Annotated in this window: 42 protein-coding genes, 5 pseudogenes and 2 riboswitches (1 of these 49 running past the window's edge); of the genes and pseudogenes, 31 read left to right on the top strand and 16 right to left on the bottom strand. The window is 71.9% G+C overall.

The window, feature by feature from the left end; all coding sequences use genetic code 11:
* On the bottom strand, window positions 1-425 hold the 5' portion of the coding sequence (aceA, locus tag ACQKM2_RS06855) for an isocitrate lyase (RefSeq protein WP_427707232.1). Its footprint begins 862 nt before the window's first position; the window shows 425 of its 1,287 coding nt (coding positions 1-425); its start codon is at window positions 423-425; its stop codon lies off the left edge, out of view.
* Window positions 426-798: 373 nt separating this feature from the next.
* Between aceA and ACQKM2_RS06850 the strand changes: the two genes are divergently transcribed.
* A complete protein-coding gene (locus tag ACQKM2_RS06850) occupies window positions 799-2,202 on the top strand; it encodes a short-chain fatty acyl-CoA regulator family protein (protein WP_427707387.1) in 1,404 nt (467 codons plus the stop codon).
* A 9-nt stretch (window positions 2,203-2,211) separates the two neighbouring features.
* Here ACQKM2_RS06850 and ACQKM2_RS06845 read toward each other — a convergent pair whose 3' ends face one another.
* Window positions 2,212-3,126 (bottom strand): cobalamin-binding protein, encoded by a 915-nt coding sequence (locus ACQKM2_RS06845; RefSeq protein WP_427707231.1) that lies wholly within the window; start codon window positions 3,124-3,126, stop codon window positions 2,212-2,214.
* A gap of 62 nt (window positions 3,127-3,188) precedes the next feature.
* Window positions 3,189-3,359, top strand: a riboswitch (cobalamin riboswitch).
* 192 nt (window positions 3,360-3,551) lie between these two features.
* Here ACQKM2_RS06845 and ACQKM2_RS06840 point away from each other — a divergent pair.
* From ACQKM2_RS06840 to ACQKM2_RS06815, 6 genes and pseudogenes are all read left to right on the top strand, one after another.
* Window positions 3,552-5,051: a CoA-acylating methylmalonate-semialdehyde dehydrogenase gene (locus tag ACQKM2_RS06840; protein WP_427707230.1), complete on the top strand. Its 1,500-nt coding sequence runs from the start codon at window positions 3,552-3,554 to the stop codon at window positions 5,049-5,051.
* Window positions 5,052-5,056: 5 nt separating this feature from the next.
* On the top strand, window positions 5,057-6,202 hold the full coding sequence (locus ACQKM2_RS06835) for an acyl-CoA dehydrogenase family protein (protein WP_427707229.1): 1,146 nt from the start codon (window positions 5,057-5,059) through the stop codon (window positions 6,200-6,202).
* The gene (locus ACQKM2_RS06830; protein WP_427707228.1) at window positions 6,199-7,284 is read left to right on the top strand and encodes an enoyl-CoA hydratase/isomerase family protein; all 1,086 of its coding nucleotides are present in this window, start codon (window positions 6,199-6,201) and stop codon (window positions 7,282-7,284) included. Before ACQKM2_RS06835 ends, ACQKM2_RS06830 begins: the two co-directional genes overlap by 4 nt.
* Window positions 7,281-8,183: a 3-hydroxyisobutyrate dehydrogenase gene (gene mmsB, locus ACQKM2_RS06825; RefSeq protein WP_427707227.1), complete on the top strand. Its 903-nt coding sequence runs from the start codon at window positions 7,281-7,283 to the stop codon at window positions 8,181-8,183. Before ACQKM2_RS06830 ends, mmsB begins: the two co-directional genes overlap by 4 nt.
* On the top strand, window positions 8,180-8,956 hold the full coding sequence (locus tag ACQKM2_RS06820) for an enoyl-CoA hydratase (protein WP_427707225.1): 777 nt from the start codon (window positions 8,180-8,182) through the stop codon (window positions 8,954-8,956). The genes mmsB and ACQKM2_RS06820 overlap by 4 nt, the downstream gene beginning before the upstream one ends.
* A gap of 43 nt (window positions 8,957-8,999) precedes the next feature.
* Window positions 9,000-9,242: pseudogene (locus ACQKM2_RS06815) on the top strand (CbtA family protein); the annotation flags it as partial.
* A gap of 6 nt (window positions 9,243-9,248) precedes the next feature.
* On the opposite strand, the gene ACQKM2_RS06810 reads toward ACQKM2_RS06815, so the two are convergent.
* Window positions 9,249-10,688 carry a short-chain fatty acyl-CoA regulator family protein gene (locus ACQKM2_RS06810; RefSeq protein ID WP_427707224.1) on the bottom strand — a complete coding sequence of 480 codons (1,440 nt, stop codon included), beginning with the start codon at window positions 10,686-10,688 and terminating at the stop codon, window positions 9,249-9,251.
* 211 nt (window positions 10,689-10,899) lie between these two features.
* Between ACQKM2_RS06810 and ACQKM2_RS06805 the strand changes: the two genes are divergently transcribed.
* From ACQKM2_RS06805 to ACQKM2_RS06775, 7 genes are all read left to right on the top strand, one after another.
* The gene (locus ACQKM2_RS06805; protein ID WP_427707223.1) at window positions 10,900-12,411 is read left to right on the top strand and encodes an MmgE/PrpD family protein; all 1,512 of its coding nucleotides are present in this window, start codon (window positions 10,900-10,902) and stop codon (window positions 12,409-12,411) included.
* Window positions 12,411-13,316, top strand: a complete 906-nt coding sequence (gene prpB / locus ACQKM2_RS06800; RefSeq protein ID WP_427707222.1) for a methylisocitrate lyase — start codon at window positions 12,411-12,413, stop codon at window positions 13,314-13,316. The genes ACQKM2_RS06805 and prpB overlap by 1 nt, the downstream gene beginning before the upstream one ends.
* Before the next feature lie 89 nt (window positions 13,317-13,405).
* On the top strand, window positions 13,406-14,545 hold the full coding sequence (locus tag ACQKM2_RS06795; RefSeq protein WP_427707221.1) for a bifunctional 2-methylcitrate synthase/citrate synthase: 1,140 nt from the start codon (window positions 13,406-13,408) through the stop codon (window positions 14,543-14,545).
* Between the two features lie 147 nt (window positions 14,546-14,692).
* A riboswitch (cobalamin riboswitch) is annotated at window positions 14,693-14,919 on the top strand.
* 168 nt (window positions 14,920-15,087) lie between these two features.
* Window positions 15,088-17,412 (top strand): 5-methyltetrahydropteroyltriglutamate--homocysteine S-methyltransferase, encoded by a 2,325-nt coding sequence (metE, locus tag ACQKM2_RS06790; protein ID WP_427707220.1) that lies wholly within the window; start codon window positions 15,088-15,090, stop codon window positions 17,410-17,412.
* An 87-nt stretch (window positions 17,413-17,499) separates the two neighbouring features.
* Window positions 17,500-19,101 (top strand): malate synthase A, encoded by a 1,602-nt coding sequence (gene aceB / locus ACQKM2_RS06785; protein ID WP_427707219.1) that lies wholly within the window; start codon window positions 17,500-17,502, stop codon window positions 19,099-19,101.
* Between the two features lie 107 nt (window positions 19,102-19,208).
* On the top strand, window positions 19,209-20,006 hold the full coding sequence (gene folP, locus ACQKM2_RS06780) for a dihydropteroate synthase (protein WP_427707386.1): 798 nt from the start codon (window positions 19,209-19,211) through the stop codon (window positions 20,004-20,006).
* 57 nt (window positions 20,007-20,063) lie between these two features.
* Window positions 20,064-20,780 (top strand): hypothetical protein, encoded by a 717-nt coding sequence (locus ACQKM2_RS06775; protein ID WP_427707218.1) that lies wholly within the window; start codon window positions 20,064-20,066, stop codon window positions 20,778-20,780.
* A 167-nt stretch (window positions 20,781-20,947) separates the two neighbouring features.
* On the opposite strand, the gene ACQKM2_RS06770 is transcribed toward ACQKM2_RS06775, so the two are convergent.
* Window positions 20,948-21,319, bottom strand: a complete 372-nt coding sequence (locus ACQKM2_RS06770) for a hypothetical protein (RefSeq protein ID WP_427707217.1) — start codon at window positions 21,317-21,319, stop codon at window positions 20,948-20,950.
* Window positions 21,320-21,712: 393 nt separating this feature from the next.
* On the opposite strand from ACQKM2_RS06770, the gene ACQKM2_RS06765 reads away from it, so the two are divergent.
* Together ACQKM2_RS06765 and ACQKM2_RS06760 are read left to right on the top strand one after the other, a co-directional pair.
* Entirely contained in the window at window positions 21,713-21,916 is a 204-nt protein-coding gene (locus ACQKM2_RS06765; RefSeq protein ID WP_427707216.1) for a hypothetical protein, read from the top strand.
* A gap of 9 nt (window positions 21,917-21,925) precedes the next feature.
* The gene (locus ACQKM2_RS06760) at window positions 21,926-22,366 is read left to right on the top strand and encodes a helix-turn-helix domain-containing protein (RefSeq protein WP_427707215.1); all 441 of its coding nucleotides are present in this window, start codon (window positions 21,926-21,928) and stop codon (window positions 22,364-22,366) included.
* Window positions 22,367-22,430: 64 nt separating this feature from the next.
* On the opposite strand, the gene ACQKM2_RS06755 is transcribed toward ACQKM2_RS06760, so the two are convergent.
* Together ACQKM2_RS06755 and ACQKM2_RS06750 are read right to left on the bottom strand one after the other, a co-directional pair.
* Window positions 22,431-23,033, bottom strand: coding sequence for a ClpP family protease (locus ACQKM2_RS06755; protein WP_427707214.1), 603 nt, complete (start codon window positions 23,031-23,033; stop codon window positions 22,431-22,433).
* A gap of 1 nt (window position 23,034) precedes the next feature.
* A complete protein-coding gene (locus ACQKM2_RS06750) occupies window positions 23,035-23,673 on the bottom strand; it encodes a ClpP family protease (RefSeq protein WP_427707213.1) in 639 nt (212 codons plus the stop codon).
* A 374-nt stretch (window positions 23,674-24,047) separates the two neighbouring features.
* Here ACQKM2_RS06750 and ACQKM2_RS06745 point away from each other — a divergent pair, with 374 nt between their 5' ends.
* Both ACQKM2_RS06745 and ACQKM2_RS06740 read left to right on the top strand, forming a co-directional pair.
* Entirely contained in the window at window positions 24,048-24,524 is a 477-nt protein-coding gene (locus ACQKM2_RS06745) for a cupin domain-containing protein (protein WP_427707212.1), read from the top strand.
* A gap of 608 nt (window positions 24,525-25,132) precedes the next feature.
* On the top strand, window positions 25,133-27,004 hold the full coding sequence (locus ACQKM2_RS06740) for an N-6 DNA methylase (protein ID WP_427707211.1): 1,872 nt from the start codon (window positions 25,133-25,135) through the stop codon (window positions 27,002-27,004).
* Here ACQKM2_RS06740 and ACQKM2_RS06735 read toward each other — a convergent pair.
* The gene (locus ACQKM2_RS06735; protein ID WP_427707210.1) at window positions 26,995-28,416 is read right to left on the bottom strand and encodes a serine/threonine protein kinase; all 1,422 of its coding nucleotides are present in this window, start codon (window positions 28,414-28,416) and stop codon (window positions 26,995-26,997) included. The two genes, ACQKM2_RS06740 and ACQKM2_RS06735, sit on opposite strands and share 10 nt — an antisense overlap.
* 202 nt (window positions 28,417-28,618) lie before the next feature.
* On the opposite strand from ACQKM2_RS06735, the gene ACQKM2_RS06730 reads away from it, so the two are divergent.
* From ACQKM2_RS06730 to ACQKM2_RS06710, 5 genes are all read left to right on the top strand, one after another.
* A complete protein-coding gene (locus ACQKM2_RS06730) occupies window positions 28,619-30,286 on the top strand; it encodes a PD-(D/E)XK nuclease family protein (RefSeq protein WP_427707209.1) in 1,668 nt (555 codons plus the stop codon).
* On the top strand, window positions 30,283-31,440 hold the full coding sequence (locus ACQKM2_RS06725; RefSeq protein WP_427707208.1) for a hypothetical protein: 1,158 nt from the start codon (window positions 30,283-30,285) through the stop codon (window positions 31,438-31,440). The genes ACQKM2_RS06730 and ACQKM2_RS06725 overlap by 4 nt, the downstream gene beginning before the upstream one ends.
* Window positions 31,427-35,089 carry a hypothetical protein gene (locus ACQKM2_RS06720; RefSeq protein ID WP_427707207.1) on the top strand — a complete coding sequence of 1,221 codons (3,663 nt, stop codon included), beginning with the start codon at window positions 31,427-31,429 and terminating at the stop codon, window positions 35,087-35,089. Before ACQKM2_RS06725 ends, ACQKM2_RS06720 begins: the two co-directional genes overlap by 14 nt.
* Window positions 35,090-35,104: 15 nt before the next feature.
* Window positions 35,105-38,110: a pPIWI_RE module domain-containing protein gene (locus ACQKM2_RS06715; protein WP_427707206.1), complete on the top strand. Its 3,006-nt coding sequence runs from the start codon at window positions 35,105-35,107 to the stop codon at window positions 38,108-38,110.
* Window positions 38,111-38,691: 581 nt separating this feature from the next.
* Window positions 38,692-40,515 (top strand): alpha/beta fold hydrolase, encoded by a 1,824-nt coding sequence (locus ACQKM2_RS06710; protein WP_427707205.1) that lies wholly within the window; start codon window positions 38,692-38,694, stop codon window positions 40,513-40,515.
* 159 nt (window positions 40,516-40,674) lie between these two features.
* Here the strand turns inward: ACQKM2_RS06710 and ACQKM2_RS06705 are convergent.
* From ACQKM2_RS06705 to ACQKM2_RS06690, 4 genes and pseudogenes are all read right to left on the bottom strand, one after another.
* Window positions 40,675-41,163, bottom strand: a pseudogene (locus ACQKM2_RS06705) (hypothetical protein); the annotation flags it as partial.
* Window positions 41,164-41,277: 114 nt separating this feature from the next.
* Window positions 41,278-41,781 (bottom strand): NUDIX domain-containing protein, encoded by a 504-nt coding sequence (locus ACQKM2_RS06700; protein ID WP_427707204.1) that lies wholly within the window; start codon window positions 41,779-41,781, stop codon window positions 41,278-41,280.
* Window positions 41,778-43,382, bottom strand: a complete 1,605-nt coding sequence (locus ACQKM2_RS06695) for an NUDIX domain-containing protein (protein ID WP_427707203.1) — start codon at window positions 43,380-43,382, stop codon at window positions 41,778-41,780. Before ACQKM2_RS06695 ends, ACQKM2_RS06700 begins: the two co-directional genes overlap by 4 nt.
* Before the next feature lie 55 nt (window positions 43,383-43,437).
* A complete protein-coding gene (locus tag ACQKM2_RS06690; RefSeq protein ID WP_427707201.1) occupies window positions 43,438-45,675 on the bottom strand; it encodes an ATP-binding cassette domain-containing protein in 2,238 nt (745 codons plus the stop codon).
* Window positions 45,676-46,280: 605 nt separating this feature from the next.
* On the opposite strand from ACQKM2_RS06690, the pseudogene ACQKM2_RS06685 reads away from it, so the two are divergent.
* Window positions 46,281-46,778: pseudogene (locus ACQKM2_RS06685) on the top strand (SDR family NAD(P)-dependent oxidoreductase); the annotation flags it as partial.
* A gap of 17 nt (window positions 46,779-46,795) precedes the next feature.
* Window positions 46,796-47,293: a TetR/AcrR family transcriptional regulator gene (locus tag ACQKM2_RS06680; protein WP_427707200.1), complete on the top strand. Its 498-nt coding sequence runs from the start codon at window positions 46,796-46,798 to the stop codon at window positions 47,291-47,293.
* Between the two features lie 133 nt (window positions 47,294-47,426).
* On the opposite strand, the gene ACQKM2_RS06675 is transcribed toward ACQKM2_RS06680, so the two are convergent.
* Window positions 47,427-48,722 carry a hypothetical protein gene (locus ACQKM2_RS06675; RefSeq protein WP_427707199.1) on the bottom strand — a complete coding sequence of 432 codons (1,296 nt, stop codon included), beginning with the start codon at window positions 48,720-48,722 and terminating at the stop codon, window positions 47,427-47,429.
* 380 nt (window positions 48,723-49,102) lie between these two features.
* Here ACQKM2_RS06675 and ACQKM2_RS06670 point away from each other — a divergent pair.
* Window positions 49,103-49,363 (top strand): annotated as a pseudogene (locus tag ACQKM2_RS06670) (hypothetical protein); the annotation flags it as partial.
* Window positions 49,364-49,455: 92 nt separating this feature from the next.
* On the opposite strand, the gene ACQKM2_RS06665 reads toward ACQKM2_RS06670, so the two are convergent.
* Window positions 49,456-51,543 carry a WD40 repeat domain-containing serine/threonine protein kinase gene (locus tag ACQKM2_RS06665; protein WP_427707385.1) on the bottom strand — a complete coding sequence of 696 codons (2,088 nt, stop codon included), beginning with the start codon at window positions 51,541-51,543 and terminating at the stop codon, window positions 49,456-49,458.
* A gap of 301 nt (window positions 51,544-51,844) precedes the next feature.
* On the opposite strand from ACQKM2_RS06665, the gene ACQKM2_RS06660 reads away from it, so the two are divergent.
* Window positions 51,845-53,677, top strand: coding sequence for a copper resistance CopC/CopD family protein (locus tag ACQKM2_RS06660; protein ID WP_427707198.1), 1,833 nt, complete (start codon window positions 51,845-51,847; stop codon window positions 53,675-53,677).
* Window positions 53,678-53,734: 57 nt separating this feature from the next.
* Here ACQKM2_RS06660 and ACQKM2_RS06655 read toward each other — a convergent pair whose 3' ends face one another.
* The 3 genes from ACQKM2_RS06655 to ACQKM2_RS06645 are packed head-to-tail and all read right to left on the bottom strand — an operon-like array spanning window position 53,735 to window position 55,439.
* Entirely contained in the window at window positions 53,735-54,487 is a 753-nt protein-coding gene (locus tag ACQKM2_RS06655) for a DUF1775 domain-containing protein (RefSeq protein WP_427707197.1), read from the bottom strand.
* A gap of 48 nt (window positions 54,488-54,535) precedes the next feature.
* Window positions 54,536-55,201, bottom strand: coding sequence for a hypothetical protein (locus ACQKM2_RS06650; RefSeq protein ID WP_427707196.1), 666 nt, complete (start codon window positions 55,199-55,201; stop codon window positions 54,536-54,538).
* A 28-nt stretch (window positions 55,202-55,229) separates the two neighbouring features.
* Complete coding sequence (locus ACQKM2_RS06645) at window positions 55,230-55,439, bottom strand: hypothetical protein (protein WP_427707195.1); 210 nt, start codon at window positions 55,437-55,439, stop codon at window positions 55,230-55,232.
* On the opposite strand from ACQKM2_RS06645, the gene ACQKM2_RS06640 reads away from it, so the two are divergent.
* From ACQKM2_RS06640 to ACQKM2_RS06625, 4 genes and pseudogenes are all read left to right on the top strand, one after another.
* Entirely contained in the window at window positions 55,438-55,827 is a 390-nt protein-coding gene (locus ACQKM2_RS06640; protein ID WP_427707194.1) for a hypothetical protein, read from the top strand. The genes ACQKM2_RS06645 and ACQKM2_RS06640 overlap by 2 nt on opposite strands.
* A 97-nt stretch (window positions 55,828-55,924) precedes the next feature.
* A complete protein-coding gene (locus ACQKM2_RS06635; protein ID WP_427707193.1) occupies window positions 55,925-56,965 on the top strand; it encodes a sulfite exporter TauE/SafE family protein in 1,041 nt (346 codons plus the stop codon).
* Window positions 56,962-57,177, top strand: coding sequence for a cation transporter (locus tag ACQKM2_RS06630; protein ID WP_427707192.1), 216 nt, complete (start codon window positions 56,962-56,964; stop codon window positions 57,175-57,177). The genes ACQKM2_RS06635 and ACQKM2_RS06630 overlap by 4 nt, the downstream gene beginning before the upstream one ends.
* 225 nt (window positions 57,178-57,402) lie before the next feature.
* Window positions 57,403-57,671 (top strand): annotated as a pseudogene (locus ACQKM2_RS06625) (hypothetical protein); the annotation flags it as partial.

The raw sequence follows: 57,671 nt of genomic DNA, 5'->3' as shown, positions 1-57,671 counted from the left end.
TCGGTGCCGCCCTCGGCGGTGGCGATCTGGTCGGCGCGCAGCAGCGCGTTGTTGATCCGACGGACCACCTGCGGGACCGAGTTGACCGGGTAGAGGCTCTGGTCGGGGTAGGTGTGTCCGGCCTGGTTGGCGTCGGCGGCCACCTGCCAGCCGGAGAGGTAGATCGCCTGGAGGCCGGCCCGCACCTGCTGGACCGCCTGACCGCCGGTGAGGGCGCCGAGGGCGTGGATGTAGTCCTGCTCGTGGAGCTGTCGCCACAGCCGCTCGGCGCCGCGCCGGGCCAGGGTGTGCTCCTCGCGGACGCTGCCCGAGAGCCGCACCACGTCCTCGGCGGAGTAGGTCCGCTCGATGCCCGCCCACCGCGGGTCCGTGGCCCACTTCTGCTTGAGCTGCTCGGCGGCCGCCGTCGTGTTCGTGTCTGCCATGACCGTCACCGTCTCCATGAATCGCTTGGTCTGCCAACGCGCTCGTTCATCACGGCGAGCCGATGGCACTCTGTGCCGCGTATAGGGGTGGCGGCCGCCGGGTCCTGGGTTGAACTGAGCAATGTTGCAGGTCAGCCGAGTGTGGACTGCCGGGATCGCCGACGTCAGGGCATGAGTCGTGCCTGGAGTGTCCTTCTCGACTGCCGGGGTCCGGCGGCCGCAGGACAGACTCTGACAGCGGCACGCAGTGCCATCAATGCGGTACGTATGCCAACTTCTGCGAATCTTCTGCGGCCTTTTTGCCAAGGTTGCGAAGGTTGGAAACGGCAGGATCATGCGTAACCTGAAGCCGGTCGAGGCCGGAGGAGTCCAGGTGAGCAAGACGTACGCGGGGGCGCGCCTGCGGAGGCTGCGCGAGGAGCGCCGGATGAGCCAGGCCGAGTTGGCCCGGGTCCTGGGCATCTCGCCGAGCTACCTGAACCAGATGGAGCACGACTCCCGGCCCCTCACGGTGCCGGTCCTGCTGCGGCTGACCGAGGCGTTCGGCGTCGACCCGGGCTTCTTCTCCGAACGGGACACCAGCCGGCTCGTCGCCGACCTGCGCGAGGCCCTGGCGAGCGAGGTCGCCGAGGCCCGGGTCTCCCCCTCCGACCTGGCCGAACTGGCCACCCGGATGCCGGCCGTGGCCGCTGTCCTGCTGGACCTGGGACGGCGCAGCCAACTCCTGGCCGAGCGGCTCGCGGACACCGCGGACGGACGGGACGGCGGCCCGGCGGCGCCGCGCTCGCCACACGAGGAGATCCGGGAGTTCTTCTACCGCCGCCAGAACTACCTCCACGACACCGACCTCGCCGCCGAGGCCCTCGCCCGGGAGATCGGCATCCGCCCCGGGGAGGTCGTCCGGGTGCTGTCGCGCCGTCTCACCGAGCACCACGGACTCCGCCTCGCCGCCGACTCCGACCGCCTCCACCACTTCGACGCGGGCGCGCGGGTCCTGCACCTGTCCGGCCGGTTGCGGCCGGGCCAGCAGGCGTTCCGGATGGCCACCCAGCTCGCCCTGCTGGAGTACGGGGCGGAGCTGGACCGGCTGGCCGCCGAGGACTTCCCTCAGGGCGCCCCCGCACACGGTCTGGCCCGGATCGGCATCGCGAACTACTTCGCGGCCGCGCTGATCCTGCCGTACGGCGCCTTCCACTCGGCCGCCGAGGAGTTCCGGTACGACATCGAGCGGCTCACCGACCACTTCGGCATCGGCTACGAGACCGTCTGCCATCGCCTGAGCACGCTGCAACGCCCCAGGCTGCGCGGGGTGCCCTTCTCCTTCGTCCGGGTCGACCGGGCCGGGAACATGTCGAAGCGGCAGTCCGCCACCGGATTCCACTTCTCCCGCGCCGGCGGCACCTGTCCGCTGTGGAACGTGTACGAGGCCTTCGCCGCGCCCGGCCGCATCCACGTCCAGGTCGCCGCCATGCCCGACGGCCAGCGGTACCTGTGGACCGCCCGCGCGGTCACCCGGCACCGCGGCGGCTGGGGCGAGCCCGGCAAGACCTTCGCCATCGGCCTCGGCTGCGAGATCCGCCACGCGCCCCGGCTCGTCTACTCCGACGGCCTCGACCTCGACAACGCCGAGGCGGCCACCCCCATCGGCATGGGCTGCCGTCTCTGCGAGCGCCTCGACTGCCCCCAACGCGCCGTTCCGCCGCTGGGCCGCCCGCTCGCGGTCGACGAGAACAGCAGCACCTTCATCCCCTACCCGGTCGCCCGCGACCGGGGGTGAACACCCGGCTCAGCCCAGCCGGTGCGCCTCCGCCTCGGTCACCGGGTCCCCCACCAGCACTCCGTGGAGCACGTGGGCGAGCACCTCGGCTCCGCGGACCACGCGGGGGCCCGGCCGGTTGAAGTACGCGGGGCCGTCCAGCACCCACACCTCCCCTGCCCGCACTGCGGGCAGTTCGTCCCAGCCGGGCAGCGACGTGAGGAGGCCGAGCTCCGTCAGGGTCCGCTCGGGCGGGAAGCCGCACGGCAGGACGAGGACCACGTCCGGGTGCGCCTCGCGCACCGCCTCCCACGTCATCGGTTCGGTGTGCTCGCCAGGCTCGGCGAGCAGCGGCTCGCCGCCCGCCGCGGCGATCTGTTCCGGTACCCAGTGGCCGGCGGGCCACAGCGGGTCGAGCCACTCGACGGCCACCACCCGGGGCCGCGGCCGGCCCTCCGTACGGCGCCGCACCTCGGCGAGCCGGCCCTGCAGCTCGGCGCGGCGGCGCAGGGCCCGCTCACGTACCCCCAGCAGGTCACCCACGGTGACCAGGCAGTCCAGCACGTCGTCGAGGGTCTTCGGCTCCAGGCTCAGGACCCGGGGTCCGGCTTCCATGACGCGCACCGCCCGGGTGACGCTCTCGTAGGAGACGGCGCAGACCTGGCAGAGGTCCTGGGTGAGCAGGACTTCCGGTGCGAGCTCGGCGAGGGCTTCGGTGTCCAGGGTGTAGAGCGAGGAGCCGGAGTGGGCAGACCCGCCGACGGCCTCGGAGATCTCCCGGCTGCTGAGTGCGTCCGCGTCGAATTCGGCGCGGGTGACGACCGGTACGGAGGCCACCGCGGCGGGCGGCCAGTCGCATTCGTGGGTGCGTCCGACCAGGTCGGCGACGAGTCCGAGATCCGCCACGATGTCCGTGGCCGCCGGGAGCAGGGAGACGATGCGCATGCTCCGACTGTAGGCGCACTCGAGTGGCGGGTCTGGACTTACTAGGACGTCCAACTATATGTTCGTGGAACAAGGTCCGCGGTGCAGGGAAGCCGGTGCGAAACCGGCACGGTCCCGCCACTGTGACCGGGGAGTGTGCTGCCATCCACACGCCACTGACGAGGGCTGTCGGGAAGGCGGGCGGCACGCGGGGATCCGGGAGTCAGGATACCGGCCGCGGATGTTCCGTGTTGTCCACGAGGATGGAGCAGACACGCATGGCACCGGTTTGTACCCACGACCCTGGTGATCCGGCGGAGCGCACCCACACCACTTCCCTGCGCTCGTAGTTCTCACGGCCTTCCGCGGCGGCGCACCCCCATCCGGGTGCCGTCCGCCGGTCTGCCGTGCCATCCCCGGATCCAACCTGACGAGAGCAGGCACCCATGGTCCGTGAACTCACCCATTTCATCGGCGGAAAGCACACCACCGGCACCTCCGGTCTCTTCGCCGACGTGTACGACCCGAACACCGGCACCGTCCAGGCCCGCGTACCGCTGGCCGGGCGGGCCGATACCGAAGCCGCCATCGCCAACGCCGAGGAGGCACAGGCCGATTGGGGCCAGTGGAACCCGCAGCGCCGCGCCCGCGTCCTGCTGCGTTTCCTCCAGCTCGTCGAGGGCGAGCGGGAGAACCTGGCCCGGATGTTGTCGGCCGAGCACGGCAAGACGGTCGCCGACGCCCACGGCGACCTGCAACGCGGCTTGGAAGTAGTCGAGTTCGCCGCGGGGATCCCGCACCTCCTCAAGGGCGAGTTCACCGACAACGCGGGCACCGGCATCGACGTGCACTCGCTTCGCTCGCCGCTGGGCGTGGTCGCGGGCATCACCCCGTTCAACTTCCCCGCGATGATCCCGCTCTGGCAGGCCGCACCCGCTCTCGCCTGCGGCAACGCGTTCATCCTAAAGCCGTCCGAGCGCGATCCGTCCGTCCCGCTGCGGCTCGCGGAGCTGTTCCTGGAGGCCGGTCTGCCGCCGGGCGTACTGAACGTGGTCAACGGCGGCAAGGAGGCCGTCGACACCCTCCTGGAGGATCCGCGCGTCCAGGCCCTCGGGTTCGTCGGCTCCACCCCGATCGCCGCGCACATCTACGCCACCGCTGCCGCGCACGGCAAGCGCGCCCAGTGCTTCGGCGGCGCCAAGAACCACATGATCGTGATGCCCGACGCCGACCTCGACCAGGCCGTCGACGCCCTGATCGGCGCCGGCTACGGCTCTGCCGGCGAACGCTGCATGGCCATCTCCGTCGCCGTACCCGTGGGTGAGGAGACCGCGGACCGACTGGTCGCCGCCCTGAAGGAGCGCATCGGCACGTTGCGGATCGGGCGCTCGGACGACCCCGATGCCGACTTCGGCCCCCTGGTCAGCCGCGACGCCCTGGACCGGGTGAACCGCTACGTGGACATCGGCGTCAACGAGGGGGCCGAACTCGTCGTCGACGGCCGCCCCTTCACGCTTCCCGGCCATGAGAACGGCTACTTCGCCGGCGCCACCCTCTTCGACCGGGTCTCCCCGCAGATGCGCGTCTACCGCGAGGAGATCTTCGGGCCGGTGCTGACCGTCGTACGGGCCGCCGACTTCGAAGAGGCGCTCCGCCTCCCGAGCGAGCACCCGTACGGCAACGGCGTGGCCATCTTCACCCGCGACGGGGACACCGCCCGCGAATTCACCCGGCGCGTCAACACCGGCATGGTCGGCGTCAACGTGCCCATCCCGGTGCCCGTCGCCTACCACACCTTCGGCGGCTGGAAGAAGTCCGGATTCGGCGACCTCAACCAGCACGGCCCCGACTCCATCCGCTTCTACACCCGCACCAAGACCGTCACCTCGCGCTGGCCCTCCGGGGTCAAGGAGGGCGCGAGCTTCACCATCCCGACGATGGGGTGATCGCCGTGACCACCACCCTCACCGAGGACCAGCTCGCCCTCGCCGAAGTCACCCTCGACTTCGCCCAGGAGCAGCTCGCCCCGCACGCCGTGGCCTGGGACCAGGACAAGCACTTTCCCGTCGACGTCATCCGCAGGGCCGCCGCCCTCGGCCTCGCCGGTGTCTACGTCCGTGAGGACCACGGCGGCTCGGGCCTGTCCCGCGGCGACGGCGTCCTCGTCTTCGAGACCCTCGCCACCGGCTGCCCCTCCATCGCCGGATACCTCTCCATCCACAACATGGTCGCCTGGATGATCGACCGCTACGGCGACCGGTCCCAGCGCGAGCGCTGGCTGCCGGGCCTCTGTTCCGCCACGACCCTGGGCAGCTACTGCCTGACCGAACCCGGCGCGGGCTCGGACGCCGCGGCCTTGCGCACCCGCGCGGAGCGGCAGGGCGACCACTACGTGCTCACCGGGGTGAAGCAGTTCATCTCGGGCGCCGGTGCTTCGGACCTCTACGTGGTCATGGCACGGACGGGTGAACCGGGACCCGGAGGGATCTCCGCATTCGTCGTCGAGCGTGCGGATCCGGGGGTCTCCTTCGGTCCCAACGAAAGGAAGATGGGCTGGAACGCCCAGCCCACCCGCCAGGTGATCCTCGACGGCGTCCGCGTCCCTGCGGACCGGCGGCTCGGCGCCGAGGGCGAGGGCTTCCGCATCGCCATGAACGGCCTCAACGGCGGCCGCCTCGGCATCGCCGCGTGCTCGCTCGGCGGGGCGCAGAGCGCCCTGGACCGTTCGCTGTCCTACCTGGCCGACCGCGAGGCCTTCGGCTCCAGGCTGCTGGACGCCCAGGCCCTGCAGTTCCGTCTCGCCGACATGGCCACCGAGCTGGCCGCCGCCCGCGCGCTGGTGCGGCAGGCCGCCGAAGCCCTCGACACCGGGGATCCGCTGGCCCCGCGCCTGTGCGCGATGGCCAAGCGCTTCGCCACCGACACCGGGTACGCGGTCGCCGACGCCGCCCTCCAACTCCACGGCGGCTACGGCTACCTCAGCGAGTACGGCATCGAGAAGATCGTCCGCGACCTGCGGGTCCACCAGATCCTGGAAGGCACCAACGAGGTCATGCGCGTCATCGTCGCGCGCGGACTGACGGAGACCCTGCGATGACCAACGAGAACCCCACCGGCGAGGACCCCGTCCTGCTGCGCACCGATGGCCACGCCGCGTACATCACCCTCAACCGCCCCAAGGCGCTGAACGCCCTCAGCCACCCCATGGTGCTCCGTGTCGAGGAGGCCCTCTCGGCCTGGGCGGTCGACCCTGCGGTCGAACTGGTCGTCATCGAGGGCGCGGGGGAGCGGGGCCTGTGCGCGGGCGGCGACATCCGCGCGATCCACGAGGACGCCCGCACCGGCGGCACCGCCTCGGCGGACTTCTGGCGCGACGAGTACCGGCTCAACGCGCTGATCGCCCGCTACCCCAAGCCGTACGTCGCCCTGATGGACGGCATCGTGATGGGCGGCGGGGTCGGCGTCTCCGCACACGGCAGCGTCCGCATCGTCACCGAACGGTCGAAAGTGGCCATGCCCGAAACCGGCATCGGCTTCGTCCCCGACGTCGGCGGCACGTACCTCCTCGCCTTGGCCCCCGGGGAGTTGGGCACCCACCTGGCGCTCACCGGCGCGCCCGTCGACGCCACCGACGCACTGCTGTGCGGACTCGCCGACCACTACGTCCCCGCCTCGGCGCTGCCGGCCCTCGCCCGGGACCTGGCCACCGCCTCCGTGCACTCCGTTCTGGAGCGGTACGTGGAACAGCCGCCGCCGGGCGCTCTCGCCTCCCCACGCGAGTGGATCGACCACTGCTACGCCGCCGACACGGCGGAGGAGATCGTGGCACGGCTGCTCGCGTCGGGCGTACCCGCCGCGAAGGACGCTGCCGACACCCTGCTGTCCAAGTCCCCCACCGCCGTCAAGGTCACCCTGGCCGCGCTCCGCCGCGCCCGGCACCTCGGACCGCTGGAGCGGGTGCTGGAGCAGGAGTACCGGGTCTCGTGTGCCGCGCTGTCCTCACCCGACCTGGTCGAGGGCATCCGGGCCCAGGTCATCGACAAGGACCGCACCCCGCACTGGTCACCGGCCGCGCTGGAGGACGTCACCGCTGCGGACGTGGACCGGTTCTTCGCCCCGCTCGACGCGAACGAGCTCCGGCTCGTCGCGGCCATTTCGTCGCAGGAGGTCGTCTGGTGAGCAGCACCGTCGCATTCGTCGGGCTCGGGCACATGGGCGGACCGATGGCCGCCAACCTGGTCAAGGCCGGTCACCGCGTCCTCGGCTTCGACCTCGTCCCCGACCTGCTGGCCGGCGCGGCGGCGGCCGGGGTCGAGCCCGCTGCATCCGCTGCTGCGGCCGCCGCGGAAGCAGACGTGGTCATCACCATGCTTCCCGCGGGCCGCCATGTCCTCGCCCTCTACGGTGAGCAGGGGTTCCTGGCGGCGGCCCGGCCGGGGACCCTGTTCGTCGACTGTTCCACCATCGACGTGGCCGACGCCCGTGCCGCCCACGAGGCCGTCGTGGCGGCCGGCCACCGCGCGCTGGACGCGCCCGTGTCGGGCGGGGTGGTGGGCGCCGAGGCCGCCACGCTCACCTTCATGGCGGGCGGCGGGGCCGAGGAGTTCGCCGCCGCGGCGCCGCTGCTCGACGCCATGGGCAAGAAGGCGGTGCACTGCGGCGAGGCAGGTGCCGGGCAGGCCGCGAAGATCTGCAACAACATGATCCTCGCCATCTCGATGATCGGCGTGAGCGAGGCGTTCGTCCTCGCCGAGAGCCTCGGTCTTGACCACCAGGCCCTCTACGACGTCGCCTCCACCGCCTCCGGTCAGTGCTGGGCCCTGACCGTCAACTGCCCGGTACCCGGCCCGGTCCTGACCAGCCCGGCCAACCGCGACTACCGGCCGGGCTTCGCCGCCCCGCTGATGGCCAAGGACCTCGGGCTCGCGGCGAACGCCCTGCGCTCCGGCGGGGTGGACGCCCCGCTGGGCCTCAAGGCCGCCGAGATGTACGCGGCGTTCGCCGCCGCCGAGGGCGCGGACCTCGACTTCTCCGCGATCGTCCGCACCCTGCGACCTCAGAACGGAACTCCCGCATGACCGTCTACGAGACCATCCTGCTCGAACGCAAGGGCCGCGTGGCCATCCTCACCCTCAACCGGCCCGAGGCGCTCAACGCCCTCAACCTCCAGGTCATGACCGAGGTCGTGGCCGCCGCGGAGGAACTGGACCGGGACCCGGACGTCGGCTGTATCGTCCTCACCGGCTCCGCCAAGGCCTTCGCCGCCGGCGCCGACATCAAGGAGATGCGCCCGCAGAGCTACATGGACATGTACCTCTCCGACTGGTTCACCGCATGGGACCGCCTGGGCCAGGTGCGCACCCCCACCCTCGCCGCGGTCGCCGGCTACGCCCTCGGAGGCGGCTGCGAACTGGCCATGCTCTGCGACATCCTCCTCGCCGCCGACACGGCCAAGTTCGGGCAGCCGGAGATCAAGCTGGGCGTCATCCCCGGCATCGGCGGCTCCCAGCGCCTCACCCGCGCCGTCGGCAAGGCCAAGGCCATGGAGCTGTGCCTGACCGGGCGCACCATGGACGCCACCGAGGCCGAACGTGCCGGGCTGGTCTCCCGGATCGTGCCGGCCGACGAACTGCTCGCCGAGGCCCTCGCCGTGGCCACGACCGTCGCCGAGATGTCCAAGCCGGTCGCCATGATGGCCAAGGAATCCGTGAACCGCGCCTTCGAGACCACCCTCACCGAAGGCGTCCGCTTCGAACGCCGCCTGTTCCACGCGGTGTTCGCCACGGCCGACCAGAAGGAGGGCATGTCGGCGTTCGTGGACAAGCGCCCGCCGCACTTCACCCACGGCTGATCGCGCCCGGGTCCGGGGGGCGGCAGATCCGGCCTTCCCCATGATCCTGCTGGGCGTCGGCGCGATCGTCCTGGGCCGGCGCCTGGCGCCGCGCCTGGGCAACTGGAACGCCACCCTGGCGGCGGGCGGCGGCTTCGTCGTCGCCACCGGGCTGGCCTTCCTGGTCCTCCCGGACAACACCGACGCCGTCAAGCCCGAGTTCCCCGCGGCCCTGCTGTGGGACTTCCGGGTCGCGTCCATCGCCGTACAGCTCGTGCTGTGGGCCGTGTTCGGGATCGTCTTCGGGGTCCCTTCAGTCCCGTCGACTGCCGTCGTCGACCGGATAGGGGACCTGGCTGCTGCGGTCCGGGTCGACCGCCAGGCGGCCGCCGATCGTGGGACGGGCGCGCTGCGCGCAGTCGCGGCGCTCGCACATCCGGCAGCCCAGACCGATGGGGGTGGCGCCGGCAGGGTCGTCGAGGGCAGTGCCGCGCGAGTAGACCAGGCGCGGGGCGTGGCGCAGTTCGCAGCCGAGGGCGACGGCGAACTCGGCCCGGGGTGCCTGGTGGCCGAATCCGCCTCGGGTGACGGTGCGGGCGATCCAGAAGTACCGCTTCCCGTCGGGCATCTCGGCCACCTGGTGCAGGATCCGCCCGGGTGCGGAGAACGCCTCGTACACGGTCCACAGCGGGCAGGTGCCGCCGAGCCGGGAGAAATGGAAGTCGGTGGCGGACTGGCGCTTGGAGATGTTCCCGGCCCGGTCGACACGCAGGAACGAGAACGGGACGCCGCGCCTGCCGACCCGCTGGAGGGTGCTGAGCCGGTGGCAGACGGTCTCGAAGCCGACGCCGAAGCGGGCCGAGAGCATTTCGATGTCGTAGCCGACGCGTTCGGCGGCCTCGTGGAATGCGGCGTACGGCATCAGCAGTGCGCCCGCGAAGTAGTTCGCGAGTCCGATCCGGGCCAGGCCCACGGACTCGGTGGACGTGAGCTCGGGGGCCCGGTCGGCGAGGGAGTCGAGCAGGGCCTGGTTCTCGAGGAGGGCGAGCTGGGTGGCCAGCTGGAAGGCGCGCCGGCCCTCGGTGAGCCAGGGGGACAGGAAGAGCAGACGGTCCGCGCGCGAGAAGCGCCGGGTGTCGCCGGAAGGGGTGGGGGCTGATCGGACGACGGTGATGCCGTGCCGCCGGTGCAGTCGGTCCTGGAGGACGTCCGCGACCCGCCCGGGCTGGAGTGAGAGCTCCTCGGCCAGGGATTCCGCAGCGGCGTCGAGGGGCTCGAAGTGGTTGTGATGGGCGTAGAAGAAGTCCCGCACCTCGTCGTGCGGATCCCCGGCCGACAGGGCCGCCCCGTCGCCGCCGGGAGCGAGGGCGGCAGCGCGTTCGACCGTGTCCCGGTAGCGGCGGTGCAAGGCGACCAGGGCCCGCGCGATCCCCGGGTGGGCCCGGGCCGCCTCGGCGATCTCCGCCGTGTCGGGCAGGTCCGCGCCGCACGCCTCGTCGGCGAGTGCGCCCCGCAGGTCCACGGCGAGACGGTCGTCGTCGGCGTCGGAGAAGAAGTCGGCGTCCACGCCGAAGACGTCGGCGATCCGCAGGAGCACACCAGCCGTCAGGGGGCGCTGGCCCTGCTCGAGCTGGTTGGCGTAGCTCGCCGAGATGTGCAGCGCGCGGGCCATCTCCAGCTGGTTCATGCCCTGCTCGCGCCGTAGGCGCCGCAGCTTCCCCTGGGCGTACACCTTCGGCAGTTCCTGCGGCACAGCGGCACCCCTTCGTAGTCCGGGCCACCCGCGCGGTGACGGCCGCGCCTTCGCGAATCTAGCATCCGCAGGATTCGCAAGGATTCGCAGATTCGCAGGTGGGGTGTGGAGAAGATCCGCAGTTTCACTCCGTCGCGCCGGGTCCTGTCAGCGGGCAGTCTCTTGTTCGTGGGGCGAACCGGCCTCACCCGCCGGCCCCCTGAGGAGTCCCGTGATCGAGCACCGCGTCCGCGTCCACCCCAGCTCCGACCGGCTGCCCCGACAGGAGCAGCTGGCCTGGAAACTCGCCCTGACGGCCACCTCGGACGCTCCGCAGGATCCGCAGAGCGCGGCCATGGCCGTGAACCGGGTCATCGACAACGCCGCCGTGGCGGCCGCCTCCCTCACCCGCCGCCCCGTCGCCGTCGCCCGGGCCCAGGCCACCGCGCACGGCACTCCCGCGAGGGGCGGCGCCTCGGTGTTCGGCAGCGACGCGCGGGTGTCCCCGGAGTGGGCGGCCTGGGCGAACGGCACTGCGGTACGGGAACTGGACTTCCACGACACCTACCTCGCCGCCGACTACTCCCACCCCGGCGACAACATCCCGCCCCTGCTGGCCGTCGCCCAGCACACCGGCCGCAGCGGAGCCGATCTCCTGCGCGGGATCACCGCCGCGTACGAGGTGCACGTGGCCCTGGTGAAGGGCATCTGCCTGCACGAGCACCGCATCGACCACGTCGCCCACCTCAGCGCGGCCACCGCCTGCGGGCTCGGGGCCGTGCTGGACCTGGACACGGAGACCGTCTGCCAAGCGGTGCAGCAGGCCGTGCACACCACGACCGCCACCCGCCAGTCCCGCAAGGGCGAGATCTCCAGCTGGAAGGCGTTCGCACCCGCCTTCGCCGGGAAGGCCGCCATCGAGGCGGTGGACCGGGCGATGCGCGGAGAGGGCTCCCCCTCCCCGGTCTACGAGGGCGAGGACGGATTCCTCGCGCGCATGCTGAACGGCCCGGACTCCGACTACCCCGTGCTCCTGCCCGAGCCGGGCGAACCGCGCCGCGCCATCCTCGACACCTACACCAAGGAGCACTCCGCCGAGTACCAGGCCCAGGCGGTCATCGACCTGGCCCGGCGCATGCGGGAGAAGACCGGCCCGCTGGACAAGGTGACGTCGGTGGTCCTGCACACCAGCCACCACACCCACCAGGTGATCGGCTCGGGGGCGAACGATCCGCAGAAGTACGACCCGTCCGCCAGCCGGGAGACCCTCGACCACTCCATTCCGTACATCCTCGCCGTCGCCCTGGAGGACGGGATCTGGCACCACGAGCGCTCCTACGCCCCCGAACGCGCCGCCCGCCCCTCGACCGTCGCGCTGTGGCGGAAGATCATCACGGTCGAGGATCCCGCCTGGACCCGGCGCTACCACGACCCGGACCCGCTGCGCCGGGCCTTCGGAGGCCGGCTCGTCCTCACCTTCGAGGACGGCTCGGTGATCGAGGACGAGCTGGCCGTGGCTGATGCCCACCCGGCCGGGGCCCGTCCCTTCGACCGGACCGCCTACGAGCGCAAGTTCCGCACCCTCGCCGACAACACCGTCACCGCGGAGGAGCAGGACCGGTTCCTCCGGACCGCAGGACGGCTGGGGGAACTCTCCACCGGCGAACTCGGCGGCCTCTTCCCCGCAGTCGACACCGCGGCCGTCGCCCGCTTCGACGCCGGCCTCCCGAAGGGCCTGTTCTGATGCTCCACACCCGCACCACGCCCTCGGAGCGCCGCCGCGCCCTACGCGCCCGTCTCGCCGAGGACCGCATCCTCCCCATGCCCGGGGCGATCAGCCCGTACTCCGCACGGCTGATCCAGCGGGCCGGCTTCGAAGCCGCCTACCTCTCGGGCGCGGTCCTCGCCGCCGACCTGGGGCTGCCGGACATCGGGCTGACCACCTCCACCGAGATCGCCGCCCGCGCTGCGCAGACCACCCGCGTCACCGACCTGCCGGTGCTGGTCGACGCCGACACCGGTTTCGGCGAGCCGATGAACGCCGCCCGCACCGTCCAGCTCATGGAGGACGCGGGCCTGGCCGGCCTGCACCTGGAGGACCAGGTCAACCCCAAGCGCTGCGGCCACCTCGACGGCAAGAGCGTCGTACCGGCCCCGGACATGGTCCGGCGGCTGCGGGCCGCGGTCGACGCACGTCGCGACCCCGACTTCCTGATCATGGCCCGCACCGACGCCTGCGCGGTGGAGGGCCTGGACGCGGCGATCGAGCGGGCCAGGGCGTACGTGGACGCGGGAGCCGACGCGATCTTCCCCGAAGCCCTCGCGAACGAGGCCGAGTTCGAAGCCTTCCGCAAGGCCCTCGACGTACCGCTGCTCGCCAACATGACCGAGTTCGGCAAGGGCCCGCTGCTCGGAACAGGTGCCCTGGAGGACCTCGGCTACGACATCGTCCTCTACCCCGTCACCCTCTTCCGGTACGCCATGGGCGCCGTGGAGGACGTCCTGCGCCGGATCGCCTCCGACGGAACCCAGGCGGGCCTGGTCGAGGGGATGCAGACCCGGTCGCGGCTCTACGAGGTCCTCGACTACGAGAGTTACGGGGCCTTCGACGCCGCCGTCTTCGACTTCACGCTCTCGCCCGACGCCTGAACTCCGCCCACCAGGCGGCCCGCCGGCCCCGACACCACCGATTCGTCCCGGCCGGCCGACGGCCCCGCCAGTTCTCCCGGAGGTTTCCCGTGACCAGTACCGCCCCCGAGATCCACCGCGGCCTCGCAGGCGTCGTCGCCGATACGACCGCCATCTCCACCGTCGTCGCCGACACCAACTCCCTCACCTATCGCGGCTACCCCGTCCAAGACCTCGCCGCCCGCTGCTCCTTCGAGGAAGTCGCCTATCTGCTCTGGTACGGCGAGCTCCCCGAGGCAGGACGACTGCGCGAGTTCACCGCACGGGAGCGAGCCCTTCGGACACTGGACCGCACGACCACCGAGGTCTTGGCCCGGCTCCCGCAGACCTGCCACCCCATGGACGTCCTGCGCACGGCCGTCAGCTTCCTCGGCGCCGAGGACCTCACCGAGGGCGACGGCAGCCCGGGCGCCAACCTCACCAAGTCCCTGACCCTGCTGGCGCGGCTTCCGGTCGTCGTCGCCGCCGACCACCGCCGTCGACACGGCCTCGCACCGATCCAGCCGGACGGCGAGCTCGGGTACGCGGAGAACTTCTTCCACATGTGCTTCGGACGGGTTCCCGACCCCGCCGTGGTCCGCTGCTTCGAGATCTCCCTGATCCTGTACGCCGAACACAGCTTCAACGCCTCTACCTTCACCGCCCGCGTCGTCACCTCCACCCTGTCCGACCTGCACAGCGCCGTCACCGCCGCGATCGGTGCTCTCAAGGGCCCCCTGCACGGTGGGGCGAACGAGGCAGTGATGCACATGCTGGAAGAGATCGGCGACCCGGAGAAGGCGGAGACCTGGCTGGAGGAAGCCCTTGCCGCCAAGCGCAAGATCATGGGCTTCGGGCACCGCGTCTACAAGCACGGAGACTCCCGAGTCCCCATCATGCAGAAGGCTCTGGAAGACCTCATCGCACGCTCCGGCGACCCCGAGACGACCCGCCAGGCCACACTCCACGCCGCCCTGCGGCACGCCATGATCAGCCGTAAGGGCATCCACCCCAACCTCGACTACCCGGCCGGCCTCGCCTACCACCTCATGGGCTTCGACATCCCCGCCTTCACCCCGATCTTCGTGATGAGCCGCATCACCGGCTGGACCGCCCACATCACCGAACAGCTCGCCCACAACTCCCTCATCCGTCCCCTCGCCTCCTACGACGGCCCCGACCAGCGCGACGTACCGGTCAGAGCCTCCTGAGGCCGGCGCGCGCTTCACGTCCTGCCTCGCCCGCGTGCCCCCGTACCGGCCGGAACGGGCCGTGGCCGCGCGGGCGAGGCGGCGTGCCGTCTCATTTTGGACGTCCGACATGTGGACTGTCGCTCTCGCATCCTGGTGAAACGGCCTAGGGTGGCGGGTGCAGCTGGTTCGCCCCGTCCGCCAGACGGGATGCGTCGTAAGAGGGAACCCGGTGGGAATCCGGGACTGCCCCGCAGCGGTGAGCGGGAACGACCGCCGTCATACGCACTGGGACCGGACAACGGTCCTGGGAAGCGACGGCCAGTAGGTGCCCGCCGGGAAACCCGGCAGGCGTGCCCGCGAGTCCGAAGACCTGCCCGTTGCCCGTGTGCGGCCGATGCCGCGTGCGGACATCCCGGTGACCTCGTGGGCGGGTCGGCGTACACAGCGAGCGGCAGCTGCGGCATCGTCCCCGCGGCGTGGTCCGCCCGCCCCGTCGTTCCCTTCGCGTCCGTGTCCCGTCGCCGGGATGTTCCTGGATACATCTCGCGAAGGAGAGTTCCGTGACAGCGAAGCCCGCAGCCGCGGCAGCACGAGCCACCGTGTACGGCTACCCCCGCCAGGGGCAGAACCGCGAACTGAAGAAGGCCGTCGAGGGCTACTGGAAGGGCCGCGTCACCGCCGACGCCCTTCGGTCCACCGCAGCCGAATTGCGCCGTTCCAACTGGCAGCAGCTCGCCGAAGCCGGCATCCACGAAGTGCCGACCGGTGATTTCTCGTACTACGACCACGTGCTGGACACCAGCGTCATGGTCGGCGCTGTCCCCGCCCGCCACCGGGCCGCGGTCGCGGCCGACGCGCTCGACGGCTACTTCGCCATGGCGCGCGGCACCCAGGACGTGGCGCCGCTGGAGATGACCAAGTGGTTCGACACCAACTACCACTACCTCGTCCCCGAGCTCGGCCCCGACACCGTCTTCACCGCGGACCCCGCCAAGCAGGCCGCGGAACTCCGTGAAGCCCTCGCCCTCGGGCACACCGCGCGCCCGGTCCTGGTCGGCCCGATCACCTACCTGCTGCTGGCCAAGCCGGCCCCGGGCGTGGCCGCCGACTTCCAGCCGCTGACGCTCCTGGACCGGCTGCTCCCCGTGTACGCCGAGGTCCTCGCCGCCCTGCGGGCGGCCGGAGCCGAGTGGGTCCAGCTGGACGAGCCCGCCCTGGTCCAGGACCGTACTCCGGCCGACCTGAACGCCGCCGCCCGCGCCTACCGCGACCTCGGCGCCCTGACCGACCGGCCCAAGCTCCTGGTCGCCTCCTACTTCGGCCGGCTCGGCCAAGCCCTCCAGGTTCTGGCAGCCTCTCCCGTCGAGGGCCTGGCCCTCGACTTCACCGAGGCCGGCGCGGCGAACCTGGACGACCTCGCAGCCGTCGGCGGGCTCCCCGGCAAGCGCCTGGTGGCCGGTGTGGTCAACGGACGCAACATCTGGATCAACGACCACCAGAAGTCCCTCACCACCCTCGGTACCCTCCTCGGTCTCGCCGACCAGGTGGACGTCGCGGCGTCGTGCTCCCTTCTCCACGTTCCCCTGGACGCCACCGCCGAGCGGGACACCGACCCGCAGATCCGCCGCTGGCTGGCCTTCGCCCGCCAGAAGACCGCCGAGATCGCCACCCTCACCCGCGGCCTCGCCCAGGGCACCGACGCCATCGCCGCGGAACTCGCCGCCAACCGAGCCGATCTGGCCTCCCGTGCGAGTTCGGCCATCACCCACGACCCCGCGGTCCGGGCCCGCACCGCGGCCATCACGGACGCCGACGGACGGCGCGCGCAGCCCTACCCGGAGCGGACCGCCGCCCAGCGGACACACCTGGGCCTGCCGCTGCTGCCGACGACCACCATCGGATCGTTCCCGCAGACCGACGAACTGCGCGTGGCCCGCGCCGATCTGCGGGCCGGCCGGATCGACACGGCCGGCTACGAGGCGCGCATCAAGGGCGAGATCGAGGAGGTGATCTCCTTCCAGGAGAAGACCGGCATCGACGTCCTGGTGCACGGTGAGCCCGAGCGCAACGACATGGTGCAGTACTTCGCCGAGCAGCTGACGGGGTACCTCGCGACGCAGCACGGCTGGGTCCAGTCCTACGGCACGCGGTACGTCCGCCCGCCGGTCCTGGCCGGGGACATCTCCCGCCCCGAGCCGATGACCGTGCGCTGGACCTCGTACGCCCAGTCCCTGACCTCCAAGCCGGTCAAGGGCATGCTGACCGGCCCGGTCACCATGCTCGCCTGGTCCTTCGTACGCGACGACCAGCCGCTCGGCGAGACCGCCCGTCAGGTCGCGCTCGCCCTGCGCGACGAGGTGGGCGACCTGGAGGCCGCCGGTACCTCGGTGATCCAGGTCGACGAGCCCGCCCTGCGGGAGACCCTTCCGCTGCGCGCCGCCGACCACGCCGCATACCTGGCCTGGGCCACCGAATCCTTCCGGCTCACCACCAGCGGTGTCCGGCCGGACACCCAGATCCACACCCACATGTGCTACGCCGAGTTCGGGGACATCGTCCAGGCCATCGACGACCTCGACGCCGACGTCATCAGCCTGGAGGCAACCCGCTCCCACATGCAGGTGGCGCGGGAACTCGCCGCCCACGGCTACCCCCGCGAGGCCGGCCCCGGCGTGTGGGACATCCACTCCCCGCGCGTCCCGTCCGCCGAGGAAGCCGCAGACCTGCTGCGCACCGGCCTCAAGGCCATCCCCGCCGAGCGGCTGTGGGTCAATCCCGACTGCGGCCTGAAGACCCGCGGCTGGACGGAGACCCGCGCCTCCCTGGAGAACCTGGTCACCGCCGCCCGAGAGATCCGTACGGAACTCGCGACCGACGGGTCCTGATGGAACCGGTCGTGGGCCGGCGTCCTCAGGGGCGCCGGCCCACGACCGGCCCTTCTCCCTCCCTCCTGCCTCGTTTGGAGAGACCGCATGCCACCGCCCACACCATCCCGCCGCATCGAGGTCCTCGGCCGACGCGGACCTCGCTTCGAGGACGTCCTCACGCCCGCGGCCCTGACCTTCCTGGCCCGGCTGGATTCGGCATTCGAGGAGCGACGCCTGGACCTTCTCACCGACCGCCGGCACCGAGCCGACAGAATGGCCTCCGGCTCCCGCCTGGACTTCCCCCGCGCCACGTCGGCGGTCCGCAGCGCACCGAACTGGCGGGTCGCTCCCGCCGGACCCGGTCTGGCCGACCGCCGCGTGGAGATCACCGGACCTCCCGAGCGGGCAGTGGCCGTCGGAGCCCTGACCTCGGGTGCCCAGGTATGGGTCGCGGACTTCGAGGATGCGACGTCCCCCCTCTGGGAGAACGTCATCGCAGGCCAGCTGACCCTGCTCGACGCCGTCGAGCAGCGGATCGCGTTCACACCCCCGGACGGCACGGAGGACCTGCAGAACCAGCAGGCCCCCCGCCTCGCGACCATCATGGTCCGCCCCCGCGGCTGGCACATGGACGAGGCGCACCTCACCGTCCACGGACGTGCGGTCTCCGCCTCCCTGGTCGATTTCGGGCTGTACTTCTTCCACTGCGCGCAGCGCCAGATCGACGCCGGCAGCGGACCCTACTTCTACCTGCCCAAGCTGGAGAACCGGCACGAGGCGAGGCTGTGGAACGACGTGTTCGTTCTCGCCCAGGACCTCCTCGGCATTCCCCAGGGGACGATCCGGGCCGCGGCCCTGATCGAAACCGTCCCGGCGGCCTTCGAGATGGAGGAGATCCTCTACGAGCTGCGCGCACACTCCGCCGGCCTCAACGCCGGACGCTGGGACTACCTCTTCAGCCTGCTCAAGACCTACAGCTACTGCACCGACTTCCTCCTTCCGGACCGGGCCGCCGTCACCATGAACGCCCCGTTCATGCGGAGGTACGCGGAACTGCTCGTCCGCACCTGCCACCGCCGGGGCGCCCACGCCATCGGCGGAATGGTCACCCATGTGCCGGGGGCCGACCGCGTCACCAATCTCGGCGCGCTGGCCAGAACACGCATCGACGCGGAGCGCGAGGCCGCCGAAGGTTTCGACGGCGCGTGGGTGGCCCATCCCGCACAGGTCCCGGTGTGCCGAGAGTCCTTCGACGGCGTACTCGGTGCCAGGCCGCACCAGATCGACGACGGCGCCACGCCTGCGGACGTCCAGGCCTCGGACCTGCTGTCCGTACGCAGGAACGTGGTGTCGCCGGCTCCGGAAGGCATCCGCACGAACATCGCCGTCGCACTGCGGTACTTCGAATCATGGCTCCGCGGACACGGCGCCCTGGAACTGGGCGGCCTCGTGGAGGACACCGCGACCGCCGAGATCGCGCGGGTCCAGCTCTGGCAGTGGCTGAGGCACCGCCTGATCACGCGGGAAACGCTGCTCGACCTGCTCGACGCGGAATGCGACGCCCTGACCGGCGAACACCCCGACGCGTTGGTGGCCGGGGCCCGCGACGTCCTGGAGCGCACGGTCCTCAGCCGCGAGCTGCCGGCCTTCTTCACCATCGACGCCTACAGCCGACACCTGGTCCGCCACAGGGAGGCCGCGTCATGAGCACACCCGACCACCGGCCCACCAGAGGTCCCAGCGCAGAAGGTGGCCGCCACCCGCACGGCAGCAGCACCGTCGAGGGACTGCCGCACTGGGACAGATGCGCCGTCATGGGCGTCGTCAATGTCACCCCGGACTCCTTCTCCGACGGCGGCCACTGGTTCGACACGGCCGCCGCCGTCAAGCGGGGCCTCAGCCTGGTGGCCGACGGCGCCGACATGGTCGACGTCGGCGGCGAGTCGACCCGCCCCGGAGCGACCCGCATCGACGAGTCGGAGGAGCTGCGCCGCGTCCTCCCGGTCGTGCGGGGCCTGACGGCGGAGGGGGTCCTGGTGTCCGTCGACACGATGCGCGCCGCGGTCGCCGAGCAGGCGGTCTCGGCGGGCGCGGTCCTCGTCAACGACGTCAGCGGCGGCCTGGCCGACCGCGACATGCTCCCGGCCGTGGCCGCCTGCGGAGTGCCTTTCGTCCTGATGCACTGGCGGGGCTTCAGCCACGACATGAACAGCCGCGCCGTCTACGGGGACGTGGTGGCCGAGGTCGCCGAAGAACTCCGCGCCCGCATCGACGCCGCACTCAGCGCGGGCATCGCACCGGAACGCCTCGTGACCGACCCGGGACTCGGCTTCGCGAAGGAAGCACGGCACGATCTTGCCCTGGTAGCCGGCCTGTCCGACCTCCTTGCGCTGGGCCTTCCGGTGTTGGTCGGGGGCTCCCGCAAGAGGTTCCTCGGGCACGTCCTCGCGGGGGAGGACGGCACACCCCCACCCGCTCACCACCGGGACGCGGCAACAGCGGCCTTGTCCGCGATCGCGGCACACCAGGGAGCCTGGGCCGTCCGCGTCCACAATGTACGGCCGACAGCGGACGCGGTCAGAGTCGCCCGCGCGGTCGCACTGCGAGCCTGAGCGGAGGCTGTCCCCAACGGGATCTCCCGTATCGCCCCTAGCAGGAACACGGTGGCCATGAAGCCCCTCCCGTCCCCCGAACCTTCCGCCCCGGCCTTCCCGGCCCCCGCCGTGCGCCTGGCACGCCTCGCCGGCGCCGTCGGCCTCTCCTCCGGCTGGCCACCCACCGAGGACTCCCTCCAAGACCTCGCGGAACGGACCGGACTGCGCCCTCACGACCTGCTGCTCGCCGTGAACCTCCCGCTGCCCGAGACTGCCTGGCACTTCGACGCGATGGCCGGGGCCTCCACCTCCCTGGTGGTCCGCTGCCTCGGCCTGCCCGCCCACCGGAGACAACTGTTGTGCGACCGGGCCCGCTCCATGACAGTGGCACCGGAACTCCTCGTTCCCCTGCAACGGCGCCCGTACGAGCAGTACCCCCCAGGCTTCGGTTCGCTCCTCGTCAGGATGCTCGAACTCCGCAACCTGAACTGGTCGAGGGCGGCAAAGGCCATGTGCCTGGTGTCCGGAGTCTGCAAAGCCGCCGCCACTATCGGAGCCGTAGGACGGGGCGCGAAACCGCTCGACGCGGAACTGCTCCAGGGCTTCGCAGCCATCCTCGGGGTGCCCGTCGCGGTGCTGGCCGCCCTGACCGGCCACCCGGCGCCGGTGGCTCCCCGGACTCTCGCTCCCGAGGAGCTCGACACCGCCTCCCTCGTCTGGGAGGTCCGCCACCTGACTGCGGACCAGATGGGCTCGCTCACCGCGTACGCAGAGGCACTGGGCGGGGCCTGACACATACGGCCGCGGCTCGAAGCGGCACGGCAGCGTGAGGCCGACTGCTGGTCCGTAGCGACTTCCTGCAGGCGGGCGGCTTCCTGGTGGCCGCGGCGCTGCCCGAGAGGGGCCGGACATACGCGTGGTGACGACCCCCACGCGTGTTCTCCTCCCGGGTGCAGGCGTCAGCGGGTGAGGAAGCGGGTGGTGCCGACGTAAACGCGGCCGGTGGAGCCGATGGGCTCCTCCCTGACGGGGTCACCCGTCCGAGGTGAGTTGATCATCATGGGTTCGGCGACCTCGCGCCGCTCGTCCAGGGTCATGCCGGCCAGCCAGCCCCGGACGTCGGCGGGACGGGTGGTCGCCGGGGCGTCCACGGGGCGTACCTGGTCGGGGCTGACCCAGACCTGGGCGACCGTCACGTCGACGTAGCAGGTCGGGGCGCCGTCGCAGGGGCGTGGCGCGGCTGTGGGGGCGCCAAGGGCCGAGGCGGCCGGAGAGATGAGGGCGAGGAACGCTGCGGCGGCGGCCGTCAGGACGGTCTTCACGGAATCCATGGGTCGATCCTGTCCAGGATGCCGCACCCGCGAACCGCGCCGACCCGGCCGGCCCCCCCAACGGGTCGTGGAATCGGCTTGATGCGGGAAGTCGCCGTCCGCCGCCGCCCCGTGCCGGGGCCGTTGCCCGGTCTTCCTCGTCAACGTTCCCCTGGGTATCACGGCCCTGGCCGGAGCGGCGCTGCCGGCCCCACACCGGGGTACCGGCCGTCCCCTGCTCGACCTGCCGGGGGGGGTCCTCCAGTTCATGTCTGCGCTGGGCCTGCTGGCGCTGCCCCGGTGGCCGGGCCGGGTGGGGCTGGCCCTGGTGGTCGTATGTTCCGCTCCTCCTTTCGGTTCCGACGGGCTTCGCGTTCGTGCTGGGAGAGCGCCTTCGCGGTCGCCTCACAGGGCATGGCACCGTTCGACGGCGCCCTGGAAGTGCTACAGGGACTCCGGTCCCGGGGCACCGCCGTCACCCTGCAGCCCCGTCGCCTGGCCCGGCTCCTGCCCGCGGAGCTCACCGGGATCCTCCAGATCGTGATTGGCTCGGGCGACGCCGATCCCAAGCCCTCCGGCGAGGGCATCACCCTCACCCTCGAACGACTGGACGCCTAGGGTGAGGGGGTGAGCATTCATGCGCCGAACGAGTCCCGCGTCATCCCCCTGCGCCCGCAGGCCCCGTCGCCCGGTTCCAGTGGGGCGGCCGGCGCCCCGCGGCGCCCCGTGGGGGGTCCACAGCCACGCGCGCTGAGGGAGCCCCTGTGGCGTGACCTCGTCGGCGCCGTGCTCCGGCGCGAGCGGCTCGCCCAGGAGCGCACGCTGAAGGACGTCTCGGAGGCGGCCCGGATCTCGATGCCGTACCTGTCGGAGGTGGAGCGCGGACGCAAGGAGGCATCCTCCGAGGTGCTCGCGGCCGCCGCCCAGGCCCTCGGGCTCGGCCTCGCCGACCTGCTCCTGCTCGTCGGTGACGAACTGGCCCGGCACGCCCGGAACCGGGGGGTCCGGGGCCGTACCTCACCCACGTCGCCCACGGCGCAGTACGACGGCTTCTGCCTCGCCGCCTGACCGGGCGGGGCGAGCCGGCCTGACCGGCCGGCTCGCCCGGCCCCTCGGTCACGGCCGCGCGGGCTCAGACGAACGCGAACCGTCGGCTCAGCACCTCGTCGGCGAGCCCGTAGGCCACGGCCTCCTCGGCGGTGAACACCTTCTCCCGGTCCATGTCCGCGCGCAGCGTCGCTGCGTCGTGGTGCGTGTGCCGGGACAGGACCTCCTCCACCTGCGAGCGGATGCGGACCATCTCCTTGGCCGCGAGGCTGAGGTCGGAGACCGTCCCCTGCCGGCCGCCGCTGGCCGGCTGGCCGAGCAGCACCCGCGCGTGCCGGAGCACGAACCGTCGTCCGGGATCTCCGCCCGCCAGCAGCACCGCCGCCGTGGACGCCGCCTGGCCGACGCAGAAGGTGGAGATCGGCGCCTGCACGAACGTCATCGTGTCGTAGATCGCCATCAGCGAAGTGAACGATCCGCCAGGTGAGTTGAGATAGATCGAGATCTCCTGCTCCGGGTTTGCCGACTCCAGGTGCAGGAGCTGCGCGATGACCACGTTGGCGACCCCGTCGTCGATCTCGGTGCCGAGGAAGATGATCCGCTCGTTCAGCAGCCGGCTGAAGACGTCGTAGGACCGCTCGCCCTGCGTGGTCCGCTCGATCACGTAGGGAACCGTGTACGACCCCATGTCACAGCCCCGCCCGTCGGCGCGGCGTGGCCGGGCGGATGTCGGCGAGCGACTCCACCACCCGGTCCACCATCCCGTACTCCCTGGCCTGTTCGGCCGTGAACCAGCGGTCCCGGTCGCCGTCCCGCGCGATCGTCTCCTCGCTCTGTCCGGTGTGCCGGGCGGTGATCCGCTCGACGGCCTTCTTGGTGAACCGGAGGTTCTCCGCCTGGATCTCGATGTCTGCGGCGGTACCGCCGATGCCCGCCGAGGGCTGGTGCATCATGATCCGAGCGTTCGGCAGGGCGTACCGCTTGCCGGGTGTCCCCACGGTGAGCAGGAACTGGCCCATGCTGGCGGCGAAGCCCATCGCCAGCGTCGAGACGTCGTTCGGGATGAGCCGCATCGTGTCGTAGACGGCGAGACCCGCGGTGACCGACCCGCCGGGGCTGTTGACGTACAGGCTGATGTCGGAGCGCGGGTCCTGTGCCGACAACAGCAGCAGCTGCGCGCACACCCGGTTGGCCGACACCTCGTCGACCTGGGTGCCGAGGAAGACGATCCGCTGGTCGAGCAGCCTGGCCGCGAGGTGGTCGTCGAAGCGGCCGGGCGGCGTGTCGCCCTCTTCCGCGCGGGGCGCGAGCATGGTGAGGGGAGTCATCTCTTCTCCTTGTCGAGGCGGGATGCCGTCGACTCCACTGTTGCCCCCGGGAACCCGCCGAACGTCGTTCCTCTGCCCCCGGCAGATCCGCCACGGGCGGACACGACGTCACGGCACTGGCAGTCGAACCCGATCAGGGGGAGCGCGGCCCAGCGCTTCCTTCCGCCATCCGTCGCCGAACCCGGTCCACGGCGTTTCTCGCGTGCTCCAAGGAAGACCGCCTTACCCGGCCGCCCCCGCGTCCCGGCGCCCGTGACCGCGCGGCTCGAGTGTTACTGGCGCCGGGTCACAACGCCCCCGTGAGTCTGGGAGGGTTGGCCCGGCGCACATCCTGCGCCCGAACGCGTGCCACCTTCGTCGACCAGGAGACAAGCATGACCATCAAGGACGTCGGCCCCGAACCTCAGAGCTTCGACCTCGAGCAGGCGACGCTGGAGAATACCGACTACCGCTCGGTCGCCTGGTCCGGGAAATACCTCCAGCTGACCCTCATGTCGATCCCGGTGGGCGAGGACATCGGGCTGGAGGCACACCCGGAGACCGACCAGTTCCTCCGTCTGGACGCGGGCCGCGGCCGCGTTCAGATGGGCAGTGCGAAGGACCGCCTCGACTTCGACCAGGAGGTCGAGGACGGCTGGGCGGTCTTCGTACCCGCCGGCACGTGGCACAACGTCACGAACACCGGCGACGAGCCCCTGCAGCTCTACGCCGTCTACGCCCCGGTCCACCACGCCGCGGACAAGGTCCACGCAACCTTCGCCGACGCGGAACGCGACGAGGACTCGGGCAACGACGAACCCCCGGCCTGGTCGGTCCAGCCCACCCACCACACCGCGGACCAGCACGCCTGACCACCAGCGGGGGGCTCCCGTAGGCGATCGACGCCCCACATCACGGCACGGCCGCCAAGGTGTCCGGCAACCGTGCGGAGCACTGGGGCGTCGTCGCCACCCACAGCGGCCAGGTGCGCATGAACACCGCCAGCGCCGCCGAGCACGGCGCCCGGGACTCGGGGCGAGAGGACCCCTGACGGGCGCTCCGAAGCCGCGTCGTACCACTGCGTCGCCGTCGACGACGCGAACGTCCCGCTGATTGAGATTGCCGGGCTGGAGGGCTACTACAAGGGAACGGTGCCCGTGCCGCGGCACGCCATGCTCCGATGAGCTGCGTCGAGACCGCCGGGCCGGCGAATCGGGGGTGATCACCGAGCGGAGAGCGGTTGAAGGCCGGGGGTAGAGTGTCGCCGTTGTTCGGGCAGAGTCGGAACCGGAACCGCAGTGGTAGGCGAATCGGGAGACGCATGGGTGAGGGAACGGCCCCGGTGTTGGTGACCCTCGCCGGAATCGGCCGCTATGCGGGGGTCGGACGTGCGGCGGTGAGCAACTGGCGGCGACGCTTTCCGGACTTTCCCGCAGCAGTCGGGGGGACCGACTCCGGCCCCCAATTCTCCCTGTCGGACGTGGAGAACTGGCTGACCGAGCACGACAAGGTGGCGGACCGAGTGCCCGCCCATGACCGAATTTGGCCGTACATCGAGGCGCTTGGTGATCGGGACCGGATGGGTGCCGTCATCGCCGAGATCGGGAGACGGCTCCCCGGAGGGCGTGAGTCGATCGGCACGCCGGGGCGTTCGCTGGAAGAAGCGGAACGCGCCCTGGTGGACCGTGTTCTGGCGGAACAGCCCGCCGGGTCGGCGGGCGTGTTGCTCCGGGGGCTGTTGGACCGGTGGCTCGGCGCACATGTGCGGCAGATCGCCACGACACCGGCCCCGTTGGCCGAGCTGCTCGCCGATCTGGTGACCGCCGCAAGGAAAAACGTTCCGGTTCGTCACCTCGACGATCCCGCCTGCGGTACCGGCGGACTGCTCGCAGTGGCCGCCGCTCGTCTCGCAGGTCCGGCAGGGCAGGCGGTGAGCGGTACCGAGCTGGACCCGACGCTCGCCGAACTGGCTTCTGTACGACTCATGCTGGAACCCGCCGTTCGGCGTGTGGACGTCACTGTGGGGGACACGCTTCGGGGCGCGTCGGCCGAATCGGCACGGCCCGACGCGGTGGTCTGCGTCCCCCCTGCCAACGAACGGGACTGGGGACGGGACGAGCTGCTCAACGATCCGCGGTGGACGTTCGGCATCCCTCCCCGCACGGAACCCGAACTCGCGTGGGTGCAACACATCGTGTCCAGCCTCGCCGAGGACGGCGTGGCCGTGGTCGTCCTCCCCCCGGCGGTGGCCGCGCGGCGAGCGGGCCGCCGCATTCGTGCCGCTCTGGTGCGGGAGGGTTGTCTGAGAGCGGTCGTCGCCCTTCCCGTGGGCGCGGCCCCACCACGCGCGGTGGGGCTGCACGTCTGGGTCCTGGTGCGGCCCCGTCGCGAGGCGCCGGCGTCGGAGGGGGGCACTGAGCGGAGGGTCGCCCTGATCGATGCGGCGGACTGCCGGGGCCCCGCCGCCGACGGGGTTCCCACTGTCGACTGGGAGGCCGTGCGCGAACGCGCCGTGGCGGGGATCGCGGGACTCGACCGCCCCGAGGTGGCCGCGGTTCCGGTGGTCGAGCTGCTGGGAGGGGAGACCGACCTCACGCCGGCGCGGCGGGTGGCCGAACGCGGCCCGGTCGTCACGGAACTCCCGGAGCACTGGAACCGGTTCGACCGTGCCGTCGCCGACCTGCTCGAACACGCCTCGCAGCTGAGGGGCCGGCGGCCGCGTCCGGGGCCGGTGCCGACCTCACTCACCGTGGCCGAGCTGGAAGAGCTGGGCCACGTCCGCCTTGCCGCCGGGGCCCCCGTGCCGGTGGAGTCCCTGCGCAAGGGTGTGCCCCCGGCGGGTGCAATCGCCGTCATCCCCTCGGCTCACGCGGGTCGTACGGGGGAGGGATGGTGGATGTTCCGGGACGAGGTGGCCGATGGGGCGACGTCCGGTGGGCCGTTGACGGTGACCGTCCCGGGCGACGTCGTCGTGGGAACGGCCTTCTCGGAATGCGAGGCGTGGGTGGAGAACGGCACGGTGGTGCTGGGATCCCAACTCCACCGCCTCCGAACCGATCCCGACCATCTGGACCCGTGGTTCCTCGCGGCGGCCCTGCGCGGCAGGGCCAATGGCAGAAGGGCCGCCGGCCACGCCTCGCTCAGTTCCCGTGTCGATGTCCGCCGGCTTCGCGTCATGCGGCTGCCGGTGGAGGAACAACGTGCCTACGGGGCCTTGTACCGACGAACCTCGGCCTTCGAAGCCGCCGTGGCCGAGGCGGCGCGAGAGGGGATGACGCTGTCCGCGGTCCTGGGGGAGCTGCTGGCCGGCGGACAGGTCGAGGTCGGCCACCGGACGGGCCCTCAGCCGTAGGGCAGGTGCCCGAGGCCTTCTGTCACTTCGCTCTCGAATCCCTGCGAGGCCAGGGACCCGCCCACGTCACGGGCCCGCCGAACCAACCGCTCGACCGGGGGCTCTGACCATCCGGCGAATCCGGAGACGGCCTCGTACCAGAGCCGCACCGCTGTCTCCGGGTCCGTGGGGATCAGGGACTCCGCGACACCGATCAGGGCCTCCGCGTACACGGCGGCGAGGGGTTCACGCGAGCCGACGTGCCGAAGGTCCTCCACGAGGGTGCGCCAACGGCCGGCGGCGGCTTCCACGCCTTCCTCCCGACGCAGCGCCTCGGCGCACAGAGCGCGGGCCAGGGCCACGTCCGGATGGGTCGAGCCGAGCCTCGACCTGCGCGCGGCCGGCAGCAGCGAGCCCAGACGCAGGTGCGCGACCCCGGCCTCACCGCGTCCCAACTCCGCCTCGGTCTCCGCGATGAGCGCGGTGAAGGAGACCGGGTCGAATCCCCTGGGGGGACGGGGGGCGGGGACCGACCGGGGGCGGTCGAGGCCGGAGGGCGCCGTGCCGGCCTCCCGGAACGGGCGGGTGGGGTCGGGGGTGAGGCTGGGGCTCGGTGCGGGATCCCCCGGCCGTGCCACGTGAGCGGCCAGAACGCGGAGGATCTCGGCGTGTGCCGGGCGGTCCGCCGGAGCCTTGGCGAACATCGCCTGCACCAGGTCGGCGAGGTCCTCGGGGAAGCCCCGCACCAGGGCGTCCAGGCGGGGCGGGACATCGTTGAGGTGCATGTTCCACAGGGCGTTCCTGGAATCCCCGGCTTTGTCCTTGAAGACCGGGTATCCCATCACCAGGTAGAAGAAGAGGCAGGCGACGCTGTAGATGTCGGCGGCGGGAGTGGGGTCGCCCTTGATCTCGATGAGCTCGGGTGCCTGGAATCCCAGGGTGCCCAGTGAACTGCCCTCCATGGTGTGGCGAGCCAGGCGGGGATCGTCGTTCCAGCCGATTCCGAAGTCGACGAGAACGAGCTCACCGTTGCTCCTGAGCATGATGTTGGCCGGCTTGATGTCGCGGTGGACGATTCCCTCCCTGTGGACGTCCCGGAGGATCTCGACCAAGCGGTGGACGATGCACACGTTGGCGGTACGCGAAGGCAGCTGGTTCTTGCGGAACTCGTCCAGATTCACACCTTCGACGAATTCCATGACGAGGAAGCGGTCGCCCTCGTGAACACCGTGCTCGATGAGGAGGGGAGTCCCGCGGCCTTGTACCCGGCCGAGCAGACTGATCTCCCGTTCGAAGCGCCCGACCTTGTCGGGGCACGGGGGGCGACGGTCGTTCGAATAGCCGGACGAACGGTCCGACGCGAGCACCTTGACGGCGACGTCGGGGTGCTTGGGACCGGGACCGGTGCTCTCGGCGCGGTAGACGGTTGCCATGCCGCCGCGGCGATGGGGGTGAAGGTTCCTGTATCGACCCGCGAACAGTGTTTCTGGCTGCATGATGTGACTCTCCGCACCCTCCGTGAGCGAATGGCGTCAGCATAGTGGCAACAGCCCTGCCGCCCTGTCGTCCGTTGACTCCGCACACACTCTGGTCGCATCCTGTGATCATCGGGTTCCGCGTCCGACAGGAGCGTTCGTGAGCGTGTTTCAGTTCCCACCGGGTACGGGCGGCGACGGTGAACTGGTGCGCGTGGGGATCACCCTGCTGAGAGGTGGGGACGGCGTGTGCCCTCTGGGCGCGGCGCTCAAGGCGCGCCCGGGGGTGAAGCAGGAGCCGCCCCGCTCCACGCGCAAGCCGATGCCGGACTTCGCCCTGGCGCCTTGGGGCGGCATCCTGGACCTCGTTGACCGGGTGGACGGCACGAGCGTGGAACGAGCCGTTCGGGACGGTCGGGTGCGCTCCAACTGCGCGCCGGCGCACCTTGCGTGGGCGGCCGAGGCGGCTCGGCGACACATCGACACGCGGCGAGCCGACGAGGAGCGGCGGGTCGCCGCCGGACATCCGCCGTTGCGTGCGGTGCGGTACGAGTGGGTGGCCCGGACCTCGCTGAACGCCCCCGACGCGCGAGGCGGGAAGGAATACCAGCGCACGGCCTGGGGGAGGCGGTACGTGAGCGAGGACGGTAGCCGCCGGGAGATCTGGCTGCCTTCGTTCCGGTCCGTGCGCCGGGACAGGTCCCCGGCCGAGATCGCGGCCGCGGCCTTCGTCCTCGCCGTGGGCGAGCCGATGGTGAACGACTTCGGCAACTACTCGCCCGCCGACACGGTGTGGCGGCAACCCGACCGGGTCCGGGTGGTCGGCATCGGTCTGGGAGACGGTTCGACGGAGGTCCTCGCGGACTGGACGCACGCGGAGGCCGTGCAGCGGTACGCCCTGGAGGCGAAGCGGGCCTCTGCCGAGGTGGTCTCCGGCACCGAGGCGGTGCCCGGACAGGACTGCGTGGGGTGCGAGGCCCTGAGCGGGTGCTCCGCGGTGCCCCGAGTGCCCGGGTTGCTCGGGGTGCCGGCCCCGCCGCGGCCGCGCCGGCGCCGCAGCGTCTCCGTGTCGGACTTGCGGGCCCACGCCGCCTGCCCGTCCCGTTATTACCTGACCCGGGTCCTCAAGCTGGGTGACTCCCGCCAGGAGAGCGTGGCCATTCGCCGGGGACGGGCGGTGGACCGGTACCTCAACGAGGTGCACGGTGCCGAACCCCGTGTGCCGTGTCGGCACCGTACTCTCCCGGAGAGCCTCCCGGGGCTGTCCGCGGAGGAGGTTGTTCCGGCCTTGGCGATGCTTGCCGAGCACCGGGCGATCTGCCCGTTGGACGGCCTCGATCCGACGGAGCGGGTGGTTCCACAGCGTCGGCTCGTCGCATGGGACCCGATCGCCGACGTCGTGGTGATCGCGGACTGCGACCTCTTCCACACCGACCGGGGAGGTACGGTCATCCGTGAGACGAAGACGTCCGTCCGGCCCCTGTGGACCCGCGGCGAGTTGGTGCGCTCCTTCCCGCAACTGGCCCTGGCCGTCCTGCTGATGGACCGGGGTGTCCTCGGCGGCGACCCGCGCCGCTCCAGAGTGGAGCTGGAAGTGCTGCGGCCGCAGGGCGTGGGCCTGGAGGAGCTCGATCCGGGTGACGAACTCACCCGGGAGCGGTCCCGCCGGGTGATCGCCGATCTGGCGGGGCCTTGGTCCAGGGACGAAGGCCACCCCGCCACCCCCGGCGCCCGTGCGGACTGCGCCGGCTGCGAGGTCCGGCGGTGGTGCCCGGATGCCGCGGCGGAGAACGGGACCGGGGCCGGCGAGCCCGAGGACCGGGCATGAGGCCGGACGAGGCGGAGCAGGACGCGCTGCCGAGGCAGGGGCCGGTCCGGCCGGAGGTCGTCCTCTCGGGGCTGGCCCGGGCCCTGGTTCTCCTGGAGGCCACCGAGAACGTCCGTTCGTTCGCCCTGCCCTACCCCAGCGAGGCCCAGTGGGCCCTGGACCGTGTGGTGATGCTGTCCCTCCTTGCCGAGGAGGACCCTCCGCTCGGGCTGGCCGACCTGCTGGTGTGGGCCCGCACGAGACCCCTGGAGGAGTGGCCCGCCGGTGTCGTACCAGGCTACGAGAGCGGAACGGAGACGCTGCTCGACCCCAGGTCCGGTCGCCCCACCGACCTGTGCCACGAGTGGGCCTGGCACGCTCCCGGAGCCCCCGAGGACTTGCACCACCTCGTTCTGAGGGAGGCCCGCAAACGCTGCTCGGGCCTCGGGGACAGCACCGCCTTCCTGGCCTTCCACACGCTGCTGGTGCGCCGCCCGGTGCTGACGGCCGCGGAACTGTACGACGTCACCGGCGACCTGCTGCTGGAGCCGCTGTGGAGCCTGCTGACGGAGATCTACCAGCCGGCCTCCGACCTCCACGTCCGGGCGGGCGCCTATGCGGTCTGCGAGCGCTGCGGCATCCTCCTGACCCCCCTCGACGGCGACCTCTGGTGGTGTGAACGCGCCGGTTGTCCCGGCGATGTCGGTCGTGTGCTGGAGCGGGACCAGACCGGCCGCCCCTTCCAGCTGCAACGTCCGTTGCGCCAGTTCGTCACCGGCCCCGGCGTGATCGAGACCGCCCTGCGGAACATGCTGGTCACCTCGATGCCGGGGGTCAACGTCGACCCCCACCTCGATCCCGTCGGCGATCTGCCGGGACTGAGCGTGACCTTCCCCGACGGCGGCGACCGCTGGGACGTGCGCGTTCGCGACTGGGCTCAGCCCCATCTGCTGGCCGCCGCGCTGCCGGAGGAGGCGTGGACAGGACACCCCGACACCACCTTCTGGGTGGTGCCCGACCGGCGGATCGAGGCCCGGGAGGACTACGTGCGGGCCTTCCGCGCGGCCTCACCGGGGAGGACCGGACCCGCGCTGATGAGCACGGGGGAGCTGATGCGCAGGATCGCCGAGAGGGTGGACGGCATGAGGAGAGGAGCCCTGGATGCGGGACCGTGAGAGCTGGCACCGAAAGGTCAGTGAGCGGTTGGCCCCTCACTGGGACGCTTCCCTGCGAGACCTCGGCATTATGCCGGCCCAACTCTGCCAGGTGGAACTGGCCTTGACCCTGCTGGCCGCCGTCGTGCCCGGGGCGTCGGCGGAGGGGGCCTACACCCTGCTGGGCGGGTACCCGTTCCACCGTGCCGTGGCCGGTCGGGACCGCGATCGGGACGCGGCCGTCCACGTGGGCCGCCATTTGCTGTGGACCCTGCGCCGCGGCCGGGCCTGGAAGGAGCTGCTGGACGCCTATCGCGAGGTACCCGCGAGACTGAGGGAATTCGCCCTCCCTCCTGCCGGGTCGGGGACGCCCGCGCGCCGGGTCGGCGCCACGGTCTGCCCGGAGCGCACGGCCGTGTACGAGGAGGCGCTGTCCGAACTCCCGGGCTTCGTCATGCGACCGCTGGCCCAGGCCCCCGCAGGCCGCAGCTCCTTCCGGGACGGGCGTGGCCGCGCCTCCGTCGACATTCCCGAGGGCCTGCTCTTCGACCGTGCGCCCGGCCACGACCTGGGCTCCGGTCGGGCGGGCGGCTCACGCCCGTTGCACGTCGCCCGCGCCGACCTGGAGGCCACGGCTCGCTGGATGGACGACACCGAGATCGAGATGGGCGTCTCTCGTCCGGGTCGCTGGTCGGCGCGTCTGCAGGAGGTGGAGTTCGCCCTGCGCGACGAGGCGGGCGGCACCTTCCGGGACAGCGACACGTTCCCCCTGGACGGCCTCCTCCATCTGGTGGGAATGGTCGGCGCCGGGAAAACCACCCTGATGGTCCTGGTCGCGGTCTGGGCCGCCCGTCGGGGCCTGCGGACCACCCTGGTCGTGGGGGACGTGGCCACGCAGCTCACCCTCACCGAGACCCTGTGCGCCCTCGGCCTGCGGGCCGTGCCGATCCTGGGGGCCAGCAGCCGGCACACCCACGCGGAAGGCCTGCACCGGCGACTGGCGAGCAGGGGAACGACGAACCTCCTCGATCACCACTCCGCGGGCTTCGAGCACCTGAGCACGGCATGTGCCGTGAACGGGCTCCGGGGTCCCGGAGCGACCGAGCCGCTGCGTTACGTCGACGCACCGTGCATCGGGTTGCACCCGCACCCGCGGGCCACCGCCGCGGAACCGGACCCGGCTCCCGTACACGGCTGGGACCCGTTCGCGAGCGCCACCGCGATGACCGGGGCGGACGCGGCGCGGCCCGAGGCGGACCAGTTGGAGGGGACGGCCCACGGATGCCCGATCTGGGCCCGTTGTCCTCGCCACCAGACCGTCAGGGACACCGTGGACGCCCTGGTCTGGGTGGCCAACCCCGCGAGCCTCGTCCAGACCGCGGTCCCCGGACACCTCAACGACGAGCGCTTGCGCCACCTGGAGCTGGCGGTCCTGCGCAGCGACATCGTCTTCGTGGACGAGGCAGATGTCGTGCAGATGAGGCTGGACGATCTCTTCGCCCCCTCGGCCACGCTGGTGCGGCCCAATGTCGAGTCCTGGCTCGACCGGCTCCACACGCACAAGATCGAGGAGCTGTCCCGGCACGGGCGGGTTCCCCTGACGGACCGGGACGTGGAGCAGTGGAACTCGGCCCTCGCCGTCGTCACCGCGGCGACTGACCGTCTCTACCGCCTGCTGATCTCCGACCGGGAACTTCGGGCCTGGGTGTCCGCCGAGTACTTCAGCCCGTGGACCCTTCAAGAGGAACTGCTGCTGGACTGGTTCGAGGGCGACGACCGGCAGGCCGTGGACCCGACCACGTTCTTCGCGGAGCTCGACTCCATCGAGGACGACCTCGACCTCTACGAGGGGTACGAGGACGTACCGGAGGACTTACCGGAGGGAGGGGAACGGACACGGCGTCCCGGGGGCGGGAGAGCAGACCCCGACCGGCGTCTGCTGGCCCGGTGGCTGGACGACTTCCGGGACGATCCGCTGGGCGGCGCGGGTCCGTACGGTTCGCTCACCGACACCCTGATCGACGTGGCCAGGGACCTTCTGTACAGCCAGGCGCCCCGACGCACCAAGGGGCGTGTGGCCGACCTGCTGAGGGCGATGCTGCCCGAGGTCGCTGCGGTCGCGATGGAGGCGGACGCCGTCCGCTTCGACCTGAACCGGCGGCGCCTGGAATTCCTGCTCGTCCTCTGCACCCTGCACCACCGTCTGGAACGTCTCACATTCCTCTGGCCCCAGGTCGAGGCGGCCCTGCGGCTGGACTCGCGAGGAGGTGAACTGGCCCGCCGGGCCCCCCTGGACTACGCCCCGCTGATCCCCGAGGCGCCGATGGGCAACGTCCTGGGATTCCAGTACCTGCCGGAGGACTCCGACGAGTCGGAGGCCGACCCCGAGCCGCAGGCCAGCGGGACGCTCCGGTTCTTCCGGTACGCGGGGGTCGGGCGTGAACTGCTCCCGGCGCTGTCACGGATCGGCTCCGACCCCTTCAGCGACCTGCCCGGGCCGCACGTGGTCCTCATGTCCGGAACGAGCTGGGCGGGCGAATCCACCCGCGCGCACGTCACCGTTCCGGTGCGGGCCGTCCTCAAGCCCTCCCGCCGCACCCGGGAAGCGGTGCTCGGCACGACCTTCAGCACCCACTTCCTCTATGACGAACGGACCCGGGAACCGATGTTCCTGTCAGGGACCCCCCAGAAGGCGCGCCTGGAGCAAGCCCGCGCCATGGCCCTCCGCCTGGCCCGCCGTTCGGCCAACGGCTCGGCGAGCCCCCTCGACCTCGAACTGGCCCGGGTGGGCGACGACGACCGGCGCCGGGTGCTGCTGCTGGTGGGCAGCTATCGGGAGGCAGCCGCGGTCGCCGAGGCCCTCCAAGGCGAACAGCGGTGGAGCGGGCGGGTGCGGCTGCTCGTTCCCGACAGGGCCGGCGACCCCGAAGGGGACGGGGATCCGGCCGACGTGGAGAGCGCGGTCCGTCGCGGTGACGTGGCGATGTTCGCGGAGGACCCGATGGCGGAGGTCCTGGTCGCCCCCGTGATGGCCATCGAGCGCGGCCACAACATCCTCAACGCACAGGGCAAGGCGGCGTTCGGCGTCGCGATGTTCCTGGCCCGGCCGCATCCCCGTCCTGACGATCTCACCCTCGCCGTGTACTGCGTCAACGACTGGATCACCCGCTTCGTGCGGGACCTCCCCCGCCGCGACGACCGTCCCGGTCCGGCCGGGTTCACGGACCTCGTGCGCGCGGCCGGTGACCTGGACAGCGCCGGTCTGGCCCTGCGGTCCCTGGGCCGTTCGGAGTGGCGCCGGGTGTTGGCCCGCCGGTACGTCTTCTCGGGTCTCCCCGCATGGGAGAAGAGGAGCTTCGCCTGGGACCAGTTGGTGACGCTGTGGCAGGTCATCGGCCGACTCGTACGGGGCGGAGTACCCGCCCGGGTCGTCTTCGTCGACGCGGCGTTCGCCCCCCGGACGGCCTGGTCCCTCGGGCCGACCGTCGACCGGGGGCGGCGGTCGCCGGACGGACTCCTGGAGGCGTTCAAGTCCGTCCTCGCCCCGTACTTCTCCGAGGGGGACCGCCACCGCTTCCCCGACCGCCTCGACCCCGTCGTCGCCCGTGCACTCTACGAACCCTTCCACCAAGCCCTGCACCACCTCGATCACCACCGTTCCACCGGCTGACACCAGGGGAATCAGATGCCCGTCGCCTACCGCCACATCAGGACCGCCTCCTGGACACCGTCCACAGCCGAGGCCTCCGTGGTCCGCCCCTACCGTGCGATGCCCTTTCCGGAGACCTGGCGGGACACCGTACTGGAGCTGTGCAACGCCGGCCGCCGCCCCGGCACGGAGCCTTGGCGGACCGCGCCGACCCGGTCGTTGGAGCAGGTGCTGCAAGCCTTCGCCCCGGACGTGCTGGTGATGCCCAGGCGGCCCGGGCCCCCCTCCGGTGAACCTCCCTTCTGGCTCTACGCGGCGGGGGAGGACTCCGATCCTCTGCCCCAGAAGGTGTTGGTGCCGCTGGTGCACCGCTGGCTGGGCGATCTGTGCCCGGATCCGGCGCAGGCCGGAGCGCTCCGAGAGGCGCGGATTCGACTGGCCGCCGCACCGCCGCACTGGGAGTCGGTCGAGCGGGAACTGCTGAGCGGGGGAGCGACCAGAGGCGGCACCTTCGTACCCGGGGACCACCAGTTCACCCTCACCACCGACTGGCTGGCCCGGCGCATCCTCGCTCTCGAACCGTACGAGCACGCCGCCGGAACGCTCCGGTTCCGTGCCATGCCCCGGGGGCCCCGTGACCGGGGTGCGGAACTGGTTTCCGAGCCCATGTCCTTCAGCCCCGGCCGGCCGGCCGGGACCTGGTGGTATTCGATCTGCCTCAACATCACCCTGCAGACGGTCCCTTTCGACCCGCTCCCGAGGTTTCACCTGCACTGGTTCGTCCGGCGCTGGGCCACACGTCTGGCCAAGTCGACAGAGCGGGTGCATCTTCCCTGGGGATCCCGCACCACCGTCCTGCTGCGCCCCCGGGTGCCCGTCCTGCCCGGGGTGCCCCGCAGTTCGCGGTTCGCCGTGGCCCAGTTGGAGCGGGTCCGGGACCGTGAGACCGGACGGAGCTCGATGGAGTGGGCGCACGGTGGGCCGGCACGGCTGCTGGCAGGGATCCCTCTGGGAGAAGGCCTCCCCGAGCCCGACCTGTTGCTCTCCGCTCCGGAGGAGCTGCTGCGCGAGGACATGCGCGCCGCTCTCGTTCACCGGACCGCGATGGGCGGACACGCGGTCAAGCCGGGTTTGATGCCCAACCAGTGCTCGATGCTCACGGAATGGGCCGAGCAGGCCCTGCCGGACGAGCTCCGCCGCACTCCCGCCCTCACCCACACCACGATCGGTGCCACCCGGCCGGTCAACGCGCCGCCGACCGTCACCGGAGCGGACAAGCTGGCCGAAGCGGACCGGAAGGCGCTGGAGCGTCGGCGTGCCCTCGCCTTCGCCCTGGCCTCCGGGGGACCGGGGGAGGACCCGCCGGTGTTCGAGGCCCGGTTGATCTGGCAGACCGAGACCATGCGGGAGACCGTGGTCGAGGCGCTGGTGGAGCGCCTGGGGCTGCCACCGTCCCAGGACTCCCGGCCCGCCGCCGAATTCGACGGCGCCCGCTCCACGACGCCGGTGGTCCTGACCTGGCGAACCCCCGAGCTGGTGGTACGGCTGTCCTGCCACCGCCCGGTGGGCTCCGAGCACGGCGGCGGTGGCACTCCGGTCGCCTTCGCCGGGCCCCTCGACGTGCCGGAGGGACGCGTGGCCCCGACCGCGCACACCCACGCGGTGGAGCGCCGACGCGGGGAAGTCACGAGGTGGTTGGGTGCACCTCCCCCCGGGGCGGCCCCCCGGCTCGCACTCGTCGAGATCGACCATCCGGAGGACTTCCCCGGGCCGCGGCACGACCCGAAGTTCGCCCTGCGGCTCGGGTTCGCCGACAGCGGCTTCGTGACGCAGTTCCTCTTGGTGCCCCGGAAGGCGAAGGGGCGGGACACGGAGCGGAATCGCGACCACCGGGCCCTGATGGCCTGGGAAGACGGATTCCGGCAGCTGGGGGCACGGGTGCACCCTGAGGCCAAGCCGTTGCCCGGGGTGCCCGAGGGGCTCCGCTTCGCCGCCGTGTGGATGGTCCGCAAGAACCGGACGGACAAGAACCGGTGGGCCGTGGACGTCCCCGTCGCGGTCCTCGTGACCCCGGCGGGAGACGGATCGGGGCGTGCCGCCATCGAGGGCTGGGACCCGGACGCGGACGCCGGCGCGGGAGCCTGGGTGCCCTACCCGGCCATGCTTCTGAGGCTCGCCCGGATGGCTGAGGTGGGCCCGCGGCTCCCCTCCGCCCGTGCTCCGGAGGGCGACGGGACGGCGGCCGCTCCCAGGCCCGGCCGGTACGCGGCCCGGGAGGAGCAGCGCAGGCGGGCCGAGGAATGGCTCCAGAGGATGCGCGCGACGCTGCGTCGGCAGCCCACCCTCCTCATGGTGGACGCCCAGAACGCGCGCTCGCATTGGACCTGGCTGCAGGACGGACGGACCGAACCCGACCGGATCCGTGACGGTCACGCGGAGGCACGCCGGCTCCCACCCGAGCTGAGACTGCTCCGCACGCGATCCCACGGGGACCGGGAGACCCCCCAGTGGTGGGGAATGCACCCCCAGGGCGGGGTCAACGGGATGCCCTCGCACGTGTGGATCCCCGAGGGCGACGAGACCGGCAGGGTCTTCTACTCGACGACTCCCAAACCGGTGCAGTTCAAGTCCTCGGCGGTGGAGGCCGACAAGTTGGCCCCCCGCCCCATCCGTATGGGGCCGCGCAAGGGACAGTCGACCATCGACACCGGAGAGGTGGGATGGCGGCCGAGCCTCCTCGAACTCGCCGTACTCGGGTGTCACGAGGACGAGGGCGACGATCCGCAGGCCCTGGCCCTCACCGCGCACCTGCTGCGGCAGCCCCCGGACTATCCGGAGGCCCTCGGACTGCCCTTCCCGCTGCATCTGGCCGGTCTCGGACAGCAGTACGTCCTGCCGACCGAGGCCAGGGAGGACCACGATCGGGAAGCCGCCGCGGAAGACGACCCGGTCGCGTTTCCGGCAGCCGGGTTGGCAGAGGAGAACGACAACCAGGCAGACGGGGAAGAACAGGAGGGCCAACTGTCCCTGTTCCCCGCCTGAGCCGGTCCGCCGGGGCGCCCTGGACGCCGCGAGGACCGAACCCAACCACGTCCGCCGGCTCGGCATCACCGGTTGATCCTCCAGCCTCGGCCGATCGTGGGCTGCCCTTCTGCGACGGCTTTCGCGAGGACGCCGGATGATCAGGACACCAGGTGTGCGAAGCGCACGCCAACCTGCGGCTACTCGGTCCGGTCCAGCCCTGCGGTCGACATCCTGGTCGCGTGAGAACGGAACACCTCTTCGCCCTGTGGGGAACGTGCCGACAGGGCCGTCAACAGCCCGGTCGGCCGGATCGGCCCCGCCGGGCTGCCCCTCGTTCCGGTGGCATATGCGGCTGAATCAGGTCGATCGCTCCGCATTCATTGAAGAGCATGTTCATTCAACTGGTGTCGTGCAGTGACCGTTTTGCGCGACCCGCGAGAGCCGGCACCTCTGAAACCGCCTGCACGGGTGAATCCAGCACACTTCTTCCAAAGTCGGAGATGTCCAGATATGAGCTACAGGCTGATCCGGCCGGGCTAGAACGGGGCCCCACGGCACCGATCGGCCAGCCCGGTCGGCGATTTCGAGAGGACCCCTTCGTGAGCCACTCGCAGGACGACAACCCGATCACCCACGTCACCGCAGCCCAGTTGAGCCGGATCGCCGGGCAGGGCGTCTACGCCTCCGCCACGTCCGTGGACCCGGACGCCGTCAACGTCGCCGAGGCCCTGGTCGCCACCCTGAACGGCACGGCGGAAACGCCGCTGCTCACCGCCGACCTCCAGGAGCTCACGGAACAGGTGCGGCAGAAGGCGACGATCGGCTTCCCCTGGATCACCGCCGACGACGGAGTACGTCTGTCGGCGCACACGATCAAGCTCAACACCTCCGAGCCCCGCCCGGTGGTGATCGTGCCGTCGGGCTGGACGCCCTTCGGCTGGATCCTGTTCGAGTACGCGTACCTCCAGCTGGCGCTCCGCGGCTACCACGTGCTCGCCTACACCCCCCGCGGCATCGGCCTCACGAGCCCCCTCCCGGGCGGCGGCTTCGTCGACGCCCCCTGGACCTCCCAGGGCACGATCGATGTGGCGGGCCCCGCGGACTGGGCCGACGGATCCACCGTCATCGACTACGCCCAGCAGCACTTCAATCCGAGCAGGATCGCCTTCCTCGGCGAGTCCTACGGGTCCGGCATCAGCCAGTTGGTCGCGGCGCACGACCCGGCCGGCCGGGTGGACGCGGTCGTGGCCCTGAGCACGTGGGGCGACCTGGCCGACAGCCTGTTCCAGAACGACACCCGGCACCTGGCGGCGGTCAAGGCGCTGATCGACTTCACCGGCGGCCCGATCGAGCGGAAGTTCGCCCCGGCCACCCGCCGGCTCCTGGAGGACTTCCTGGCCGGCCGGAACCCCGAAGACGTGAAGGCGTGGCTCAAGGAGCGGTCGCCGTCTTCGTACCTCGACGAGACCAACGTCCGCGGCGTCCCCACCTTCTTCTCCAACACCTGGCACGAGACGCTGTTCCCGGCCAACCAGACCGTCGCGCACTTCGACGGGCTGACCGTGCCCAAGCGGCTCAACCTCTGGATCGGTGACCACGCCGCACCCGAGGGAGCCGGTCTCACCATCCCGTTCAGCGGGCCGAACGTGCCCGTCGAGGAGGCGTTCGCCTGGCTCGACCATCACGTGCTCGGGGCGGACAACGGCGTTGGCGGATGGCAGCCGGTCAACAGCCAGATCATGTTCACGTACAAGACCAAGATCGACCCGGAGACAGGGCAGAACGTCATTACCGAGCCCGCCGTCCGCGAACCCAGGCCGTCCTGGGCGGACGTCACCACCTCCACTGAATCCTGGTACCTCACCGCCTCCTCCACCGACCGCCGCGACGGCGGACTCGGCACCTCACCGGAAACGGGCTGGAAGCGGGAGTTCACCGCCGGACAGCTCACCGCTGCCACCGCGGTGGACGCCATCATCACGACGGGCCAGGCGGAGTGGAAGGGCAACCCGAAGTCATACCCCACGGGCACCTTCGACCGCCGCCACCTCGCCGTGTGGACCAGCGGCCCGCTCCAGAAGGCCCGCCGCATCCGCGGAGTCCCCGAGCTCGCCCTGACCGTCCGCAGCTCCGCTGCCGCCACGACCCTCGTGGCGTACCTGTTCGACGTCGCCCCCGACGACACCGCCCGCATCATCACGCACGAGCCCCTCACGCTTGTGGACCTGTCCCCCGGTGAGGACCGCAACGCCTCCTGGAACCTGCAGGCCGCCGGCTACGACCTCGCCGCGAACCACAGGCTCATTCTGGTCGTGAACAGCAGGGACCAGCTCTACTCCGACGCTGGCGAAGGCACGAGCAGCACCACCACGATCACGTCCACCGACGACAGCACCGCCCACCTCGTCCTGCCCCTCGGGTAGTCCCGCATCAGTGAGGCACCATGCCTTCGCCCTGGAGGAGCTGGGCCTGTGCGACGAGCTCGCCGAGTCGCATTCAGCTCGGCGCGGTAGGCGTCTGGGTCGGTCGTCCACTCGGTCACGTCGTGCAGGCGGGGCAGGGCGGCATCGGCGGTGGCGGTGCAGGCCGGCCAGGGCGGCGATCATCACGTCCACGCCGAGTGTCCCGGCGTCCAGCCTGGCGAGCCGGCTGTCGGCGTTGCCGCGGATGGGGACCGGAACGAGCGTGGGGTGGAGGGCCTTGAGGAGGGCTGCCCGGCGGGGCGCGCTGGTCTCGACCCTGGTGCCTGGCGGGAGCTCGGCGAGGGCGGTGATGTCCTCGCCGGTGACGTCGAGGTGGTGGTAGGCGATCCCGTCGGAGGGCGCGGCTGAGGCCCGCTCGATGGCGGACCCGGCCCGGTCCACCGCGTCCACCAGGTACCCGGCAGCGGCGAGGAAGCGGGCGAGCTCGCCGGTCCCGCAGGCCACCTCCAGGGCCCGGGCACCCTGGGCGTCCTCCGACAGGGCCAGGTGCTCGGTGAGGACGCTCTTCTCGGTGTCGGTCAGCCGGCGGAAGTCCCGGCCGGCCTCGTAGTGGGCGTGCCAGTCCGGCGCGGCGTGCGTCCTGCTCATAGCGGTGCGGGCTCCCTATTCGTCAGGGTTGCTCAGGACAGGTCGGTCGGAGGGCTGCTGGGAGCCTGGCCCGCAGAGGGCGGTCGGCCGGCCGGTCATCAGGACGGTGCTCATTCAGGCCTCCCAGTCCCAGGTGTCGAAGTACACCGGGATGCCCCAGCGGCGGGCACCCATCAGGGCCTCCAGCCGTGCGTGGTCCCGCTCCGGCATCAGCTCCTGCCATTCGGGCACGGTCAGGGCTCGGACCTGGTCGTGCTCGTCCGGGTCCAGCACGATCCCCGCGAGCTGACCGGCGGACAGCCGGCCGCCGTCGAAGACGACCCCGACGGAGGCGAGCGGCCAGTTCTTGCCCGGCAGTCCGAACACCGTGGCAAGCAGCCTCGGCGGCCCGGCCAGGTGGAGTCCCGTCTCCTCCCGGCACTCGCGCACGGCGGTCTCCCACGGGCGCTCGCCGGCCTCGGCGACGCCACCGGGCAACTGCCAGGGGTGGACGCTGGAGTACGTGGCGCGCAGTTGGACGGGCCGGTCGTCCTCGTCGGTGAAGAACACGGCTCCGAAGACCGTCGCCTTCGGCAGCGTTGCCGCGAACTCCTCCGGAGGAAGCCACTTCCTGCTCATGACGTGCTCCCTCGGGCCGGAAGGCGGGTCATGCGCATGAGAGCGGGGTCGGCCGCGAAACCGAGCCCTTCGTACAGTGGGGCGGACCCGGCGCCGGCGTACAGCTCGTAGACCAGTCGGGCGATCTCCGCTGCATCCGCCGGGGTGGCGAGGCGGGGTTGGGGCACGGGGTTTCCCTTCTCGAAAGGGCAGGCGGGGCCTGCGGGTTGCGGGTGGTGAGCGGCGTGGAGGCGGCGCAGGGTGCGGTGGCCGCGCCCGGTCACCTCCGGGTCGTGGTGGCTGGTGCCGTAGGCGATGGCGGAGACGGCGTCGAGAGCGGCCTCGCAGTCCAGCCGCAGCTCCTCGACGGGTGTGAGGAGGCGTCCGTAGCCGTCGAGGAACGCGGCGCGCAGGTCCGGACGGCCGGTCCAGGTGTCGCCCAGGCGCACCAGGTCTCGCGTCACCGTCCCGTACTCGGACCGCTCGAAGTCGAACAGGAGCACTTCGTCGTCGCCGTCGTCGGCGAGGAGGACGTTGCGGTACTGGAGGTCCCCGTGGGCGGGCACCAGCACGGGCCTCGGCAAGTCGGCGTACGTGCCGGCCAGGGCGAGCACCAGCTCCTCGTCGTCTTCGGCCAGGTACGGCCGGGCGCCCTCCAGATGGCGCTCGATCTTGTCGGCGGCGGCCGTCGTGGCCCCGGCGGGCTGCTCGGGAGCGCTGTTGTGGAGGACGCGGAGGAGGCGGCCCAGACCATGGTGGACCCGTGCCTCCTCGGAAACGCTGAGCGGCATGCCGTGCAGCGGACGTCCGGCCAGCGCGGTGATGACGACGGTCTGCGCCGTGGGGTCGGCGGCGATGAGCCGGGGCGCCCTGTGGCCGAGCGCCGGCACCCACGACCGGTACGCGGCGACTTCCCTCTCGTGGAACTTCCGCCCGCGGTGCTGCTTGAGGTACCAGGTGCCGCCACCCGCCCCGGTGAGCCGCCACACCCGACTGCCGGTGCGTACCCGGGAGACTTCCGTCGCCTCCGCGATCCGGCCGACAGCCCTCTCGGCGAACACGTGCAGCCGGTGAGGCAGTTGCGCCGCGCCGATCTGCGGGCAGGGTACGAGGCGGGTGCGATCGGGCCCGTGCGGCGGGTCGTGTTCGACGGTGTCGCCCGGCTGTTGGAAGTGCACGGCGGCGGGCAGCCGGACGCGGTAGGCATCCAGGCCGGCCCGGCAGTACGCCGCCATCGGCTTGGGGAGGGCGTCCAGCGGACACCAGCGCACGCCGTCGCAGCGGTCCGGCTCCATCACCCGGGGCTCGCCCGTCCATTGCCGTACCTCGAAGAAGACCCCGAGCCGCGCGCGGGAAGCCGTCTGGGGTTGGTGGTGGACGGTGACCGCGACGGTCACGTCCTCCGCCGCGATGACCACGCCCGTCTCCTCTCGGGCCTCCCGGATCACGGCCGCGACCATGTCCTCGCCGGGGTCCAGGTGGCCGGACGGGAGATGCCACATGCCCGACGCGCCGACCTGCCCTGCCCGGCGCGACAGCAGCACCTCCGGGCCCCGCTCGCCGTCACGGCGCAGGAGGAGGTGGACGTCGACCGGCACGGAGTGCCGGTCCCCGCCGCTCATGGTGACGTCCCGGGGCGCCGGGAGGCGCTCACCTCAGGGTCCGCAGTCGTGACGGTCATGCGTGGTCTTCCGTACGCGCGGCATCGTGGGCACCGCTCGGCTGGGCCGGGACCGTGGTGTCGAAGGCTGCTGCCTGCACCAGGTAGGCGTTCCGGAAGTCGCCCGTGCCCTCGCTCCCCATCAGCTCGGCGAAGGTGCCCGATTCGGCGACCTGGCCGTCCTTCATGACGTGGATGACGTCGGCGTGGCGTACGGAGTGCAGGCGGTGGGTGATCAGTACGACGGTCTGGCCGGTGTCGGCGAGGGCGCGGATCTGGTCGAAGACCTTCTGCTCGGCGATCGCGTCGAGGGCGCTGGTGGGCTCGTCGACCACCAGGATCCCGGCGCGCTTGTACCAGGCGCGGCTGATCCCGACCAGCTGCCACTCCCCGCCGGAGGCGTCCTGCCCGCCCTTGAAGCCGCGCCCGAGGAGCGTGCCGATTCCGCGGGGGAGGCGGGAGATGAACCGGTCGGCGCCGGAGAAGGCCGCGGCATCGTTCACGGCGGCGTCGTCGATGGGAGTGGTGGGGCGGCCGATTCCGATGTTGACGCGGACGGTGAACGGCCACCGGAAGAACGACTGGGACATGAGGGCGATGCGGGCGAAGATCTGCCCGCGGTCGGCCTTGGCCGCGTCCACGCCGTCCCACCAGATCGTGCCGCCGCCCGCGTCGGGCAGGTACAGGCCCGCGAGGAGTTTGACGAGGGTGGACTTGCCCGATCCGTTCGCCCCCACCAGCGCGACGACCTTGCCCATCGGGAAGGACAGCGACACCTCCCGCAGAGTGGGCTCCGGCGTCTCGCCGTCGCCGGCGGGGTAGGTGAAGGAGACCTTGTCGAAGCGGACTTCCCGCACGTGATCGGGGAGGTCCTCGCCGGCGTCCGGGATCGCCCGGGCCCGGGCCTCCGCACACAGCCGCTCGAAGTCGGCGACGAACAGGGACTCCTGGTGGAGGTCGGCCATCTGCACGACGAGGCTGTCCAGGCTGGAGGATCCGGTCCGGATGGCCAGGACCGCGGTCCCGGCGACCGCGAGGTCCATCCGCCCGCTCCACAGGAACAGCCCCAGTGCCCCGTAGGTGAGGAGCGTCGCGAGCCCGGACGCCGCGTCGGCGATCAGCCCGATCCGGGCGGCGTTGCGGGCCAGACGGGTCTGCTCGCGTTCGCTGGTCTCGGCCATCTCCCTGAAGTGGCCCAGGAGGAAGCCGCCGACCTCGTGGACGCGGACTTCGGCGGCGGCCTCCCGCTGCGTCAGGAGCTGGCCGAGGAGGTGTCCGGCGCGGGCGTGCTGCACGAAGGTGTGGAAGGAGACGTAGCGCTGCTTGGAGATGGTCAGCGACCGCCACGCGCTCGGCACCGTCATCAGGACCAGCAGGGGCAGCAGCGCCGGGTGGAGGACGGTCAGGACCCCGCCCGCGGCGATGAGGGAGATGCCGGAGTTCAGGGTGTTGGTGCAGTAGCGGATCATGCGGCGGGCGGAGTCGGCGCCGTAGCGGGCGGCGTCCAGGAGCCGGTGGAACTCGTCGTCCTCGATGGCCGCGAGCTCCACCCGGTAGACGAGGGCGAGGTACTGCTCGGTGGCGACCCGTTGTACCTTCGGCTCCAGCTCACCGGTGGCGGCCGTGGACGCGGACCGCAGCAGCGAGCCCATCAGCGCGACCACCGCGACCAACGCGAGCGCGGGCACGGCACGGGCGAGGCGTTCGTTGGTCACCCCGCCCGCGAGGAGGTGGCCAAGGACGCTGTTGACGGCGACCAGGCCGATGGCCTGCGTGATGCCGCGCCCGACCTCGGAGCCGAGCATGACGCGCAGGGCTCGCGCATCCGCGAGGTGTGCGAGCCGCAGCCCCGTCGCGATCATGCCCGGTAAGGCCTTGGCCATGGTCCACATGCCGAGGTTCAGCCAGACGCCCTCATGGCGGTCCCAGCCGACGTCGTACGCCAACTCCCCGCCGAACAGGAGCCGCTCCGACTCCGACACGGTCGGGTTCCCGGCGCTCTCTCCGGCCTTGCTGCTCACTTCGTCCCCCTCGTGGCCGGGCGTGCTCCGGCGTTCGCCTTGCCGCAGGTCGGCGGGCCGCCGGGATCTACCCACACCGCCTCGCCGTACTCCCGGGCCGCCCATCCCGTCGGCTGAAGCCGTCCGCCCACCAGGGCAAGCCGGTCCTGGTCGGGGCAGCGGGTGCGGCGGACGAGGTCCACCCTGCCGTCGGGCCGCACCGCGAGCAGCACCACCTGCGTCAGGGGCCGGCATCCCGGGCCTGCCTGTTCGATTTGGGCAGCTGCCGGGCGGGGGCGGTGTGCTGTCGGCACTGGTCCTCCCTGGAATGACGTGGAACCGAGCGTTGGTCGAACAACCCCCCACGTGCGGGTGCCGTCACGGAGGCGAAGGGGGGAATTTCCCGAACGAAAGTCCGGTAATGGCTTCTGGGCAAGCCCTCTGGGTGTGGACGCGTCTGAACTCACACGTTCGAGTGCAGCCGGATCTTTGACACCCGATCAGGGTCTTGCGGGAAGCGTGTTCGAGCGGGCGCGGGGCGGATCGCCGGCGGCGCGTTGACGTTTACCGGAGCATGGCCGAGGGGGGTAGCGGCGGGGCGGGTGCGGCTGCGGGCCTTGGGGTCCAGGAGCGGGACGACGGGGGGCGTTGAGGATGCCTGCCCAGCCCTTGGTGGCCGACCGATCGCAGGGCGGGCGTCAGACCAAGGCGGCTTCACCTGCGTTGACGGGACGGATGGCGCGTTCGGCAGTCTCCTGGCACTCACCGACCGAGCCGCGTAGCCGATGACGTCGCAGGCTTCGACGAAGGGTCGGCTCTTGATGTCCGTACAGGCGGGCGCCCCCTTCGGCAATCCGAGCCTGCTGCCCACGCTGACGGCCGGTGCCCCGAGCAGGATCGTGAACGTGACCTCGGGCGCGGTCGGGGTCGCCAAGCGGGTGTTCGACGCCGTCGAGCCTCCCGGCGGCTACTACGGATTCCACTGGTACGGCCGCGCCAAGCTCGCCCACCTCGCCTACACGCTCGACCTGGCCAAGAGACTGGACGGCACGGGCGTATCGGTCTTCGCCGCGGATCCCGGCGGCGCCGCGACCGACATGACCAACGACACGATGACCGACCCGAAGATCGTCTCGCCGGCCCTCCGCCTGCTCTGGCCGCTGGTGCGCCGCAGGTTCGAACGGTCGACCTCGGGTCCGGCATCCGCGGCGGCCCGGCCCTCGATCGTGGCCGCCACCGACGGCGCTCTGGCGGGGCGCACCGGAGTCGTCATCGGCGCCCGGGCGAGGCCGGTGGCGCCGCCGCGTGCGGCGACCGACCCCCGCATCGCGGAGGCCGTGCTCCGGCTCAGCGAACAGCCCTCGTCGACGAGGGCGTGCCGCTGCAGCTCAACGACGTCGCACGCCGCGCCGGACTCGGCGTCGGCACCGTCTACCGCCACTTCGCCACTCCCGAGGCGCTGCTGGAAACCGTCGCCGCCCCCTGCCTGGAGGCCCTCGCCGCCCACGGCGAGCTCGCGCTGGCCGACACCGACCCGCGGCGCGCACTGGAGGGTTTCCTGACCCGCACCCTCGAAGCGCAGGTCACGGACGCCTCCCTGGCCCCGGTCACCGCCGCACCCGCGGACGCCCTGCCACGCACCTGGGAACTCAAGCAGTCGCTCCGGTCGGCAGGCAGCACGCTGCTCGACCGCGCCGTCCGGGCCGGGGTGGTCCGCGCTGACCTGACTCCGGCCGACCTGCTCCCGCTCATGTGCGGCATCGCCCACGCCGTGCACGTTCACGGCGGCAACCCCGACGACCGGATCGACACGGCCCACCGCTACCTGGCCACCCTGCTCGGAGGCCTGCGGGCAGCACCGTCGAACGCGTGACCCGCTCGGCGTCCGGGAACCGGTCAAGGCGGGTCCACCCTGGTGGGGTGGTAGACCGGCGAGCCGAAGGGCCCCGCACGGAACCGGGAGTCCGGGGTTCACGTGCGGGGCCGCGTTCACGGGGTGGGGGCCGTCAGACTCCGGTCAGGGTGTACGTACCCGTTCCGTCGGGCCGGCCGCTGGAGTACTGGCGGATGAGTTCCCCGTCCGCGTACCGGTCGTGGCCCATCATGGAGCCGGTGTACTTGTTCTGCAGACCGATCTTCGTGCTGCCGGGTACGTCGCGGTAGATGTAGAACCGCTGGAGGTCGTCCTCCCCGCAGGTGGCCGTCGTCAGGTAGGCCTGCTCCTGGTTGGCGATGTTCGCCGGGATGGTCGCGCAACCGCCGTTGCCCCAGTTCCACAGGGACGCCTCGATAACGCCGTTGCGCTCGGTCACGTTGCACAGCCGCCAGTTGTCCAGGTGGGCGCTGAAGAACGTGGACTCGCGCAGGCGGATGCCGTCGTTGGCCAGGAGCGGTGCGCTCCAGTTCAGCGGCTTGCCGGGGACGTCGATCTTGTAGGCGCCGGGCCGGCAGTCCAGGGCGGCGCGCGGGGCGGACTTGGCGGCCTGGGCTGCCTGGGTGGCCTTCATGCTCTGGGCGGCCGCAGCGGCTGCTGCTGCGGCGTCGTCGGCGTCGTGCCTCGCCTGGTCGGCCTTGGCCGAGGGGACGGGGCCTGCCGGGTGCTTCGCGGTGGCGGCGGGGGAGCCGCAGTCCAACAGGATCTGGGCCTTGGCCATGATGCTGTTGGCGGGGACCTTGTCCTCGCACCGCACCGCGCCTTCTTCGAGGGCGGTGTAGGTGGTGTAGCTGCCGCTGTCGGGGCCCTCGGTCCACTTCAGTGCCCAGCTGCCGTCGCCCTGTTGGACGCGGTTGCAGTTGAGGCTGCCGTAGGTGCCGGTGACCTTCTTGGTGCCCTTGTAGAGGCCGTAGTAGCCGGGCTCCATGAAGTTCCAGGAGACGGAGTTCGACTCGCTGCTGGTGGAGGAGTAGTCGACCTGCACGTTCAGGCCCAGGCTCGCGCCGACGCTGCCGAGGGCCTCGACGGCGAAGCTTCCCTGGACGGTGCCGTTGAGGCCGACGGACACCGAGATGGTGGTCTGGGTGCTGGTGGTGACGGTATGGCTGCCGGTGGAGCCCTGGGTGACGTACCAGCCCTTGAAGTGGGTGATCGTCGGGGTGACTTGGGTCGTCTTGATGATCGGGCGGCGGGTACCGAGATCGGCCGCGGTACAGGCTTGCCCGGGCTGGACCGCCTGCCCGGAAGCGGCCGGGGTGGCGGCGGCCGGGGTCGCGACGGCCGGCGTGGCGGCGAGGCCCACGGTGGCCGTCGCGGTGGCTAAGAGCGCTCCGAGGCCTCGGCCCAGGTGGGTTGTCGTGCGGCGCATCGTTGCCTTTCCTCTGCTGTGTGTGGGCTGTGAGGTGAGTGTGAAGAAAACTAGCGCCGCCGGAAACGGCAGGTCTATTCCACAACTGGCCAAACGGGGTCAAAAACTGTCGCGTTCTTGAGTGATATGAACAGGAGTTGCCCGGTTCCGTGACTCCGGTGTGCCCGCAACGGGGCCGCCGGAGGAGGGGACCACCTTTGAAACACATCAGCCGCGGCCTGGCGGCGATGGCCTCGCTCGCCCTCACCACGGCCCTGTGAGCCGTCGGCGCCCAACTGGCCGCCGCCCGACCGGCCGCCGCCCAACCGCCCACGAGCCGTACGGTCCCGCAGGGCCACGGTGACTGTACGGAAACCGGGCCCGACCTCCGTCGCGAGGGCATGGCCTGGACCTGCGTCAAGATGGGACCGGCCACCGCCTCCGCCCTTGCCGCCGTGCCCACCCCGGCCCGTCGGGTGGCCGGCCCCAACCCGGGGGCGGACCTCTGCCTCAAGGACGACCCGAACAAGCCCTTCGACCCCGTCCCCTGGCGTGCCCGGACCTGTGACCGTGGGACGTACCCGTTCCCTCGTGGCGCCACGGGTGTCCCCAACGACTCGTGTGACGAGTACCCGTTCGCCAGGTCGACGCAGGGCGGCAACGAGGGGCAACTCTGTATCGACATCACCCCGCGCGAGGTCAACGGGGTGTGGGACGTCGCGAACGTGACTGTCGACCGGGTCGCTGCCCGCCTTCAGACGTCGGTGCTCCACAGCTGGACGGTGCCGTCGTTGCCCGCGGCCGCGAGGGTTTCGCCGTCGGGGCTGAAGGCCACGGAGGAGACCCCCGCCGCGTCGTCGGTGTGCACACTGAGGACGGCGGCGCTCTCGCGTCTCCGCACGTTCCACACGCCCACGGCAGCGGTAGCGGACCCCCCTTTCGTGGCACACGCGAGCATGCTGCCGTCGCGGTTGAACGCGAGGGCCTGGATCCCGGACGCGTTCGCATCGAGGTCGGCGATCACGCTGCGCCCTCCCGCGTCCCACAGCCGGATCCTGCCCTTGTTCAGCACGGCGGCGAGCACGGAGCCGTCGGGGCTGAACACCGCGCCCTTGAAGTACTGCCCCTCCATGGCGAGGACGGCCGTGGTGGTCTGGGTCTTCATGTCCCACAGCCGGGTGGTGCCGTCCGCGCCGGCCGTGGCCAGCGTCCTGCCGTCGGGGCTGAAGGCCACCGAATTGACGTAGTGGGTGTGCCCCTTGAGCGTTGCCGTGCCGGCTCGGGCGGCGACGTCCCACAGCCGGACGGTGCTGTCGGAGCCCGCCGTCGCCAGGACCTTGCCGTCCGGGCTGAACGCCGCTCCCTCCACGGCGTGGTCGTGTCCGGTGAGCGTCGCCCGGTGGGAGCGGGCGGCCACGTCCCACAGCCGAGCAGTGCCGTCCTGGCCGGCCGTGGCCAGAATCGCGCCATCGGGGCTGAACACGGCCTGGTTGACCACGTGCCCGCTCAGGGTGGCGATGATGGCCCGCGACGCCACGTCCCACAGGCGCAGACGGCCTCCGCTGGCGAGGAGCTTCCCGTCCGGGCTGAAGGCCACCGTGTAGAGCTGCCCCGCCGCGAAGCCGTCGCTGCGGGCGTTCAGCGTGGCGATCGGCCGGCGCGGAAGGAAACGGGTGAGGTAGATGCCCGTGGGGACGGCCGCGGCCGCGGCAGCGGTGAGCAGCACCGTCCGGCGGGTGAGGTGGCGGCGCCGGGGCGAGGGCGTGCTCCGGCGCGCGGTGTCAACCGGTGCGCCGACTCCGTCGAAGGGCGCGCTCAAGGGCGCCCTCGCGGGTGTCCCGGGCCGGGGCGCGACGGTCGACGGGCGCGCTGAGCCGTCGCCCGGGGGGTCGGGGCGGAGGAGTTCGGCAGCGGAGACGGTGGGGGCTGCCGCGGTGGCCGGCCCGTGCCGCGGGGTTCTCGATGCGGGCTCCGGACCGTCCGCGTCGGCGTCGGCCGTGGCCGGCGTTCCAGCGGACCCGTCGTCACCCCCACCGGGTCCGAGCAGGAGGAGGGCGTCACGGGCTCGGGCACCGGTGTACCGATGGGCCGGGTCCTTCTCCAGCAGTCCGTGCAGCAGCGGTGCCAGGGACCGGGCGTGGACGACGGGCAGCGGGGGTTCGTCGATGACGGCCCGGATGAAACCCGCCGCCCCCCGTTCCGGGGCGAACGGAAGCCGGCCTTCCGACATTTGGTACAGCATGACCCCCAGCGACCACAGGTCGCACTCGGGCCGGCTCGCCCCGCCCCGTAACAGCTCGGGAGCCATGTAGGCCATCGTCCCCGGAGGGCCGTGAGGGGACGTCAGCGTCGTGGCGCCGGGCAGATGGGCGACCCCGAAATCGCTCAGCACCACCCGTTCCCCCTCCAGCAGGACGTTCCCCGGTTTCACGTCCCGGTGCACGATGCCCACCCCATGGGCCGCCCCCAGCGCATCCACCAGCGCCAGCCCGATCCGGATCACCTCGCCCCGCTCCAGCCGCCCGCGCTCGCGCAACACCTTGTCGAGCGAGGGGCCTTCGACCAGCTCCATGACGATGACCGGCGCGCCGCGCCACTCGACGGCGTCCAGGACCGAGATCACCCCGGGATGCTTGACCCGGGCCATCGAGCGGGCTTCACGCTGCGACCAGGCGAGCAGCTGTTCCGCCGTGGCCACGTCGGACGGAAGGACCACGGTCTTGAGGGCGACGGGGCGGTCGAGCCGCTCGTCGAGGGCGCGCCACACCTGCCCCATGGCACCCCCGCCCAGGTGCTCGATGACGCGGTAGCGGCCGGCAATCACCTGCGGGGTGTCGTACATCACACCAGAGACGATAGGGCGATTCCTTCCGCCCTGCCCAGGCCCACGAGGAAGAGCCGCATGAACGAGGGAGGGGGGACAGCCTGCCCGCGCCGAGACGTTCCCGGCGCTCTTTAGCGGAAGTTGCTCAACAAATCCCCCGGGTGAGGCGGCGCCGCTAACGTCCACATCTCCGTGTGCGCACCATCCGTCGGTGCTCGTCCTGTCGCCGCAGTGGGACCGGGCCGTCCTCGGGGCTGCCTACGCGATGCCGGGTGCCGGTCGGCGGTGCCGCTGAAGCGATCTCGGAGGCCGCCTGCTCATGCGCCCAGTACCACCGTCCACCCGGAAATCGCTGACCGTCCTGGCGTTGTTCGCCGCCGTCTGCGCGCTGATCGCCGCAGGGGCGGTCCCGGCTGTCGCGCACGCGAGCCTCAGTGGATCGGATCCCGCCGGCAGCGCCGTCCTGAAGGAGGCGCCGCGCCAGCTCACGCTCACCTTCACGGAGTCGGTGACCTTCTCCGAGGACTCGGTGAGGGTCCTGTCGCCGGAGAACCGGCGGGTGAACCCCGCGCCGGCGCAGCACGCGGACGGCAAGGACAACACGGCCCGGGTGCGGTTGTCCGACGGGTTGGCCCAAGGGACCTACACGGTGGCCTGGCGGGTCGTCTCCGCGGACGGTCACCCGATCTCCGGCGCGTTCGTCTTCTCCGTCGGCAAGCCGTCCGAGGCCGTCGCCGCGGTGCCGGACGACTCGCCGGACGACACCGCTGTCGGCCGTACGTACGGCTTCTTCCGCTACGTCGCCTACGGCGGGCTCGCGCTCCTCGTCGGCGCGGCCGCGTTCGCCGCCGTGTGCCGGCCCGTCGCCGGTGCGCTTCGTCCGGTGCGCAGGTTGCTGGCCGCCGGGTGGGTCGTGTCGGTGGCGTCCACCGTGGCGCTCCTGCTGCTGCGCGGCCCGTACGAGACCGCCGGCGGGCTGGGCGAGGTGCTGGACCTGTCGCAGTCGGCCCGCACCGCGGTCGGGAGGCCCGGGGGTGCGCTGATCGTCCGGCTCGTTCTGCTGGCTGTGGCGGGGGCGTTGCTCAAGTGGCGCATCGGAATGCTGCGGGATCGCCGTGTCCGCTGGGCCGGGGTGGTGCTCGCTCTGGCGCTGGCGTGCACCTGGGCCGCGGCCGAGCACGCCTCCGCCGGAACACAGGTGCCGTTGGCCGTGCCCGTCGCCGTGCTGCACCTGCTCGCCATGGGGGTCTGGCTGGGCGGCCTGATCACCCTGGCGGTCGTCCTTCGGAAGCCGGGGCCGGGCGGGCACCAGGTGCCGGCGGCCGCTGTCGGCCGCTTCTCCACGACGGCCTTCGCCGCCATGGCCGTGCTGGTCGGCACGGGGGTGTACCAGTCGTGGCGGCAGGTCGGCTCCTGGGACGCCCTGACCACCACCTCGTACGGGAGGACCCTCGTCGTGAAGGTCGCCCTCGTGGTGCTCCTCCTGTGGGTGGCGTGGTTCTCGCGCCGCTCGACGGCCCTCCTCGTCGGCGTCGGCCGGAGCGTACCGACCGCCGAGAGGCACACGCCGCCCGAGGCATCCGGTGGTGGCGAGGCGGGCGACGCCCCGCCACCGGAGGCCGAAGCCGGGGCACACCGGCGCCGACTGCACCGGACGGTCGCTGTCGAGGCCGTGCTCGGCGTCCTGGTCCTGGCGGTGTCCACCCTGCTCTCCGGGACCCAGCCCAGCCGCTCCGCGGCCGAGAGCGCGGCGGTCGCGGCAGCGGCGGCGCAGGAGCCACAGGCCCGGGTGGCCACGGTCCCCTTCGACACGGGAACGGCCGGCCACCGGGGAACCGTGCAGGTCACCCTGGCACCGGGACGCGTCGGGGAGAACACCGTCGAGGCCGTCGTGTACAGCGCCGACGGCGGCCTCGCCAGCGTTCCCGAACTGCGCGTGGCTCTCACGCAGGAGGCTCTGGGAATCGGTCCCATCGACGCCGAACTCACCGACCGGAAGGGCTTCTGGGCCGCCTACGACCTACAGCTGCCCATGCCCGGCGAATGGACCCTGGACATCACGGTGCGCACGAGCGAGATCGACCAGGTCACCGTCCGAGCGGGCGTCCGCATCACGCCGGTGTCGCCGGTATCGAGGCGACCGACGGCGTAGTCCACCGGCCGGGGCGGGCAGGCGGCACACCCGCCCGCCCGCCCCGGCCCGTTCGCCTCAGACCTGGCGGTTGCGGCGCGACCACCAGAAAGCGCCCGCGCCGCCGAGCACGACCACGACCGCGACGACCGCCGCGATCACGCCGGTGCTGCTCCCCGAATCCGCTCCGGTCGCCTTCGCCCCGCCCGGGGACGCGGCCGGCGCCGACGGAGCCGGGGACGACGGCTGGGCGGACGCGGCGCTCGGGGTCGGCGTGGGCGAGGGCGAGGGCGTGGGCGTGGGCGAGGTGCTCGGCGCGATCGGCTTGGCGCCGGGTGCCGCGGGCTGCAGTTTCAGGACCGGGGCCGGGTTGTCGACCTTCCGGCCGTCCGCCGGTACCTCGATCCAGCGGGAGATCTTGCCGTCGCCGTACGTCTCCAGCGTCTTGAACGCCAGGAACTTCGCGTCGGGCAGCTGGCGCACGGTGACGCTGTACTCGGCGTCGGTGCCGGCCGCCAGAGCCGCACCGCCGACGCTGTACCCGTCGGGGGTGGCGGTCAGCTTCCAGTCCTTGGGCGCTTCCTTGAGGGACACGGCGTCCGGGGCGATGCCCTGGGGGAGGACGACGCGCAGCTCGGTGATGCCCGCGGTGTCGGATTCCGCTTCGGAGGTGAAGGACAGGGTGACGTTCTCGGCGAGGGCCCGCGGGTCGGAGGCCGAGACCTCGGCGTGGGCGGCTGCCGGTCCGGCCGCCAGGCCCAGGAGCACCAACGAGGCGACGGCCGCGAGGCCCAGGCGGCGCAGCGGGACAGGGGTGTGCGAGGTGCGCATGGTGAAGGAACCCTCTCGTACGTGGAGCGGGCCTCACGGATCGGCCGTTCAGCCCACTGGGATCAGGGGAGCGTCTTCTGCACCCCGCACGGGCGGTCCTCGGCGGACCACCGCGTCGCAGAGCATCCGTGCCACCGGCGGTGGCACGGGAGGACCGTCGAGCGGTACCGGGCCGGTCCTCAGGCGGGGCTCCAGCCACGGCCGGCAGAGGAGGCCGAAGGCCGCGGCGGCCGTCGCGACGGCCCCGTGGGCCCAGCGGCCCACCAGGTCCGGCAGACGGCTGAGCGCCCGGTCCGCCCGGTACATGAGCAGAGCCATGAGGCAGGCGGCCAGGCCATGCGCCGTGACCATCACCCAGACGCCGTGCTGGGCCGTCGACACCACGTGCGGTCCGGCCCCGTGGGCCCCGGCAGGTCCGTGGTGCATCGGCTGCGGGACGGACAGGGCCCGGTGCAGTACGAGTTGGGCGAGGCCGGTGGCCGTGACCACGTGCCACCACGGCCGGGACCCGGCCGTCACCAGCCAGGACAAGGCGAGAACGCAGACCGTGCCGCCCGCCGCCCGCTGCCAGGAGACCGGGTCTCCCGTGGCCAGGGGGTGGCCTGCGGCTGCCAATGCCGTGCTGAGCAAGGCGAACGCCGCAGCACGCAGCCGGCGTCCGCTCGGCGGCTCGGGCTGCGGGCACGGGCGTGTGCCGGCACGGGATTCGGTCATGTCCGGCTCATCATCCCCGGGCTCCCCGTCACCAGGAGCTCCAACTGTCAATTGCGGAGCAGTTTTCCCGGTCGGGTGGCACGTCTTTGCCGAAGCCGAAGCCGAAGCCGAAGCCGAAGCCGAAGCCGAAGCCGAAGCCGAAGCCGAAGCCGAAGCAGGCGAACGGCCTGAGCCGTCCCCATTCCCGGCTGCGACCTGCCTGACCGGCGCCTCGGGCGCGCCGTAGGATCGCTGCCATGTCGTCCCCAGGTCCCGTTCAGCGAGTCGCGGCTCTCGCCGCCGGCGTGCTGAGCGTGGTGCTCGTCGTCTGCGGGACGCTCTTCATGTACCCCATGCCGGAGCACGGCGTCCCGGCCCAGGGCGGCATGCCCGCGGCCGCCGTCATGTCGACGCACGAACGGGCGTCCGACGGCATGGACGGCGACTGCCCCGGCTCGGACATGGACTGCCCGCTCGCGTCGGTGCAGGGCCCGGCGACGGCGACGGTGTCGTTCCCGGTGACCGGGCCCGGCTTCGTGTCGACGGTGTCCGACGAGGACTCCGGACCGTCCCGGTCGGCGCGGCACCTGATGTCCTGCCGTCCGCGCGCCCCGGACCTCGACTCTCTCTGCATCAGCCGGACCTGACAGGCCCCGCACCCGTGCCGACCGCGTTCCGTCGCGGCGCGGGCTGCTTCGCCGTGTCCTGATCCGCGTACTTCCAGCACAGAGAGCCACCTGATTCATGGCTTCATCGACCGCGTTGTTCCTCACCGGTGTGACCACCGGACTCTTCGCCGGCGGCGCCTCCTGCGCCGCCGTCCAGGGCGGGCTGCTCGCCGGGGCCGTGGGCCGCCGGTCCGCCGAGTGGTCCGAGGAGAAGTGGGAGCGCAGCGGGCTGTTCGCCCCCGTCGGCGCCTTCCTCGGCGCCAAGCTCCTCTCCCACACCCTCCTCGGCGCCGCCCTCGGGCTGATCGGCGCCGCCGTCCAGCCAGGCCCCCGCACCCGGGCCGCCCTCATGCTGCTCGCCGGTGTCCTGATGGTCCTCTTCGCCCTGGACATGCTCGGTGTGCGGGCGGTACGCCGCTTCGTGCCGCGCACCCCCGCGTCCTGGGGGCGGCGGGTCCGCCGCTCGGCCAAGTCGGCGGCCGTCACCACCCCGGCGGTCCTCGGCTTCCTGACCGTACTCATCCCGTGCGGGGTCACGCTCAGCGTGGAGCTGATCGCCGTCACCAGCGGCACACCGCTCGCCGGGGCGGCCGTCATGGCCGGCTTCGTCCTGGGGACCGGGCCGCTCTTCGCCCTCCTCGGGTTCTTCCTGCGCTCCGCCGCCCGTCTCTGGCAGGGGCGCCTGACCGCCGTCACCGCCGTCGTGGTACTGCTCGTGGCCGTGTGGACCCTCACCTCGGGGCTCCGCCTCGGCGGCTGGTGGCCCGCCACCGCGCCGACCGCGGCAGCGGCGGACACGGCCCCGGCCGCCACCGTCGTCGCGAACCCGGACGGCAGCCAGACCCTCACCGTCCGGGCCCGCACCAACGCGTACGCGCCCGGCGCCATCACGGCGAAGGCCGGCATTCCCACCACCCTGGTCGTGGCCACGCGCGGAACCGACGGCTGCGTCCGTTCCTTCGTCGTGCCCGACCTGGGAGTCCAGAAGATCCTGCCCGTGACCGGCGAGACCACGATCGACCTGGGAGCCCGTAAGCCCGGGACGCTGGAGTTCACCTGCGGCATGGGCATGTACGGCGGCACGATCACCTTCGAGAACGGAAACAGCACGTCATGACCGACCGCATCCGATTCGCCGTCACCGGCATGCACTGCAACAGCTGCGGCCTCCTCATCGACGACGAGGTGGAGGAACTGCCCGGGGTGACCGCCAGCACGACCAGCCTCCGCACCGGCCGCACCGTCGTCGAGACCGACGGCCACGTCACCCCGGCCGACGTCGTCGCCGCCATCGCCACGGCGGGCTACGCGGCGACCGTCATCCCGTAACGGACAGGCGCCGAAACCTCCCCGCGTTCCCGGGCACCGGACCCCTCCGGCCCGGGAACGTCGTGGCAGGTCCCCCCGGCGGGTGCAGCCGGACGTGGACGGGACGGGAGCGACACCGACTGCCTCGTCCTCGGCCCTCACCACCATGAGTGAAGATGATCGCGGGCGGAGCGTGCGAACCGGTCCGCGTTCCCGGTGGGTTCCGAGCGTCAGGAGGCGGACCGGATGCGTGGTGGCCACGTCGAGGGTGCATCGGCGGAGGTGATGCGGGCCCTCGGTCCCCATACCGGCCGGGACTGGTCGGTGGCGGCGGGTTCGCTGGAGTGGAGCTGCTGGGAGACGGCGGTGCACATCGGCCACGACCTGCTCGCCTATGCCGGCCAGGTCGCGTCGGGCGCAGCCGACGGCTACCTGCCCTTCGATCTCACCGTCCGCCCCGAGGCCTCACCGGACGAGGTGCTCGCCACGGTCACCGCCTGCGCCCGGCTCCTGGG

The organism is Streptomyces sp. NPDC004126 (assembly GCF_050275515.1).
In the GTDB taxonomy this organism is placed as follows: Bacteria; Actinomycetota; Actinomycetes; order Streptomycetales; family Streptomycetaceae; genus Streptomyces.
The sequence above is the reverse complement of the archived record's forward strand: the minus strand, read 5'-3'. Positions and strand labels throughout refer to the sequence as shown.

Coding starts and splice junctions, on each gene's coding strand:
- ACQKM2_RS06845 (WP_427707231.1), bottom strand. CDS start 3,126: ATGCGCATCGTCTCCCTGCTCCCGGCGGCCACGGACATCGTGGCGGAT.
- ACQKM2_RS06840 (WP_427707230.1), top strand. CDS start 3,552: ATGGTCCGTGAACTCACCCATTTCATCGGCGGAAAGCACACCACCGGC.
- ACQKM2_RS06830 (WP_427707228.1), top strand. CDS start 6,199: ATGACCAACGAGAACCCCACCGGCGAGGACCCCGTCCTGCTGCGCACC.
- ACQKM2_RS06820 (WP_427707225.1), top strand. CDS start 8,180: ATGACCGTCTACGAGACCATCCTGCTCGAACGCAAGGGCCGCGTGGCC.
- prpB (WP_427707222.1), top strand. CDS start 12,411: ATGCTCCACACCCGCACCACGCCCTCGGAGCGCCGCCGCGCCCTACGC.
- aceB (WP_427707219.1), top strand. CDS start 17,500: ATGCCACCGCCCACACCATCCCGCCGCATCGAGGTCCTCGGCCGACGC.
- folP (WP_427707386.1), top strand. CDS start 19,209: ATGGGCGTCGTCAATGTCACCCCGGACTCCTTCTCCGACGGCGGCCAC.
- ACQKM2_RS06775 (WP_427707218.1), top strand. CDS start 20,064: ATGAAGCCCCTCCCGTCCCCCGAACCTTCCGCCCCGGCCTTCCCGGCC.
- ACQKM2_RS06770 (WP_427707217.1), bottom strand. CDS start 21,319: ATGGATTCCGTGAAGACCGTCCTGACGGCCGCCGCCGCAGCGTTCCTC.
- ACQKM2_RS06765 (WP_427707216.1), top strand. CDS start 21,713: ATGGCACCGTTCGACGGCGCCCTGGAAGTGCTACAGGGACTCCGGTCC.
- ACQKM2_RS06755 (WP_427707214.1), bottom strand. CDS start 23,033: ATGGGGTCGTACACGGTTCCCTACGTGATCGAGCGGACCACGCAGGGC.
- ACQKM2_RS06750 (WP_427707213.1), bottom strand. CDS start 23,673: ATGACTCCCCTCACCATGCTCGCGCCCCGCGCGGAAGAGGGCGACACG.
- ACQKM2_RS06745 (WP_427707212.1), top strand. CDS start 24,048: ATGACCATCAAGGACGTCGGCCCCGAACCTCAGAGCTTCGACCTCGAG.
- ACQKM2_RS06735 (WP_427707210.1), bottom strand. CDS start 28,416: ATGGCAACCGTCTACCGCGCCGAGAGCACCGGTCCCGGTCCCAAGCAC.
- ACQKM2_RS06725 (WP_427707208.1), top strand. CDS start 30,283: ATGAGGCCGGACGAGGCGGAGCAGGACGCGCTGCCGAGGCAGGGGCCG.
- ACQKM2_RS06720 (WP_427707207.1), top strand. CDS start 31,427: ATGCGGGACCGTGAGAGCTGGCACCGAAAGGTCAGTGAGCGGTTGGCC.
- ACQKM2_RS06715 (WP_427707206.1), top strand. CDS start 35,105: ATGCCCGTCGCCTACCGCCACATCAGGACCGCCTCCTGGACACCGTCC.
- ACQKM2_RS06700 (WP_427707204.1), bottom strand. CDS start 41,781: ATGAGCAGGAAGTGGCTTCCTCCGGAGGAGTTCGCGGCAACGCTGCCG.
- ACQKM2_RS06695 (WP_427707203.1), bottom strand. CDS start 43,382: ATGAGCGGCGGGGACCGGCACTCCGTGCCGGTCGACGTCCACCTCCTC.
- ACQKM2_RS06690 (WP_427707201.1), bottom strand. CDS start 45,675: ATGCCGGCCCCTGACGCAGGTGGTGCTGCTCGCGGTGCGGCCCGACGG.
- ACQKM2_RS06675 (WP_427707199.1), bottom strand. CDS start 48,722: ATGCGCCGCACGACAACCCACCTGGGCCGAGGCCTCGGAGCGCTCTTA.
- ACQKM2_RS06665 (WP_427707385.1), bottom strand. CDS start 51,543: ATGTACGACACCCCGCAGGTGATTGCCGGCCGCTACCGCGTCATCGAG.
- ACQKM2_RS06660 (WP_427707198.1), top strand. CDS start 51,845: ATGCGCCCAGTACCACCGTCCACCCGGAAATCGCTGACCGTCCTGGCG.
- ACQKM2_RS06655 (WP_427707197.1), bottom strand. CDS start 54,487: ATGCGCACCTCGCACACCCCTGTCCCGCTGCGCCGCCTGGGCCTCGCG.
- ACQKM2_RS06650 (WP_427707196.1), bottom strand. CDS start 55,201: ATGACCGAATCCCGTGCCGGCACACGCCCGTGCCCGCAGCCCGAGCCG.
- ACQKM2_RS06640 (WP_427707194.1), top strand. CDS start 55,438: ATGTCGTCCCCAGGTCCCGTTCAGCGAGTCGCGGCTCTCGCCGCCGGC.
- ACQKM2_RS06645 (WP_427707195.1), bottom strand. CDS start 55,439: ATGGCAGCGATCCTACGGCGCGCCCGAGGCGCCGGTCAGGCAGGTCGC.
- ACQKM2_RS06635 (WP_427707193.1), top strand. CDS start 55,925: ATGGCTTCATCGACCGCGTTGTTCCTCACCGGTGTGACCACCGGACTC.
- ACQKM2_RS06630 (WP_427707192.1), top strand. CDS start 56,962: ATGACCGACCGCATCCGATTCGCCGTCACCGGCATGCACTGCAACAGC.